The 42,766-nt window shown below is 36.8% G+C and carries 42 protein-coding genes and 1 other RNA gene; 27 read left to right on the plus strand and 16 right to left on the minus strand.

Annotated elements, in window-relative coordinates; all coding sequences use genetic code 11:
• The coding region (locus tag Q0X89_RS11120; RefSeq protein ID WP_297694119.1) for a S16 family serine protease at nt 1-1,107 on the plus strand (1,107 nt) is incomplete at its 5' end.
• A gap of 99 nt (nt 1,108-1,206) precedes the next feature.
• Nucleotides 1,207-1,911, plus strand: coding sequence for a (d)CMP kinase (cmk, locus tag Q0X89_RS11125; protein WP_297694121.1), 705 nt, complete (start codon nt 1,207-1,209; stop codon nt 1,909-1,911).
• Nucleotides 1,912-1,942: 31 nt separating this feature from the next.
• Here the strand turns inward: cmk and Q0X89_RS11130 are convergent, their stop codons facing one another.
• Entirely contained in the window at nt 1,943-2,323 is a 381-nt protein-coding gene (locus tag Q0X89_RS11130; protein ID WP_297694123.1) for a LysM peptidoglycan-binding domain-containing protein, read from the minus strand.
• 261 nt (nt 2,324-2,584) lie between these two features.
• Here Q0X89_RS11130 and rpsA point away from each other — a divergent pair, with 261 nt between their 5' ends.
• From rpsA to ppk1, 9 genes are all read left to right on the plus strand, one after another.
• Nucleotides 2,585-4,420, plus strand: a complete 1,836-nt coding sequence (gene rpsA / locus Q0X89_RS11135) for a 30S ribosomal protein S1 (protein ID WP_297694125.1) — start codon at nt 2,585-2,587, stop codon at nt 4,418-4,420.
• A gap of 174 nt (nt 4,421-4,594) precedes the next feature.
• On the plus strand, nt 4,595-5,134 hold the full coding sequence (pyrR, locus tag Q0X89_RS11140; RefSeq protein WP_297694127.1) for a bifunctional pyr operon transcriptional regulator/uracil phosphoribosyltransferase PyrR: 540 nt from the start codon (nt 4,595-4,597) through the stop codon (nt 5,132-5,134).
• A 7-nt stretch (nt 5,135-5,141) separates the two neighbouring features.
• The gene (locus Q0X89_RS11145) at nt 5,142-6,068 is read left to right on the plus strand and encodes an aspartate carbamoyltransferase catalytic subunit (RefSeq protein WP_297694129.1); all 927 of its coding nucleotides are present in this window, start codon (nt 5,142-5,144) and stop codon (nt 6,066-6,068) included.
• Nucleotides 6,069-6,074: 6 nt separating this feature from the next.
• Complete coding sequence (locus tag Q0X89_RS11150) at nt 6,075-6,407, plus strand: ribonuclease Z (RefSeq protein ID WP_297694131.1); 333 nt, start codon at nt 6,075-6,077, stop codon at nt 6,405-6,407.
• A 3-nt stretch (nt 6,408-6,410) separates the two neighbouring features.
• Nucleotides 6,411-6,893 (plus strand): DUF3291 domain-containing protein, encoded by a 483-nt coding sequence (locus tag Q0X89_RS11155; RefSeq protein WP_297694133.1) that lies wholly within the window; start codon nt 6,411-6,413, stop codon nt 6,891-6,893.
• On the plus strand, nt 6,890-7,795 hold the full coding sequence (locus Q0X89_RS11160; RefSeq protein WP_297694135.1) for a ribonuclease Z: 906 nt from the start codon (nt 6,890-6,892) through the stop codon (nt 7,793-7,795). The genes Q0X89_RS11155 and Q0X89_RS11160 overlap by 4 nt, the downstream gene beginning before the upstream one ends.
• A gap of 154 nt (nt 7,796-7,949) precedes the next feature.
• Nucleotides 7,950-8,597: a pyridoxamine 5'-phosphate oxidase gene (gene pdxH / locus Q0X89_RS11165; protein WP_297694137.1), complete on the plus strand. Its 648-nt coding sequence runs from the start codon at nt 7,950-7,952 to the stop codon at nt 8,595-8,597.
• Nucleotides 8,598-8,610: 13 nt separating this feature from the next.
• Nucleotides 8,611-9,096 carry a histidine phosphatase family protein gene (locus tag Q0X89_RS11170; RefSeq protein ID WP_297694139.1) on the plus strand — a complete coding sequence of 162 codons (486 nt, stop codon included), beginning with the start codon at nt 8,611-8,613 and terminating at the stop codon, nt 9,094-9,096.
• Nucleotides 9,096-11,240 carry a polyphosphate kinase 1 gene (gene ppk1 / locus Q0X89_RS11175; protein ID WP_297694140.1) on the plus strand — a complete coding sequence of 715 codons (2,145 nt, stop codon included), beginning with the start codon at nt 9,096-9,098 and terminating at the stop codon, nt 11,238-11,240. The genes Q0X89_RS11170 and ppk1 overlap by 1 nt, the downstream gene beginning before the upstream one ends.
• Nucleotides 11,241-11,418: 178 nt before the next feature.
• Here ppk1 and Q0X89_RS11180 read toward each other — a convergent pair whose 3' ends face one another.
• The gene (locus Q0X89_RS11180) at nt 11,419-12,000 is read right to left on the minus strand and encodes a tRNA-(ms[2]io[6]A)-hydroxylase (protein WP_297694142.1); all 582 of its coding nucleotides are present in this window, start codon (nt 11,998-12,000) and stop codon (nt 11,419-11,421) included.
• A gap of 163 nt (nt 12,001-12,163) precedes the next feature.
• Between Q0X89_RS11180 and Q0X89_RS11185 the strand changes: the two genes are divergently transcribed.
• Genes Q0X89_RS11185 through Q0X89_RS11215 form a run of 7 tightly spaced genes read left to right on the plus strand, consistent with a single transcriptional unit; the run spans nt 12,164 to nt 18,960 of the window.
• Nucleotides 12,164-13,021, plus strand: a complete 858-nt coding sequence (locus tag Q0X89_RS11185; protein ID WP_297694144.1) for an EboA domain-containing protein — start codon at nt 12,164-12,166, stop codon at nt 13,019-13,021.
• 3 nt (nt 13,022-13,024) lie between these two features.
• The gene (locus Q0X89_RS11190; RefSeq protein ID WP_297694146.1) at nt 13,025-13,933 is read left to right on the plus strand and encodes a TatD family hydrolase; all 909 of its coding nucleotides are present in this window, start codon (nt 13,025-13,027) and stop codon (nt 13,931-13,933) included.
• 1 nt (nt 13,934) lies between these two features.
• Nucleotides 13,935-14,837 (plus strand): UbiA-like protein EboC, encoded by a 903-nt coding sequence (gene eboC / locus Q0X89_RS11195; protein WP_297694148.1) that lies wholly within the window; start codon nt 13,935-13,937, stop codon nt 14,835-14,837.
• A gap of 9 nt (nt 14,838-14,846) precedes the next feature.
• The gene (locus tag Q0X89_RS11200; RefSeq protein ID WP_297694150.1) at nt 14,847-16,013 is read left to right on the plus strand and encodes a 3-dehydroquinate synthase; all 1,167 of its coding nucleotides are present in this window, start codon (nt 14,847-14,849) and stop codon (nt 16,011-16,013) included.
• Nucleotides 16,014-16,016: 3 nt separating this feature from the next.
• Nucleotides 16,017-17,210 carry a metabolite traffic protein EboE gene (gene eboE / locus Q0X89_RS11205; RefSeq protein WP_297694152.1) on the plus strand — a complete coding sequence of 398 codons (1,194 nt, stop codon included), beginning with the start codon at nt 16,017-16,019 and terminating at the stop codon, nt 17,208-17,210.
• Between the two features lie 5 nt (nt 17,211-17,215).
• Nucleotides 17,216-18,589, plus strand: a complete 1,374-nt coding sequence (locus Q0X89_RS11210; RefSeq protein ID WP_297694154.1) for an alkaline phosphatase family protein — start codon at nt 17,216-17,218, stop codon at nt 18,587-18,589.
• Between the two features lie 11 nt (nt 18,590-18,600).
• A complete protein-coding gene (locus Q0X89_RS11215; protein WP_297694156.1) occupies nt 18,601-18,960 on the plus strand; it encodes a transmembrane 220 family protein in 360 nt (119 codons plus the stop codon).
• On the opposite strand, the gene Q0X89_RS11220 is transcribed toward Q0X89_RS11215, so the two are convergent.
• Nucleotides 18,949-20,763 carry a DNA polymerase III subunit gamma/tau gene (locus Q0X89_RS11220; RefSeq protein WP_297694158.1) on the minus strand — a complete coding sequence of 605 codons (1,815 nt, stop codon included), beginning with the start codon at nt 20,761-20,763 and terminating at the stop codon, nt 18,949-18,951. The genes Q0X89_RS11215 and Q0X89_RS11220 overlap by 12 nt on opposite strands.
• A gap of 266 nt (nt 20,764-21,029) precedes the next feature.
• Here Q0X89_RS11220 and rnpB point away from each other — a divergent pair.
• An RNA gene (rnpB, locus tag Q0X89_RS11225) (RNase P RNA component class A) lies at nt 21,030-21,350 on the plus strand.
• A gap of 66 nt (nt 21,351-21,416) precedes the next feature.
• On the opposite strand, the gene rsmD is transcribed toward rnpB, so the two are convergent.
• Genes rsmD through Q0X89_RS11240 form a run of 3 tightly spaced genes read right to left on the minus strand, consistent with a single transcriptional unit; the run spans nt 21,417 to nt 23,405 of the window.
• A complete protein-coding gene (rsmD, locus tag Q0X89_RS11230) occupies nt 21,417-21,956 on the minus strand; it encodes a 16S rRNA (guanine(966)-N(2))-methyltransferase RsmD (protein ID WP_297694160.1) in 540 nt (179 codons plus the stop codon).
• Entirely contained in the window at nt 21,956-22,777 is an 822-nt protein-coding gene (locus Q0X89_RS11235) for a DUF3822 family protein (protein ID WP_297694163.1), read from the minus strand. Before Q0X89_RS11235 ends, rsmD begins: the two co-directional genes overlap by 1 nt.
• Complete coding sequence (locus Q0X89_RS11240; RefSeq protein ID WP_297694164.1) at nt 22,755-23,405, minus strand: hypothetical protein; 651 nt, start codon at nt 23,403-23,405, stop codon at nt 22,755-22,757. The genes Q0X89_RS11235 and Q0X89_RS11240 overlap by 23 nt, the downstream gene beginning before the upstream one ends.
• Before the next feature lie 103 nt (nt 23,406-23,508).
• On the opposite strand from Q0X89_RS11240, the gene Q0X89_RS11245 reads away from it, so the two are divergent.
• The 6 genes from Q0X89_RS11245 (at nt 23,509) to Q0X89_RS11270 (ending at nt 28,760) form a co-directional block, all read left to right on the plus strand.
• Complete coding sequence (locus Q0X89_RS11245; protein ID WP_297694166.1) at nt 23,509-24,942, plus strand: ATP-binding domain-containing protein; 1,434 nt, start codon at nt 23,509-23,511, stop codon at nt 24,940-24,942.
• A gap of 33 nt (nt 24,943-24,975) precedes the next feature.
• On the plus strand, nt 24,976-25,548 hold the full coding sequence (locus Q0X89_RS11250) for a DUF4126 domain-containing protein (protein WP_297694168.1): 573 nt from the start codon (nt 24,976-24,978) through the stop codon (nt 25,546-25,548).
• Between the two features lie 29 nt (nt 25,549-25,577).
• On the plus strand, nt 25,578-26,291 hold the full coding sequence (gene kdsB / locus Q0X89_RS11255; RefSeq protein WP_297694202.1) for a 3-deoxy-manno-octulosonate cytidylyltransferase: 714 nt from the start codon (nt 25,578-25,580) through the stop codon (nt 26,289-26,291).
• Entirely contained in the window at nt 26,282-26,983 is a 702-nt protein-coding gene (locus tag Q0X89_RS11260; protein ID WP_297694170.1) for an HAD family hydrolase, read from the plus strand. The genes kdsB and Q0X89_RS11260 overlap by 10 nt, the downstream gene beginning before the upstream one ends.
• 4 nt (nt 26,984-26,987) lie before the next feature.
• Nucleotides 26,988-28,115, plus strand: a complete 1,128-nt coding sequence (locus tag Q0X89_RS11265; RefSeq protein ID WP_297694204.1) for an iron-containing alcohol dehydrogenase family protein — start codon at nt 26,988-26,990, stop codon at nt 28,113-28,115.
• A gap of 108 nt (nt 28,116-28,223) precedes the next feature.
• Entirely contained in the window at nt 28,224-28,760 is a 537-nt protein-coding gene (locus tag Q0X89_RS11270) for a 1-acyl-sn-glycerol-3-phosphate acyltransferase (protein WP_297694172.1), read from the plus strand.
• On the opposite strand, the gene Q0X89_RS11275 is transcribed toward Q0X89_RS11270, so the two are convergent.
• The 8 genes from Q0X89_RS11275 to thrA all read right to left on the minus strand — a co-directional run bounded on the left by Q0X89_RS11275 (nt 28,757) and on the right by thrA (nt 37,368).
• Entirely contained in the window at nt 28,757-29,245 is a 489-nt protein-coding gene (locus tag Q0X89_RS11275) for a hypothetical protein (RefSeq protein ID WP_297694174.1), read from the minus strand. The two genes, Q0X89_RS11270 and Q0X89_RS11275, sit on opposite strands and share 4 nt — an antisense overlap.
• 244 nt (nt 29,246-29,489) lie before the next feature.
• On the minus strand, nt 29,490-30,200 hold the full coding sequence (locus tag Q0X89_RS11280; protein WP_297694176.1) for a YebC/PmpR family DNA-binding transcriptional regulator: 711 nt from the start codon (nt 30,198-30,200) through the stop codon (nt 29,490-29,492).
• An 82-nt stretch (nt 30,201-30,282) separates the two neighbouring features.
• On the minus strand, nt 30,283-30,567 hold the full coding sequence (locus Q0X89_RS11285) for a 4a-hydroxytetrahydrobiopterin dehydratase (RefSeq protein WP_297694178.1): 285 nt from the start codon (nt 30,565-30,567) through the stop codon (nt 30,283-30,285).
• A 67-nt stretch (nt 30,568-30,634) separates the two neighbouring features.
• The gene (locus Q0X89_RS11290) at nt 30,635-31,462 is read right to left on the minus strand and encodes a sugar nucleotide-binding protein (protein WP_297694180.1); all 828 of its coding nucleotides are present in this window, start codon (nt 31,460-31,462) and stop codon (nt 30,635-30,637) included.
• A 30-nt stretch (nt 31,463-31,492) separates the two neighbouring features.
• A complete protein-coding gene (gene gcvT, locus Q0X89_RS11295) occupies nt 31,493-32,578 on the minus strand; it encodes a glycine cleavage system aminomethyltransferase GcvT (RefSeq protein ID WP_297694182.1) in 1,086 nt (361 codons plus the stop codon).
• Between the two features lie 94 nt (nt 32,579-32,672).
• On the minus strand, nt 32,673-33,968 hold the full coding sequence (gene thrC / locus Q0X89_RS11300) for a threonine synthase (protein WP_297694185.1): 1,296 nt from the start codon (nt 33,966-33,968) through the stop codon (nt 32,673-32,675).
• A 30-nt stretch (nt 33,969-33,998) separates the two neighbouring features.
• Nucleotides 33,999-34,919 (minus strand): homoserine kinase, encoded by a 921-nt coding sequence (locus tag Q0X89_RS11305; RefSeq protein ID WP_297694188.1) that lies wholly within the window; start codon nt 34,917-34,919, stop codon nt 33,999-34,001.
• A gap of 4 nt (nt 34,920-34,923) precedes the next feature.
• Nucleotides 34,924-37,368, minus strand: a complete 2,445-nt coding sequence (gene thrA, locus Q0X89_RS11310) for a bifunctional aspartate kinase/homoserine dehydrogenase I (protein WP_297694190.1) — start codon at nt 37,366-37,368, stop codon at nt 34,924-34,926.
• Between the two features lie 52 nt (nt 37,369-37,420).
• Between thrA and Q0X89_RS11315 the strand changes: the two genes are divergently transcribed.
• Nucleotides 37,421-37,579, plus strand: a complete 159-nt coding sequence (locus tag Q0X89_RS11315; RefSeq protein ID WP_297694192.1) for a hypothetical protein — start codon at nt 37,421-37,423, stop codon at nt 37,577-37,579.
• A gap of 195 nt (nt 37,580-37,774) precedes the next feature.
• Complete coding sequence (locus tag Q0X89_RS11320) at nt 37,775-39,256, plus strand: NAD(P)H-hydrate dehydratase (protein ID WP_297694194.1); 1,482 nt, start codon at nt 37,775-37,777, stop codon at nt 39,254-39,256.
• 4 nt (nt 39,257-39,260) lie between these two features.
• Here Q0X89_RS11320 and Q0X89_RS11325 read toward each other — a convergent pair whose 3' ends face one another.
• Nucleotides 39,261-39,662 carry an STAS/SEC14 domain-containing protein gene (locus Q0X89_RS11325; protein ID WP_297694196.1) on the minus strand — a complete coding sequence of 134 codons (402 nt, stop codon included), beginning with the start codon at nt 39,660-39,662 and terminating at the stop codon, nt 39,261-39,263.
• A 201-nt stretch (nt 39,663-39,863) separates the two neighbouring features.
• Nucleotides 39,864-42,413, minus strand: coding sequence for an ATP-dependent Clp protease ATP-binding subunit (locus Q0X89_RS11330; RefSeq protein ID WP_297694198.1), 2,550 nt, complete (start codon nt 42,411-42,413; stop codon nt 39,864-39,866).
• Between the last annotated feature and the right edge of the window lie 353 nt (nt 42,414-42,766).

Consider the following 42,766-nt stretch of genomic DNA (forward strand, 5'->3'; position numbering starts at 1 on the left):
TCTTTAGGTGGTTTACGAGATGAAGCTGAAATAAGAGGGCACCGTAAAACTTATATAGGCGCCATGCCAGGCAGGATTTTACAAAGTATTAAAAAAGCAGGGACTTCGAACCCCGTTTTCATTTTAGACGAAATAGACAAATTGGGTGCTAGTCACCAGGGCGATCCTTCTTCCGCCATGTTAGAGGTATTGGATCCTGAACAAAACAATGAATTCCACGATAATTTCCTTGAGCTGGGTTATGATCTTTCTAAAGTCATGTTTATAGCAACAGCCAATAATCTTTCTACGATTCAACCTGCCTTGCGCGATAGAATGGAGATAATAAATGTTACCGGATATACCATTGAAGAAAAAGTAGAAATTGGGAAACGACATTTGCTGCCCAAACAACTCAAAGAGCATGGGCTCTCGTCGAAAGATTTAAAAATTGGGAAACGCCAGCTGGAAAAAATTGTTGAAGGGTATACACGAGAATCCGGTGTAAGAGGGCTGGAAAAACAAATAGCGAAAATGGTCCGATATGCTGCTAAATCAATTGCTATTGAGGAGTCATATAATGTAAAGATTAGTAATGATGATATAGAAAAAGTATTGGGTCCGGCCAGGTTGGAACGCGATAAATATGAAAATAATGATATAGCCGGAGTTGTTACAGGATTGGCCTGGACCAGTGTAGGTGGAGATATTCTTTTTATAGAATCTATCCTTTTTGGTATAAATCCTTCAGTTTTTGATAAGTATAATGTTCATATTCACGTACCTGAAGGAGCAACACCCAAGGATGGTCCTAGTGCAGGTATTACAATGCTGACATCGCTGGTTTCTCTTTTTGCTCAGAAAAAGGTTAAAAAAAGCCTCGCTATGACTGGTGAGATTACTTTAAGGGGCAAAGTTTTACCTGTAGGCGGTATTAAAGAAAAAATACTTGCGGCTAAAAGGGCAAGGATAAAGGAGATAATACTATCTGAGGAAAACAGAAAAGATATCCTGGATATTAAAGAGGAATACTTAAAAGGGCTCACATTTCATTATGTTACCGATATGAGTGAGGTAATAGATAAAGCCATCACTGACCAAAAAGTAAAAAACGCCAAGAAATTATAATATGATAATACGAAACTAAATTTGCGCTTGCTTTCTTAGGATTAAGTAAAAAGGGATTTTTTAGTTTCGCTTTAAATCATTTCTCTCTACTTTTAACATATGGGAAAGATTACTATTGCAATTGATGGTTATTCTTCGACAGGAAAAAGTACCATTGCCAAAGAATTGGCCAAATCATTGAATTACGTATATGTTGATACCGGTGCAATGTACCGTGCAATTACCTTATTTGCTATAGAGAACAATTGCATTGTTGACCATGAAATTGATTTTAAGAAGTTAATTGGTCTACTTCCCAAAGCAAAACTCAAATTTCAGTTTAATGATGAATTGGGATTCTCGGAAATGTTTCTCAATGGGAAAAATGTGGAGAAGGAAATTAGAAGTATGCGAGTTTCCAAAGAGGTAAGTAAAATTTCTGTAATACCCGAAGTCCGTGAGAAATTAGTCAACATGCAACGAGAAATGGGAAATTCCAAAGGGATAGTGATGGATGGCCGAGATATTGGAACTATTGTTTTTCCTAATGCAGAGCTCAAAATATTTATGACTGCTTCTCCTGATATTAGGGCATCAAGACGCTATAAGGAATTGATTTCACGAGGAGAAAATGTTGAATTTGAAGAGGTGCTAAAAAATGTTCGTGAACGTGATTATATTGATTCAAACAGAGCATCTTCACCTCTTGTTAAAGCTCAGGATGCAATATTGTTTGATAATAGCGACATGGGCTTAAAGGAACAGTTTGAAAGAATTCATTATTACGCGCTGCAGGTCATTGATAAAAACAAAAAGAACGCTTAAAAAGCGTTCTTTTCTAAGATAAATATGTTAACTAAGCATTGGGAATAATCAAAACCTGGTCCGGATGGATTACATCCGGGTTACTTAGAATATTTGTATTTGCATTAAAGATCTGTTTGTATTTCATTGGATCGCCATAGTAGTGCTTAGCTATTTTACTAAGAGACTCTCCGCTTTTAACAACGTGGCGATGATAAACAGAAGTATCCGCAACTGTAATATTTGCCTTAATATCGGTTGGGTGTTCACCTCCAATTTCTTTTATTTTATCCCAAATCAGATCTTTTTCATATTGGGTATTAGCTTCGCCTTTGACCTTTAAAACCCCTTCTGATTCGCCTACATCCCCATCTTTTATTCCAAGTTGCTCACCCAAATTAAGGACTGACTGATATTTCTCTTTGACACTCATGTTGTATATTTTAATTGTTAGTATTTTGTGATCACGAAGTTACAAAATACCTTCTGATTTTGCTAAGAAACATGTAAATCCAGACCCTTATTTTAAACCTTCCCTTTCACAACTTTGTAAAACAACAATTTAATTGTATTTTTGCACTCCTTTTTGCAAATAATCAGGAGAAAAAAGGAAGAACAAAAAAAATTAAATAACAACTTCTGCAGGAATTGCTTAGGTCCTGAAAGTACTGCGGAATACAAATTTAATCAGCACATGGCTGAAGAAAAAGCAATAACAGAAGCAGTAGAAACTGCTGAAGTAAAAGAAGAACAAAAAGTAGAAACTCCAAAACAGGATCCTAAAGAGTTTTTGGAGAATTTCAATTGGGAGAAATACGAAGAAGGAATAGAGCGTGTTGAAGATTCCAAACTTGAAGAATTTGAAAAATTAGTTGCAGAAAATTTTGTTGATACAGCAGATGAGGAGGTTGTAGAAGGTGTGGTAACACATTTGACAGACCGTGAGGCAATTATTGATATTAACGCCAAGTCTGAAGGAGTTATCTCGCTCAATGAGTTCCGATACAACCCTGATCTGAAGATTGGTGATAAAGTTGAGGTTCTAATTGATATCCGTGAAGATAAAAGCGGACAATTGGTATTATCTCATAGAAAGGCCAGAACTATTATGGCCTGGGATAGAGTTAATGCGGCTCATGATAAGGAAGAAGTAGTTACAGGTTTTGTAAAATGCAGAACTAAGGGAGGAATGATTGTGGATGTTTTTGGAATTGAAGCATTCTTGCCTGGTTCACAGATTGATGTAAAACCTATTCGTGATTACGATCAGTATGTGGGCAAGACTATGGAGTTCAAGGTTGTTAAAATTAACCACGAATTCAAGAATGTGGTGGTTTCACACAAAGCTCTGATCGAAGCAGATATTGAAGAACAGAAGAAAGAGATTATCAGTCAGCTCGAAAAAGGTCAGGTACTAGAAGGTATAGTTAAGAACATTACTTCCTACGGTGTCTTTATTGACCTTGGTGGAGTTGATGGTCTGGTTCATATTACGGATCTTTCCTGGAGCAGGATAAATCATCCTAACGAAGTTGTGGAATTAGATCAAAAACTCAATGTAGTTATTCTCGATTTTGATGATAATAAATCCAGAATTCAACTAGGTCTTAAACAATTGGAAAAACATCCCTGGGATGCTCTGGGAGATGAAATAAAAATTGGAGACAAAGTAAAAGGAAAAGTAGTTGTAATTGCAGATTATGGTGCCTTTTTAGAAGTAGCTGAAGGAGTAGAAGGATTGATTCATGTATCCGAAATGTCCTGGTCAACGCATTTGAGATCTGCACAGGATTTTGTGAAAGTTGGTGATGAACTCGAAGCCGTTGTTTTAACTCTCGACAGAGAAGATCGTAAAATGTCACTGGGGATCAAGCAATTAACACCAGATCCTTGGACAGATATCACTTCTAAGTATCCTGTTGGTTCACGACATAAAGGTATTGTCCGAAACTTTACCAATTTTGGTGTTTTTGTTGAACTTGAAGAAGGAATAGATGGATTAATTTATATCTCAGATCTTTCCTGGACCAAGAAAATTAAACACCCTTCAGAATTTGTAACAGTTGGTGATACTCTTGAAGTTGAAGTCCTTGAGCTCGATGTAGAAGGTCGTAAATTAAGTTTAGGCCACAAACAAACTACTGAAAATCCATGGGACAAATATGAAAAGGAATTTGCCCTTGGAACGGTTCACAAAGCTGCCATTTCTGAAATAGTAGATAAAGGTGCTGTTATAGACTTTAATGAAGACATAACCGCGTTCGTACCTCAGCGTCATATGGAAAAAGAGGATGGTAAAAAGTTGAATAAAGGCGAAGAGGCTGAATTCAAGATTATTGAATTCAATAAAGAATTCAAACGAGTAGTAGCAAGTCACACTGCTATTTTCAGAGAAGAAGAACAACGTAATGTAAAGGCGGCTAAAAAGAAAGCAGCTGCTTCAGCAGAAGAGGCTAAACCAACTTTGGGGGATGCCAATGAGCAGTTACAAGCGTTGAAAGACAAGATGGAAGCCAATAAGAAAAAATAGGTTTTTAAGAAGTCTTCTTCACTAGAATTAAATATAAAAGTCCTGATATACACATCAGGACTTTTTTTATTTCTTTTAAAATGAGAGACTAAGATCCTTACAATTTTGGATCCTTCATTTAAATTAAGTAGAAATCCCTACTTTTGTAGTTGAAAAGAGTAGGTTATCTAGCCCATGAGTCAAAAAGTATTGCTTTCTTCTAAAGAGATTAACATTATACTACACCGCCTGGCTTGTCAACTATTAGAACATCATTTAGATTTTTCGGAGACTGCATTAATAGGAATACAACCCCGCGGAATTTTTCTGGCTCAACGACTTTCAAAAATTCTTAAAGAAGATTATGGGGTAAGCCAAATTAATCTGGGACTTCTCGATATAACTTTTTACAGGGATGATTTTAGACGAGGAGAAAAAACCCTCGAGGCCAGCAGTACTAAAATGGATTTTCTTGTGGAAGGTAAAAAAGTTGTCCTTATAGATGATGTTCTCTATACAGGCAGGAGCATTCGTGCAGCCTTAACGGCGATCCAGTCTTTTGGAAGACCCAGGGAGATAGAATTATTAACCCTTATTGATCGTCGCTTTAGCAGGCATTTGCCAATTCAGCCTAACTATCGTGGAAGACAGGTAGATGCTATAAATGAGGAGAAAGTAAAGGTTATGTGGAAGGAAAATGACGGAAAAGATATTATTTATTTGGTAAGTAAATAGGGAACAGATGAGCGAATTGAGTGTAAAACACTTGTTGGGCATAAAATATCTTAAAGAAAAAGATATCCAACTAATTTTTGAGACCGCTGATCACTTCAAAGAGGTTATTAACCGATCAATTAAAAAAGTCCCTTCTCTCCGTGATATAACCATTGCAAATATTTTCTTCGAAAGCAGTACCAGAACTAAGCTGTCTTTTGAACTTGCCGAAAAACGGTTATCTGCTGATGTGATTAATTTTTCTGCAGCTCAGTCATCGGTTAAAAAAGGAGAAACACTAATTGATACGGTCAATAATATCCTTTCTATGAAAGTAGATATGGTGGTAATGAGACATCCCAGTCCCGGAGCAGGCATATTTCTTTCACAACATGTAGATGCAGCAATTGTAAATGCAGGTGATGGCGCCCATGAACATCCAACTCAGGCTCTTTTGGATTCTTATTCTATTCGTGAAAAATTGGGTGATGTCTCCGGAAAAAATGTAGTTATTGTCGGAGATATTCTTCATTCCAGAGTGGCCTTGTCAAATATTTTTGCCTTAAAATTACAAGGCGCAAATGTAAAAGTGTGCGGTCCTCGTACCTTGCTGCCAAAGTATATAGAATCTTTAGGGATAGAGATAGAGACCGATCTTGTAAAGGCATTAAATTGGTGTGATGTGGCCAATATGTTGAGGATTCAGAATGAACGCTTAGATATAAGTTATTTTCCAACAACCAGGGAATATACGCAACAATACGGAGTTAATAAGGCAATTCTGGATGGTCTGGATAAGGAAATTGTAATTATGCACCCCGGCCCAATTAATCGAGGCGTTGAGATAACCAGCGATGTAGCCGATTCTAAACAATCCATAATTCTTAATCAGGTTGAAAACGGAGTGGCTATTCGTATGGCCGTAATATATTTATTAGCTTCGAAAATAAAATAGTGAATTATGATTTTTGATAAAAAGGGTAATACTACTATAGTTTACCAGGAAAACATTTCCTTGAGAAAATTCATAGAGAATCTGAACAGATCATACAAGAATATTAAAAACGATCATTTAATTATTAACCTATTTTCGTTCTCTGAGATTACTTCAAATGATATCCTGGAGTTTCTTCAGCTATCTAACACACACCGGGCGGACAATAAATCATTTGTGTTGGTAACCAATAAAGTGGAATATGATCAGGTACCTGATGAGATATGTCTGGTACCAACGATCCAGGAGGCCAATGACATTATTGAAATGGAAGAAATTGAACGTGATCTTGACTTGTGATTAATGAATTATAACCTTGCCCAAATTAATATTGCCCGTATGCTGGCCCCTTTGGATAGCCCGATTATGAAAGATTTTGTAGATAATCTGGATCGAATTAACCAAATAGCGGAATCAAGTGATGGTTTTGTTTGGCGATTAATTGAGGACGATACCAGTGATTCGGCCGTTGAGGTGTTCCATGATGATTTTATTGTTGTAAATATGTCTTTATGGAAATCAATTAAAGCACTTTTCGACTTCACTTATAAATCTGATCACAAGGATATATTTAAAAGGAGAAAAGAATGGTTCTCAAATATGAAAGAAATGCATATGGTCTGCTGGTATATACCTGAAGGTGATTATCCTACGCCTCAGGATGGAAAGGACAGGCTTGAATATCTCAATAAGTACGGGGAAAGCCCTTATGCCTTTACTTTAAAGAGCAATTTTACACCAATACAGGCCAGCCTCTATAAATTGGAAACCAGGAAACAACGATGAAGCTGCACATCCTCGGTTGCTATGCTGCTACCCCTAGAACATTGACTAACCCTACATCTCAGGTATTAGAAATAGAAAACCACTTATTTCTAATAGACTGCGGTGAAGGAACACAGGTGCAGTTAAGAAAGAATAAAATAAAATTCTCGAGGATTGAACGTATTTTTATTTCGCATTTACATGGGGATCACTTTTTCGGGTTACCGGGACTAATTTCAACTTTTAGATTGCTGGGTAGAGAAAAAGATTTGCATATATATGGCCCCAAAGGCATTCAAGAGGCTATTACCTTACTACTTAAACTTGGCAATTCCTGGACGAATTATAAACTTATTTTTCATGAATTATCTTCCAGTAAATCTGAAGTTATTTTTGAAGATACAAAAGTGAAGGTTAAGACAATTCCTATGGATCATAGGATTTATACTAATGGCTTCTTATTTAGTGAATTACCCGGTGAGCGCAAATTAAATGTACTTGCAACATCAAAGCATAAAATTGACAAAGCGTATTTCAGGAGTATAAAACAGGGTAAGGATATAAAACTGGATGATGGTTCAGTCATTGCAAATTCACAACTAAGTCTGGATCCACCTCCGCCAAAACACTATGCTTATTGCAGTGATACCGGGTTTAATAGGGATGTGATACCGCTTATAAAGGAAGTTGATCTATTGTATCACGAATCCACTTTTTTAGAATCCGAAGCACATTTAGCAAAAAAAACAAAGCATTCTACTGCAACAGATGCCGCAACAATAGCAAAAGAAGCCAAAGTATTTAGACTAATCCTGGGACATTTTTCTACCAGGTATAAGTCCATACAGCCATTCAAAGAAGAAGCTATCAAGGTTTTTAATAATGTTGATCTGGCGGATGACGGTAAGATATTCGAAATTTGATCAAAGTAGTTTTCAAAAAATGGGTCTCAACCTTCCAATTCTGGCAAAAGAAGATTGTTCAAAGCTTTCCGACCATTTTATAAAAATTCAATAACACTTCACTTTTATACATCTTTTCCCCAACTTTGTAGAGTTAATGTTTGTCTTTTAAGAAATGCATAGAGATTTAGGGAATAATCGGAAATCATATAATAAAAGTGCCCTTACGGAAGAGGCCATATCAGACAATCCTCTGGAATTATTTCAGAAATGGTTTTATGAAGTTGAGGCTACAGAAGGAATAGATGAACCTAATGCCATGACGATTTCGACTCTGGGTTTGGATGGGTTTCCAAAAAGCAGGGTAGTCCTTCTCAAAAAGTATACGTTTGAGGGGTTTATTTTTTATTCTAATTACGAGAGTGAAAAAGGCAAGGCAATTCAGGCAGATCCAAGAGTTTGTTTGTCATTTTTTTGGCCCATTATGGAACGCCAGATTATTATTAAAGGCAAAGCTGAGAAAATTGCCAAAAATCTTTCCGATGGTTATTTTGAGTCCAGACCTGAAGGAAGTAAATTAGGAGCCATTGTATCCGATCAAAGTAGTGTAATTGAGTCCAGAGAAGTCTTGGAAATTGAATTGAAGAAATTAGAAGAAAAATATAAAGGAAAGGAAATTGAACGCCCGGATTATTGGGGTGGTTATCTTGTCAGGCCGGTATCTATGGAATTTTGGCAGGGCAGGGATAATAGGTTACACGACAGAATCCGATACTCCCTACAAAAAGATTTTGATTGGAAAATTGAGCGACTGGCTCCATAAAACTATTTTAATTATGAAAACAGTTATTCTGGTTAGGCATGGGAAATCATCCTGGGAATACCGAGTAAGCGACCAGGACAGGCCCTTACAGAAGAGGGGAATTAATGATGCTCATCTTGTAAGCGCTGAATATAAGAGGCTATCCCAGAATATAGATTCAGCATATTCTAGTCCGGCAAACAGGGCTCTTCATACCTGCATGATATTCCTAAGGACTTTTAATTATCCTTTGGAAAAATTAAGGATCAGGGATCAATTGTATGATTTTTCGGGAGAAGCCGTAATGTCCTTTATAAAAGAACTGGATGATAAACATAACAAAGTACTGATTTTTGGCCACAATTATGCACTAACCAACGTTGTAAATCATTTGGGTAACAAGGCTATTGATAATGTACCTACTTCGGCTTTGGTACAAATCAGCTTTGATGTCACCAGTTGGAAAGAGATTAAAAATGGTGTAACTGAACATGTCCTTATTCCAAAACAACTCAGATAATGATTAAGACTAAAAATCAATACATCAACCGGGAAATTAGCTGGTTGATGTTTAATGATCGTGTATTACAGGAGAGTGCGGATAAAAACGTTCCATTGATAGAACGACTTCGGTTTTTAGGAATTTTCTCCAATAATTTGGATGAGTTTTTTAAAGTAAGGTACGCTACTATTAAAAGAATTGTCCTGGCAGGTAAAAAAGGGAAGAGTGCCCTGGGAGGGGAGAAGGCAAAGGACTTGCTAGCAGAAATTACCAAAATTGTAATTGATCAACAAAGTAAAAGCCTTGAAATTCATGGCGATATTGAGCAAGAGTTAGAAAGTCAGGGTATTTTTCTTATCAATGAAACTGAAGTATCTGAAAGCCAGGCTGAATTCCTTAAAAATTATTTCATAGAAAAGGTTAGCCCCCTGTTAATGACTATCGTTCTAAATGATCTTAACCAATTCCCTCTCTTAAAGGATACTGAAGCTTACCTGGCTGTAAAAATGGTTCTTAAGGATTCCGAAGAAGATCAAAAGGACCAAAGTATTGAGAAGAATCGGTATGCGCTGATAGAGATACCCACAGGCACGGACCGCTTTGTGGTTTTGCCACCTGAAGGAAATAAAAATTTTATCATTATACTAGATGACCTGATCAGGTTTTGTTTGGATCGCATATTTCCCATGTTTGACTATAAGTCAATTTCTGCTCATATGATTAAAATAACAAGAGATGCGGAATTAGACATTGACAATGATTTGAGCAAAACATTTATAGAAAAAATATCTTCAAGCGTTCAAGGAAGAAAAATTAGTGACCCGGTTCGGTTTGTATATGATAAAAGTATAGGTGAGGATACCCTGGAATTTCTAAAAGGTAAAATGGGTATCAAGGATACAGATAGTGTAATTCCGGGAGGTCGTTATCACAACAGACGGGATTATATGAGCTTCCCAAGTTTAGGAAGACAAGATCTTATGTATGACAAAATCACACCTCTTCCCGTAAAAGGTCTGAGTCTGGAAGCAAGCTTATTGGAGCACATAGCTGAAAAGGATTTCCTTATGTACGCGCCATACCATACTTTTTCTTATATCATCAAATTCCTAAGGGAAGCTGCATTGGATCCGAAGGTAAAAAGCATAAAAATCACTGTATATCGTCTTGCAAAAGATTCACAAGTGGCAGCATCTTTAATAAATGCAGTAAAAAATGGTAAAAAAGTTACCATGCAGATAGAATTACGGGCTCGTTTTGACGAACAGGCGAATATTAAATATGCGGAAGAATTACAAGCCGAAGGTGTAAAGCTGATCTTTGGAGTCCCCGGTTTAAAAGTTCACAGCAAAATTTGCGTAATTGAACGGGAGGAGGGAGATTTAATTAAGCGGTATGGATTTATTAGTACCGGAAACTTCAATGAATCAACAGCTAAAATATATACAGATTATACGCTTTTTACGGCTAACGAAGCTATTTTAAAAGAACTCAAGATTGTCTTTGATTTTTTTGAAACCACTTACAAAATATACAAATACAAACATTTGATTGTTTCTCCCCACTATACAAAAAGTTTGTTTAAGAAGTTTATTGACAAAGAAATAGAATCTGCAAAACAAGGGAGAGATGCTTACATAAAAATAAAGATGAACAGCTTTACCTCCTATGAAATGGTGGATAAATTATATGAGGCTAGCAGGGAAGGGGTCAAAATCCAGGTAGATAAATTATATGAGGCGAGTAGGGCAGGGGTCAAAATCCAGCTTATTATCAGAGGTGTGTGTTGTCTTATCCCCGGGGTTGAAGGTATGAGTGAAAATATTGAAGCTATAAGTATTGTTGATAAATTTTTGGAGCATCCGCGGGTCTTTATTTTTGGCAATGACGGTAACCCTAAAATCTATATTTCATCGGCAGACTGGATGACACGTAATTTGGATAATAGGGTGGAGGTTGGATGCCCAATTTATGATGAAGATATTAAACAGGAATTAATAGATACTTTTGAAATTTCCTGGAGGGATAACGTAAAAGCCCGAATTTTTAATGGAGAACAGAACAATATTTATAGGAAGAATGAATTACCTAAGTTGCGCTCTCAATTCGCAATTTATGATTATTACCGTAATAAATTGAATCAGAAAAATATAGAAATTTGAATATAGGGAGGTTGTTTTCCAATTTAAGCGCAGGCCATAACAATTTCAGGTCCTGAAATTCATCTGGCCGATAGAATTATAAAACCTGGTAGCGTGAAAAGGATCTATTCCTAAAATAATTTGATAAGAAAACAATTGGATTTTATATTAGTGGTCGCAAATATGTATTGGTTTTGGGCTAACCGTGAATAGTCTCTTTCTTCCCAAGATTTTTCATAATCTCTGCTTCATAAAGTAAAAGCTCCTGCCATTTTTTATCTACTTCTTCCTTTTGGCCATATTTTCTGGCAAATTTCAAAAACATGCTGTAATGTCCTGCTTCACTAACCATGAGTTTGTGATAAAAAGCTGCCAATTCCTTGTCCTGAAGTTGCTCTGAAAGCAACCTGAACCGCTCACAACTCCTGGCTTCAATTAATGCGGCATATAAAAGGCGATGCACAAGCTGTGTAATCCGATTTCCTCCTTTCGGAAAAAATTTCATAAGTTGAATGACGTATTCGTCCTTGCGATACCTCCCCAGGGTTTTACCTCGATTAAGGATCTTGTCATGTACCATTTTAAAATGACCCATTTCTTCCCGTGATAATGCTATCATTTCCTGTACCAACTCTGGATATTCCGGAAAATTAATTATCAATGAGATAGCCGTACTTGCAGCCTTTTGTTCACAATAGGCATGATCAGTCAGAATTTCATCAATATTTTTTTCCACAATGTTTACCCATCGGGGATCAGTTGGTAATTTGAGTCCTAACATAACTTGAATTTTTGCTAAATTAAAAAGAACCTGTGAAACACTTGTGCTAATTAAAAACTATATCCGAATTATAATAGAAGAGGTTTGTAGTTATCTTAATATATTTGTACAGTCAAAGAATTCCCTTTTGTTTAACTCCTTATTTACTTAGTAGATAGAATATATGCTGCATCTGGATACATGTAAAGAATTGTCTAAAATACTTGGCGACAGTTTAGATGAAGAAACACGTGCCTGGATAAAGAACAAATTAGACATTATTATTGAATCAAAATCTGCAAAGGAATTATATCTATCCTATAGTTTAATAGCCGGTAAAATTGATTCTGCAATAAAACCAAAAATCCAGGGAGTAAATCAGGAATTGACCCAATACTTAATCGCACATAATGCAGACCTTCTCCAAATTGCCCGGATTTATCTGCTCACCAGAGTGCTTGAATCAGATAAAGCATATTTTTCATCTAAGGTGGCAAATCTTATTCAGGTAGCTGATACTAGTGAGCTTGAAACTTTTTTGAAGTTTTTAATACTTTTACCAAATGCTGGGGACTTTAACCAGGTAGGAGTTGAGGCATTGCGAACTAATATTGGGACTATTTTTGACGCCATTGCATTAAACAACCCATATCCTTCGAAATACTTTAATGATCAGCAATGGAATCAGATGTATTTGAAAGCGGCATTTATGGAACGTAATTTGGGAGAGATTGTTGATATAGATAAAAGAGCTAATAGCGATTTAGCCAGAATTATATCAGATTATGCCCATGAGCGCTGGGCGGCTTCAAGGGATATTGATCCCTTGTTCTGGAGACCTGTATCAGGATTTTTGGAAGGTATATTGCTAAAAGATATGGATCATTTGTTTAAAAGTGAAAATAGGATTGAGAATTTGGCTGCTGCACTTTGTTGTTATTATTCTCCGCAACCAGAAGCCATTGAACTCTTGAACAAGTATCCTCATTTAAAGGAGAAGGTAGCGAATAATGAGGTTACCTGGGAAAATTTAAAAAAATAAACTATGCAGGAAAAAATGATGATAATTGACCCTCATATACATATGACTTCGAGGACAACCGATGACTACGAAGCTATGGCAGCATCCGGAATTGTTGCAATTATTGAGCCCTCTTTCTGGTTAGGTCAGCCGCGTACTCAAGTTGGATCATTTCAAGATTATTTCAGTAGCCTTGTAGGGTGGGAACCATTTAGGGCAAGTCAGTTTGGGATTAAACACTATTGTACCATAGGATTGAATTCTAAAGAGGCCAATAATGAAGCCCTGGCTGAACAGGTAATGGAACTTTTGCCTTTATACCTTCACAAAGAAAATGTTGTTGCCATTGGAGAAATAGGCTATGATGATCAGACGCCTGCCGAGGATAAGTATTTTAGAGAACAACTTGAACTTGCCAAGGAACTAAATATGACGGTTCAGGTTCATACGCCACATAGGGATAAGAAAGCCGGAACTCTCAGGAGCATGGAAGTATGTATTGAACATAAACTGGATCCCGGTAATGTAATAATTGATCATAATAATGAGGAAACCGTAAAAGACGTCTTAGATAAAGGTTTTATAGCCGCTTTTACCATTTATCCCAAAACCAAAATGGGTAATGAACGTATGGTAGAAGTAGTCCGTAAATATGGCAGTTCCAATATAATAGTAGATAGTTCTGCAGACTGGGGCGTCAGTGACCCGTTGGCTGTACCGAAAACAGCGGCCCTAATGTTAAAGCGAGGTATAGCCCGTGAAGATGTTGTGAAAACCTGTTATCAAAATGCATTGGATGCTTTTAGCAAAAATGGGAAAATGAAAGAATCAGACTGGTTGAATCCGCAGGGGATCAATCAATCTATTCTTTTTAATGATAATAGTGTTTTAAGGGGACAGGAACCTCGTATAGATGCAGATCAAATAAATTAGAATGAACATGGTGCTCCTCGGGTACGCAAAGCTTACCAGGCCAGCAAACTTGCCCACCGCCATGGCCGATATATTGGCTGGTGCCTGTATTTCCGGACTAACTTTCTTAATTACAGCAGACACTTCCTTAAACGGACCTGCATACCTAAATTTAATCTTACTTATATTTTCCTCGATTTTCCTTTATGCCGGGGGAGTTGTTCTAAATGACGTGTTTGATTTTAAAATTGACGAGATAGAACGACCAGAAAGGCCGATTCCAAAAGGAGACGTATCTCTAAAAGGAGCTTCATTATTTGGAACCGGATTATTGCTGTCAGGAGTCTTCTTATCATTCTTTGTGAATCAACTTAGTGGTATTATAGCTGTTATTCTGGCTTTGATGATCCTACTTTATGATTCTTTTACCAAAAAATATCAATTCCTGGGTCCTCTAAATATGGGGCTATGCAGAGCATTAAACCTTATTTTAGGAATGTCTTTATTCGGTGAAATATTTCATTGGATGTATGCCGTAATTCCTCTTTTGTATATTTTTGCCATTACGCTAATTAGCAGGGGAGAGGTTTATGGGGAAAATAAAAAGCATATAATTTGGGCAGGACTATTATATGCAATGGTTGTTTTTATCATTTTGATGATTACACCGGATATACGGACACAGTGGATTAGTTTATTTCCTTTCATGGGTTTGTTTATATTTCTGATTTATAGGCCATTAATTAGAGCATATAAAGTAAATTCACCTGAAAACATTAAAAAAGCTGTAGTCAGTGGTGTGCTTTCAATAATTGTTTTGGATGCATCACTCGCTGTAGCATTTGACGGATGGCAGTTTGGTTTAATTGTTTTACTATTGCTACCCTTGTCATACATACTCGCTAAGATATTTGCGGTAACATAAATTAGAAGCATGCAATTAAAACCCATAGAACGGTCTTTTGCTGTAAACTTTAAATATAGTTTACATTTTACAAGCGGCTTATTTGAGAGCAACAACGATTTGTTCAAGGAGGTCATACAGTCTTACAAACCAAATGAAAAGGTAAAACTACTATTCGTCATAGACGATGGGGTACTTAAAAATCATCCTAAGTTAAGTGAAAGCATAAAAGAATATTGTCTTCTGCATAATAATCAATTGCTGTTAACAGAGTGTTTGGTAACTCCCGGTGGAGAAAAATCCAAAAACGACCATAATAATGTCGATAAGATAATAGCCGCAATTAACAATAATGCAATTTGCAGGCACTCCTTTGTGATTGTCATTGGGGGTGGCGCAGTAATAGATATGGCCGGGTATGCCGCTTCAATTGCTCACAGGGGGGTTAAACTTATTCGTATTCCAACTACAGTACTTTCTCAAAATGATGCAGCGATTGGGGTCAAGAATGGAATAAATGCTTATAACAAAAAGAATTTTATAGGCACTTTTGCCCCACCTTACGCCATATTAAATGACAGCAAATTTTTGGCAAGCCTTGAACAGCGCGATTGGATTGCGGGTCTGGCCGAGGCCATTAAGGTTGCTCTTATCAAAGATGAAGTTTTCTTTAAAACAATTAAGGAAAATGCAATTAAATTGAAAGAACGCGATATGGATGCCATGCTTAACACTATTTACCGGTGTGCCGAAATGCATATGGAACATATTGCCAAAGGTGGCGATCCATTTGAAAGTGGATCTTCCAGACCGTTGGATTTTGGTCATTGGTCCGCTCATAAATTGGAACAGATGAGTGACTATTCTTTGAGGCATGGTGAAGCCGTGGCAAAGGGCATTGCACTCGATTTGACATATTCTCAGCTCATGGGTTTTATTTCAGTTGATATTTTGGAAGAAATATTGGCTGTAATGACAGAAATTGGCTTTGATTTATCTATTCCTATTTCAGGATACAATGAAATACAAGAGTTATTAAAGGGGATCCAGGAGTTTCGGGAGCATCTTGGAGGGGAATTGACAATAACATTAATAAATGGCATTGGCAAGAAAATAGATGTTCACCAAATAGATATGGAATTAATGAAGAAGGCAGTAAATTCCCTGAATAGTAAATATAAAATTAATGTAGCATAAACTATGCTGATCAATGATAAATACCATCTGACTTATTGCACCAATATTCATCCGGGACAGGATTGGGCCAGCACTTTTCAGAGTATAGTCGACTACCTGCCTGTTATAAAGAAGAATATTTCAAAGGAACAACCATTTGGTATAGGATTGCGACTATCCAATAGAGCAAGTGAAGAACTTGCAATGAATGATAATCTTCCACAATTTAAAAGTTGGTTAATTAAAAACGGTCTTTATGTATTTACTATGAACGGTTTTCCTTACGGAAATTTTCATGATGAAGTTGTAAAAGATAAAGTACACGAGCCCGATTGGACAACAAGAGAAAGGGTCAATTATACCGTAAGACTGTTTGAACAGTTAGCTTTTCTTTTACCTGAAGGTATTTCCGGAGGTATTTCTACATCGCCAATTAGCTACAAGCATTGGCATGCAAGTGCAAAAGAGAAAAAAGCTGTCATGGAGAAGGGAGCGATACATTTGTCTGAGCTCATACTTAAACTCCATGAACTTGAAGAAAGTACATCCAAGTATCTTCATATAGATATTGAACCGGAACCGGATGGGATGCTTGAAAATACTGAAGATGTGTTAACTTTCTATGCCAAAATTCTTTTACCAATTGCAAAGAAAGAGCTGATAAAAAAGCTTAATGTAGGTGAAGAAAAGGCTGAAAATTTGGTTTTGCGCTATTGTACGCTTTGTTATGATATCTGTCATTTTTCACTGGCCTTTGAAGAACCCACGTATACGTTTGAAAAATTAAAGAATGCCGGAATCAAAATTGGAAAAATACAGGTCAGTGCTGCGTTAAAAGCTAAATTTAATACCTTACATAAGGATAAAATATGGGAAACGCTGGGGAAATTTGATGAGCCTACCTATCTGCATCAGGTGACTGTAAATTCAAATGAGGGGGTTAAAACTTATAATGACCTGCCCATTGTTCTCAAGAACAAACCAGATGTGGAAGAATTAAGAGCTCATTTTCATGTGCCTATTTTTCTTGAATCTTTTGAAGAACTATACTCTACTCAGGATCATATCCTCAAGGTGATAGCTATTCTCAAGCAACATCTTATTTCAGAACACCTGGAAGTTGAGACATACACCTGGGATGTTCTTCCTGGTTATCTTAAAAAAGACCTTTCAGAATCCATAATCCGGGAAATGAAGTGGCTAATAGACAAACTATAAAAGGTATGAATAAAACCGTTGTTCTGAATGTTGTTGGTTTGACCAAAAGATTAATTGGTGAGCATACGCCTTTTATTAAATCGTTTCTTGCAAATGGTAATTCGGCCTCAATTACACCGGTTCTTCCAGCGGTCACTTGTACTTCTCAAACAACGTATCTTACAGGTAAATGGCCAACAGAACACGGTATTGTCGGCAATGGATGGTATTTTAAGGATGAATGTGAGGTAAAATTCTGGAGACAATCTAACAAACTAATTAAAAGTGACAAGTTATGGGATGAGATGAAGCAACTGGATAGTAATTTTAGTTGCGCTAATCTTTTCTGGTGGTATAATATGTATTCCACAGTCGATTTCAGTGTTACACCACGTCCTAATTATCTTGCAGATGGCAGGAAGATTCCCGACATCTATTCACATCCTCCTGAATTAAGGGACCAGTTGCAAAATAAGCTTGGTACATTTCCATTATTTAATTTTTGGGGTCCTAAAACTTCAGTAAAATCTAGTCAGTGGATAGCAGATGCCGCCATTAATACTGACAAATTATATGATCCTACGCTCACATTGGTTTACCTGCCGCATTTGGATTATAATTTACAGAGACATGGTATTGACTTCCCAAAAATTAGCAAGGATCTTAGGGAAATTGATGAGGTTGTGAAAAAGCTGGTAAATTACTATGATAAAAGAAATACGAATATAGTGCTACTCTCCGAATATGGTATTACCAATGTAAACAATCCAATTCACATTAATCGTATTCTACGCTCTGAGGGTTTAATAAGCGTAAGGGAGGAAAGAGGCCTTGAGCTATTAGATGCAGGTGCCAGTAAAGCATTTGCCGTAGCCGATCATCAAATAGCGCATGTTTATTTGAATGATCCTGCTACAAAAAAGAGAGTCAAAAAATTATTGGAAGGTATTGATGGTATTGAAAGAGTTTTGTCGACAAGTGAACTGGAGGCAACAAATCTAAATCATGACAGGTGTGGTGATTTAGTCTTGATTGCCGAAAAAAATTCATGGTTTACCTATTACTTCTGGATGGATGATGCAAAAGCTCCGGATTATGCAAGAATGGTAGATATACACAAAAAACCCGGGTATGATCCGGTAGAAATGTTTACAGATCCTGATGATAAATTTGTCATGCCAAAAGTTATATTGAAGCTTTTGAAGAAGAAACTTGGATTTAGGACAGTAATGAATATAATACCTCTAAAAGCAGATTTGGTTAAGGGTTCTCATGGCAGACTCCCGGAGGACATGACAGATTACCCAATATTTATTACAAACAATAGAAGTTCATTAAATCGAGAACTTTATAAATCTACGGAAGTTTATGGGCTTCTGGCTAAACTGTTAACCGGATAAAATCTTAAATTATGAAAAACCTCTTCAAAATTCTTTCTCTGATATTTACACTGCTGTTTATTTGGGCCGCATATGTTCAGTATAATGATCCTGACGCTTTGTTGTGGTATGCTATCTATGGAGTTGCCGCTGCGGCCTCCTTGTTATTTTATCTGGGCAAATTAAATGTTACAGGTGCAGTTATTCTAAGTGGTATTTATTTTGTTAGTACTTTCCTTATGTGGCCAGAACAATATGAAGGGGTAACTATTGGTAATGGTGATATTGACAATATTGAAAGGGGTAGAGAATCCTTAGGACTGCTCATTGTGGCAGTAATAATGCTCATTTATGCCTTTAGGCTCCGATTGACTAATAAGTCAAAGGTCTAGATCAAACTCTTTTCTTAGGAGATCAATGGCAGGGTTTATTTCCCTTAATTTTTGGTACTTCTCTTCGGGGGTATAGGCAAACTTTTTGGCAATTTCTTCGTTGACGCTTATTTTCAGCTCAATGCTATAATTATTGAGTTCTTTTCTTAGAAACTTCAAAAGTTGAAATTGTTCCCTTTCTATTTCTTTTTTCATTGTACCATTCGGGAGCTCAATAAATATCTGTGTTTGATCAACTATTTTGGGCTTGTCGGAACTTAGATTCGAAGCCATTATCTTTTTACCTGCCTTATCCAACTTTTGAATATATGACTCCCAATGTTTTAATAAATCCTCTTTTGTAAAACTTTCTTTAGGTAGATCATCTTCATCAATGACTACTTCAATCTTTTTGAGTTGATGCTCTTTTTTTGCCTTTAAACTGGATAATGATAACCCGGAAATTCTTTTAGATCGCTCTTTAATTTTAATTTTTCTATTAGGATCTGATATCAATACTTCCTCTGCCATTATTTCTGTTAGAGGCTGGGCATCAATTTTTTCTGTTATTGGGGATTCATTGGAGTAATTGATTTCTGCTTCCTTCTCTTCTGGGATGACTTTTTTTATTTTCTCCGAGATTTCAGCAGATTCTACAGATGCCTTCCCTTGGCTGATAGGCATGGTATCCATAAAAAAGGAAGTAGGAATTAATTGAATTTCACCGCTCCATTCTGAGCTGAGGTTTTCAAGATTTTTTTTTTCACCATTAAAATCTATGGAGGCTAGTTTCATCAGGGTCAATTCAACCAATAATCTATGGTTTTTACTGGCTTTGTAATTAAGATCACATTCATTAGCGATAGATATCCCTTTTAATAAAAAAGATTCAGAAGTCTTTTTAGATTGCTCCAGATACTTTGTTTTAGCCTTTTCACCAACTTCTAAAAGAGCAATGGTATCTTCATGCCTGCAAACCAAAAGATCTCTGAAATGTGAAGCCAGACCATTAATAAAATGGTGCCCCTCAAAACCCTTAGCCAGCGTATTATTGAACAAAACCAGTAACTGAGGGATATTATGTTCCAGAATTAAATCTGTAGTCGTAAAGTATGTATCATAGTCCAGGACATTTAAATTCTCTGTAACAGCGGCTCTTGTAAGCTCCTTTCCCGAGAAACTTACTACACGGTCAAAAATAGACAAGGCATCTCTCATAGCGCCATCTGCCTTCTGAGCAATGATGTGCAGCGCGTCATCTTCTGCCTCAACTCCTTGCTGTTCGGCAATATATTTGAGATACTTGGCGGCGTCTTTAACGGTTATCCGTTTAAAGTCAAATATCTGGCAACGAGACAAAATAGTTGGTATTATTTTGTGCTTTTCAGTAGTTGCTAAAATGAAAATAGCATGTTTGGGTGGTTCTTCAAGAGTTTTTAAAAATGCGTTGAAAGCAGATTGAGATAGCATATGTACCTCATCTATGATATACACTTTGTATTTTCCAACCTGAGGTGGAATACGCACCTGATCTATCAAACTCCTGATATCATCAACGGAATTGTTGGATGCCGCATCCAGTTCAAAAATATTGAATGCAAAATCTTCATCTTCTTTTTCAGTACCGTCCTGATTTATCTTTTTGGCCAAAATCCTTGCACATGTCGTCTTACCAACACCTCTGGGACCGCAAAATAAAAGCGCTTGTGCAAGATGGTTATTCTCAATAGCATTCTGCAGCGTGTTTGTAATGGCTTCCTGACCCACAACATCCTTAAAGGTCTTGGGTCTGAATTTACGTGCCGATACAATAAATGGTTCCAAATAAACAAGCTTTTGTAGACTAAATATAAGCGCCTAACGGGTTATATACAAATATAGAAATAGCCGTTCATTTTGGCGTTTATTTTAGACATAGATGCCCAATTTTTATCAACAATTAATTGGTTGAGGTACTATTGGCCAGGGGCAAGATTCCAAAATGCTTTTATTTTGTTGTGGGTATTTTTGAAACAATACAAGAATTATGCTATAAACCTTAATAATTGTTTAAATCTTTTTGGCTTAAAAGGGATGTTGTACCTTTGCATTAAACAGGTCACCTTATCGCGCTCGCATTTTATGTGGGTGAGGAAAGTCCGGACACCATAGTGCAGCATAGCGGGTAACCCCCGTCTATTCCCCCATGTGGGGAAGAAGGACAAGTGCAACAGAAAGGAAGTACAGGTAATGCTGTAGTGAAATCAGGTAAACTCTATGCGGTGAAACGCCATGTATATCAGCGTCTGAGAGCGGCACGTTCAAGCTGAAGGGTAGGCGGTTAGAACTTTTGGGTAACCACAGGTCCAGATAAATGATAAGGGGGGTCTCTTTGAGGCTTTACAGAATCCGGCTTACGACCTGCTTTTAGAAAAAATCCTTTATTTTTTACGATTTATTTTAAATCTTAGGAGTAAGGGATTTTTTTATTCTGAGCTTTAATCTAATTCAAAAAAACTAAAAATACTTCCTCCGTATTTCTTCATGTATTTAAAATGTTCAAGAGCAGATAAATCTGTGTGCTTGGAATGCTCTATTATCAAAATACCATTATCATTCAATAATTGCCTTTCAAAAATAATTGAAGCAATCCTTGAACAATCGTCAACAGTAAAGCTATACGGAGGGTCAACAAATATTATATCAAAATTCAGGGTTACTTTTTCAATAAATTTAAAAACGTCATTTTTTATAGCAGAAATGTTGAAGTCAAGTTCATTAGCCGTTTTAGCTATAAACTTTATACATCTGTAATCTTTATCAACTGCTACAATTTCTTTGCTGCCCCTGGAGGCAAACTCAAAACTTATATTTCCTGTTCCGGAAAATAAGTCAAGTACCTTTAAATCCTCAAAGTAGTAGTTGTTATTTAAGATGTTGAATAAAGCTTCTTTAGCCATGTCCGTAGTAGGACGTACCGGTAGTCCTCTAGGCGCATTAATGCGGCGACCCTTATGTGAACCGGATATAATTCGCATTAAAGTGCATTTAGAACAGTGAAATCTACTACATCTTTCTCAAGTTCTTCTGTAGAATAAATATCACTTGGTGGAATAAACAATGAAATATGATGTATATATTCATAAGCAATATTGTAGAGCTCATCTCTCATATCTACTTCTCCGAAAAGTCTTAATTTGATAGTTTCTGTATCCAGTTTCAGTTGTTCCAAAGTAAAAAGCAGGTAATAAATAAAATCTTCCTTGGTTTTAAATGGAAAACTATTGAAGAACAATAATTGTTTTTGATTAAGTACAGTAATATCCATTTGATTATCTGCCACGTGCACATAACAAATGGTCTCATTTCCGTTACTGTGTGAATTTAACAACGATTGGACCATGACTGTCCCATGGTGCATGAATTCAAATTCCCCAAAAAGGTCATAAATATAATTGTTGATATTTACAAAAGGCACATAAACATTTACCATATCATAACTGGCTATCTCATCATATTCAATAAGGTCATTGGCGAGTATTTTGACATTAAACTTTAGATAATTGGCAAGTTCTGCGGTATCAAATAATGCTTTAGGAACAAGACTAAATAAATTATTCCTGTGGATGACCACAACTTCAGAAAACGAATAATCTTCAACCTCTGAATCCCGGAAAAGCTGCTTTAATTCATTTAGCATCTCATAAGGACTTAGCTCTTTTCCGAAGCTAAGCCGCTTGAAATCTTTTATCGTGTTAGCTATAGTATCCACGATACAAAAAGAAAGTCCATTCAAGCTAACCTGAATGGACAATTTATGATAATCTTCAATATTGTTATAGGTCTCCTTTTTTGTCATAAATAGGTGGCCAGTTCCCATTAGTACTCACATCTGTAAGCGAACCTACTTTAATTTCTGATCCGTTTACTTCTTCAACACTTATTTGAGCATTTTCTTTCGTCAAAAGATCCTTTGGCTGGTCGTATAAAATTACATCCTTTTTAACTTTGGCTTCAAAAACCGGTGCTTTGTAACCTCCCTTATCAATAATATCTGCTTTCATGGTAAATGTTTCTCCACCTTGGGCATAAGGAACATTCATCATGCTTTTATAGCGATCATCACCTTTAAACAAAGAATCCTTTACGGAAACAAATCCAAGTGTGTCTATAATCGTTATTTCCCTTAATAAATCAATTCCATAAACCTTGTCAAATTCCATGTATGAAGAATCTCTTTGTTGGGTAATGGTATATTTTCCTGAGTCTACAAACGAAATAAGGCTTTTGAAGTCATTGGCAAATTTTCCATTCACAGTCCTGTAAGCTTCCTGTGAATTTCTAATATCTTTTAAAGTAGAAATAACTTTCGAAAAGCGATCTTCTTTTACCTTTTGAAACTCAATTGGCCCGGTTACAGATCTATATATCATGTATCCAAGTCCTACGCAAATTATCCAAAGTACTATCTGAAGTATGGTTTTCATTTTTAACTGGTATTAATTAACTTTAGTGGTCTTCACAAATCTACAATTTTTTTTTAATCGTAAAAGGTTTTGTAGCAAAAATCCTCGTTATATTTGAAGGCTGATGAAATTGCTTACCGCGCCTTCTTTTTATAAACTTCTTAAGGATAACTTTCCTCATTTGCCTACACCAAAACAAGAACTGGCATTACAACAACTGGCCCATTTTGTATTATCAGACAAGAAAGATGAAATTTATTTGTTGAAAGGCTTTGCGGGAACCGGTAAAACTACGATAGTAGGTGATATTGTTTCGAACCTATGGAAAACAACTATGAAGGCAGTGCTGCTGGCACCTACCGGAAGGGCGGCTAAAGTAATGAGTAATTATTCAAAAAGTCAGGCCTTTACAATTCACAGGAAAATCTACTTCCCAAAAAAGGAAAGAGGGGGAGGTATAAAATTTGTGCTCGCACCTAATAAACACAGGGATACAATTTTCATTGTAGATGAAGCTTCTATGATCCCCGATGCACCCTCAGATTCCAAGTTATTTGGAAATGGCTCATTACTAGACGATTTGTTAATGTATGTTTATTCCGGACATAATTGTAAACTAATTTTAATTGGCGATACTGCGCAATTGCCTCCGGTTCACTTACAAATCAGTCCTGCTCTAGACAGCGAAAAACTAATATATAATTATAATAAAGAAGTAATAACCCTCGAATTAGACGAAGTAGTCAGACAGGCAGAGAACTCGGGAATATTGTTGAATGCGACCAATTTGAGGGAGCAGTTGCAATCCGACTACCTGGATGAGTTTAAATTTGATGTTGAACCATTTAAAGACATAATAAGACTTATTGATGGCCATGATATTCAGGAGGCAATTGACAATTCTTACAGGGAAAATGGTAAGGAGGAGACCGTACTGATTGTGCGCTCAAACAAAAGAGCAAATTTGTACAATGAAAACATTAGGAATAGAATTTTATACCTGGAAAATGAATTGGCCCCTGGTGATTATATGATGGTTGTAAAGAACAATTACTTTTGGTTAAAACCCAATTCTGAAGCCGGTTTTATAGCAAATGGTGATATTATTGAAATACTGGAGATTTTTTCTATTAAGGAGCTTTATGGATTCAAATTTGCCGAGGTAAAGGTGAAAATGGTAGATTATCCAAACCAACGACCATTGGAGCCTGTATTATTATTAGACACTATAAGAGCAGATACCCCATCATTGTCCTATGAAGAAGGCAATCGGCTATATCAGGAAGTGCAAAACGATTATGCTCATGAAAAATCAAAATATAAGCGTTTTCTGGGAGTAAAGAATAATAAATACTTTAATGCCTTACAGGTAAAGTTTTCTTATGCCATAACTTGTCACAAATCGCAAGGAGGACAATGGAATACTGTATTTGTAGAGCAACCTTATCTTCCAAATGGAATAGATCGCGACTATTTGCGATGGCTTTATACAGCGGTAACCAGGGCAAAGGAAAAATTATACCTGATAGGGTTTAAGAGTGATTTTTTTGTTGATTAGGAATAACTTAATTTAGTACAACAGATTTTTGTAATGACATCTGAAACAATAATTAGCATATTTCTTGGAGTTGGACTTGCTGCCTCGGTCGGATTCAGGGTTTTCTTGCCTTTGTTTGCATTAAGCCTTGCGGCCTATTTCGGTGTCTGGGAATTGAATCAAAACTGGGTATGGATTGGCAGTCTTGCGGCATTAATTGTACTTGGAGTTGCTACATTAGTAGAATTAATGGCCTATTTTATTCCATGGGTAGATAATTTACTAGATAGTATGGCTATACCCCTTGCAGCAATTGCAGGCACTGCCGTAATGGTTTCTACTGTGGCAAATTTAGATCCTGTGGTAACCTGGTCTCTAGCTATTATAGCCGGAGGAGGAACTGCAACCGCCATAAAAGGTGCGTCGGCTGCAGGAAGAGTAGTATCTACCACAACCACAGGAGGACTCGCAAATCCTATGGTATCGACTTTAGAATCCGGAACCGCTATAGTAGTTACAACTGCATCGATATTTGCTCCAATACTTGCTATGGTGCTGGTTATAATAATCCTGGTTTTTATTTTTTCGATTTATCGTAAATTAAGACCAAGAATTAAACATAAATAAATAAGAAATCAATGACTAAAATAATTGCTATGATACCTGCCCGCTACGCGGCAACCAGATTTCCAGGAAAATTGATGCAAGATTTGGCAGGTAAACCGGTCATTGTACGAACGAATGAGGCCGCTCTGCAGACTAATTTGTTTGATCAGGTTTACGTCGTTACAGATAGTCCTATTATTTTTGATGCTATCACCAAAGAAGGTGGCAAAGCTATAATGAGTATAGAAGAACACGAATGCGGGAGTGATAGAATAGCGGAAGCTGTAAGCGACATGGAAGTAGATATTATAGTAAATATACAAGGAGATGAACCTTTTACAGATAAGGAGAGTTTAGTCAGTATGTTGAATGTTTTTGAAAATGATTTGAACGAAGAAATTGATTTGGCGTCATTAATGACAAAAATTACCGATTCTGACGAGATTAATAACCCAAATATTGTAAAAGTAATTGTCGATAACAGAAATTTTGCACTGTATTTTTCGAGGTCTACTATTCCTTATCTAAGGGCTACAGATATGGAAATTGACTATTTTAAACATAAAGGTGTTTATGCTTTTAGGAAAAGAGCACTTATGGATTTTAGAAGTTTACCTATGTTAACCCTTGAAGCTGCAGAGAAAATTGAGGCCATACGATATTTGGAATATGGTAAGAAAATTAAAATGGTGGAAACAGAGGTAATTGGAATTGAAATTGACACTCCTGAAGATCTTGAGAAGGCTAAGGCGCTATGGAACTAGATTTTAAGAATATCAAAGTTGTTGGTTTCGATGCCGATGATACGCTCTGGGTAAATGAAACCTACTTTAGGGAAGCGGAAGAAAAGTTTGCCGATCTTCTTGAAAATTATGAAACCAAAAATAAGGTAGATCAGGAACTTTTTAAAATGGAAATGAATAACCTCGAGCTCTATGGCTACGGGATAAAAGGTTTTATGCTTTCCATGATTGAATCTGCTATGGAATTGTCCAACAATAATGTTCCTCCCCAGACAATTACTGAAATATTAAATCTTGGAAAGGAAATGATTGCCAGGCCTGTAGAACTTTTAGAGGGTGTTGAGGAAGTATTGCAAAAACTCGCCAGGAAATACAGGTTAATAGTCCTTACAAAAGGAGATCTCTTAGATCAGGAGAGAAAATTGGAAAGATCCGGACTAACCAAATATTTCCATCATGTTGAAGTGTTAAGTGACAAAAAAGAAGAGAATTATAAAAATTTACTGGATCATCTGGAGATTAAGACTAACGAATTTTTAATGATTGGAAATTCACTCAAATCAGATGTATTACCTATTATGAATATTGGTGCCAAGGCGGTACATGTACCTTTTCATACGACATGGGCACATGAGCATATAGCTCCCGAAGAGCATAACAATGATCACCTCACTTTAAACACACTATCAGAAATTTTAAAATACCTTGAATAAACACATGGAAGAAATGAAAGACTTAGAACTAGAAAAAAGTGCCAAGAAGACCAAAGGTCCTTACCGAAATTTTCCAATGGTGCCCCGTGTGGTATTCGGACAGGGTAGCTTTGACCAGTTAGGAGAAATACTACTACCTCATAGAAACAGTAATGACGCTCCAGTAATTTATCTTGTAGATGATGTTTTTAAAAACTCTGACTTAATCGATAGAATTCCCGTTTTATTTCAAGATAGGATTGTTCTGATTTCTGCGGATAAAGAGCCAAAAACAGGGCAAGTAGATGATTTGGTAAGTACGATAAAAGAGGATTTTACAGAATTACCATCGGCTATTGTAGGCATTGGTGGAGGTACTTTGTTGGATCTTGCAAAAGCCGTTGCAATAATGTTAAATAATGAGGGCTCTTCGGCCAATTATCAGGGCTGGGATTTAGTACATAATCAGGCAGTTTATCATGTTGGGATACCCACTATAAGTGGTACGGGAGCCGAGGTGTCCAGAACAACGGTTTTACTTGGTCCTGAAAAGAAACTTGGTATTAATTCAGATTTTACTCCATTTGATCAGGTTATTCTGGATCCCGATCTTCTCCACGGTGTGCCTAAAGATCAATGGTTTTATACCGGTATGGATTGTTTTATTCATTGTGTAGAATCCCTTAACGGGACTTACCTGAATGCGTTTAGTCAGAGTTATGGTGAAAAAGCTTTGGAATTATGTGAAGAAGTTTTTTTAGGTGATATTTCAGATTCAGACTCCAGAGATAAGTTAATGATGGCTTCGTGGCATGGAGGCATGAGTATTGCCTATTCTCAGGTAGGTGTTGCCCATGCAATGAGTTATGGTCTTTCTTATCTTCTGGGGACAAGACATGGGATTGGAAATTGTCTTGTTTTTCAACATTTGGAAGAGTTTTATCCTGAAGGAGTGGCTAAATTTAATGAAATGATGGAAAAGCATGATATTCAGCTTCCTAAGGGAATATGTGCAAATTTAACTGATGAGCAATTCAATACTATGATAAAGGTATCATTGGGTATGGTTCCGCTTTGGGAAAATGCTCTGGGCAAAAACTGGGCAAAATATATCACTCCTGAGAAATTAAGATCTATATACGAGAAAATTTAACCTTCAGGGAGATTAACTTTGTAATTATTTGCTATTTCATTCTTTTCGGGATTAATAGATGTAATTGCATTTAAGCCTTTACATTGATAGAATTCCCACACTGTTTTTATGCACCAACTTTCTAAATTTATATTCTTTAAAATACTAAAGTGGAAACTAATAGGCAAATTTCCGGATGTTGATAAATGTGTTGTAATTGTAGCCCCTCATACCAGTTGGGTAGACTTTATTCTGGGTCTGTTGGTTAGGAGGGTATTTAATGAGGAAGTTAATTTTATCGGAAAGCATAGTCTCTTCAGTCCTCCATTTGGATGGTATTTTAGGTGGATGGGGGGTGCTCCAATAGATCGAAGTAAAAGCCAAAACAAGGTCGCTGCAATCGTAAAACTTTTTGATGAGCGCAAGCGATTTCGGTTGGCATTGGCTCCGGAGGGAACGCGCAAAAAAGTAACAAAATGGAAAACAGGATTTTATTATATAGCTAAAATGGCGAAAGTTCCCATAGTAATGGTAGCCTTCGATTTTGGTAAAAAGGAAGTTAAGATTTCAGAACCTAAATACCCTACAAATGATATGGAAGCTGATCTTCAATCATACAGGGAATTTTACAAGGGCGTGGTAGGGAAAATCCCGGAATTTACTTAAACCCTTACAAACGTAAAGCTAATGCTTGCCGATTCAAAATTACCATCATTGTCAAAATCATATTCTCCTGATCCAAAACCTCCATTTAGGGTGAATGTAGTGGCATTAAGCGTTGCACCATAAGTGTCCCAGTCTCCGGGGTAATTGGCCCATTCAATAGCGAAAAAATAATCTCCTTCGAATTCTTCCCAGAACATCTCACCGCTCGTTGTATATGATGGCCTGTCTGAAGGATCAATGGTTAAGGTAAATCTGCCACTACTTTGAACGGTTAAGGTTACGGTTCCTCCTTCGTCAATTAGATCAAGAAAATTCACATTTCCGTCGCTAAAACCGGCTGAGGTGGCCTCCCAACTACCTGCCAATTCACTAATTTCAAATGGTCCTCCTACTTTAACCAATTCTACAGGGTCATCTTCTGAACAGGAAAGTAATAAAAATGCGAATAGGGGTACGAATAAAAATATATTGCTTAGTGTTTTCATAATCCAAGGTTTTAAGGTTAAATAATAGATTTAATTCATCTTTAGAATGCTTTATACAGGCTAGTATTATAGTTAAAATTAGAGTGATCACTACCAATGTACAATGACCTTGGTCAGTCACTGGAATAATTAAGGTTACCATTGAATCCTTAAGCCTGATATTCTTAATCAGGCAAGTCAGATCCCAATTAATGATCGTGCATCATTAATAATTTAAGGTATAAATGACTGTGCTAAGTTGTAGTTATTCCTGCATAGTATGATATACATTTTGTACATCATCGTCTTGTTCAATTTTCTCCAGGAGCTTTTCAACATCTTCCGCTTGCTCAGGGGAAAGTTCTTTGGTGATTTGCGGAATTCTTTCAAATCCTGAAGAGAGAATTTCAATATTTCGAGATTCCAATTCCTTCTGTATGGCTCCAAAGCTCTCAAAAGGGGCATAGATTAATATGCCATCGTCATCAACAAAGACCTCTTCCGCACCAAAGTCAATCATGTCCAGCTCAATTTCTTCAGGATCTATTCCTTCTGCATTGATACGAAAATTGCAGGTATGATCAAACATAAACTCAACAGACCCGGAGGTGCCCAGGTTACCGTCGCATTTATTAAAATAACTGCGAATGTTGGCTACTGTCCTCGTATTATTATCTGTTGCTGTTTCTATTAAAATAGCTATTCCATGGGGGGCGTAACCTTCAAATAATACCTCTTTAAAATCGCCCTGAGACTTATCGGAGGCCCTTTTAATTGCTCTTTCAATATTGTCCTTGGGCATATTCACAGATTTGGCATTCTGAATAACGGCACGCAGACGTGAATTGGAATCGGGATCGGGTCCACCTTCCTTAACAGCCATAACAATGTCTTTGCCAATTCGCGTAAAAGCTTTGGACATGGCTGACCATCGCTTCATTTTACGCGCTTTCCTAAATTCAAATGCTCTTCCCATAAATTAATGCATGCTATTTCCTGGAAGCAAATTTAACAATTTTAAATGGTGGGACAAGAGAGGTTACAACAAGACAAAGCAATTAACTATTGACTATTTTTTCAATGCTTTCAGCAAGTTTAAAATCGTTTTCGGTTATACCACCAACGTCGTGCGTATTTAATCGAATGTTTAGAGAGCTATATACATTCGACCAATCCGGATGGTGATTTTGTTGCTCGCATTCAAACGCTATTCGTGTCATAATAGAAAAAGCATCTTTGAAGTTTTTAAACTTATAGCTACGTTCAATGGAGCCGTCTTTATATTCCCAACCTTTCAGATTTTTTAACCTGTTAGTTACTTCATCTTCGCTTAGTTTTTCCATAAGTTTTATTTTTCTTAAAGTTAGAAAAAATCGAATTGAAATTAAAAATAGGCAGATTTCTTATAAATCATCCAATAACATGATGATCAATAATTTCCTGGCAACTAATTCGAAGGTTTTTGGGAAGTTTATTGTCTTTAGGTAAAACGGCCAGATAGCGCTCCTCATTTGTGGTGAACACCCGCTTAAAAATTGGATTAAAACTCCCAATCCTTTCAAGAATATCTTTTACAAAGTCTTCATGATGTACCAAATCATAACTACCCAAATGATAAATTCCAATTTTATTGCGATTAATGAGATAATGGATTTGCTGGGTAAGTTTATTGATGCTTATTACGTTAATTATAAGGTTTGGGAAAACTTCGATAGGCTCATTATTCCAAATAAATTTCTTCATTTCCTTTACCCGGGGGGAGGAATTCCCAAATACCATAGGTACTCTTAAAATGGCCATTTTGGACCTGGGCAACCGCAAAAGCATATTCTCTATTCTTATTTTTAGTCTACCGTAGACACTCTCAGATAAGGTTTTATCATATTCGTATGATGGATATTTACTATATGCATCAAAGACGTTAGCAGAAGACAAGAAATATAGTTTGCAATCGTTTTTAACTAGATATTCCGCTATATGCTGATGAGCCTGAATTTGAGCTCCGAAATTGCCTCTTAAAGCAGAAATAATTACTTGTGGACGTATTTGCTCCAGAAGTTGATAGATATCATCTTCCAGCATGTCATATCTTATAAATTGTTTATTGTCTTCAAAGGCCCTGCCAGAGGAACAATACGTAGCATAGGTATCAAAATAATTGCAGAGTTCCTTGTAAATAGCATTCCCAATAAAACCGCTACCACCTAATATCAGTATTTTCTTTCCTCCGTCTTTCACCCTATTGCCCTCCTCGTTTCCAAAAGATATTTAAGATTTATAAAATGGTAGTTTTACAACTTTTGCCTTTACTGTATTTTTACGTATTTGAATAAGAATCTCACTGCCCGGATCGGAGAATGTAGATTCTACATATCCCAAGCCAATACCTTTGTTCAAAGAAGGTGACATTGTTCCGGAGGTGACATAGCCAATTTTATTTCCTGTTCCATCTACTATTTCATAATCCTGTCTGGGAATACCACGTTCCTGCAATTCAAAGGCAATTAATTTTTTCTTTAATGGTTGCTCCTTTTCTTTTGCCAGAGCATCACTGTTCACAAAGTCTTTGCTAAACTTTGTAATCCAACCCAGCCCTGCTTCTAAAGGAGAAGTTTCATCATTAATATCATTACCATAAAGGCAATAGCCCATCTCTAGTCTTAGCGTATCCCTAGCAGCCAAACCAATTGGCTTAATTCCATAAGCCGCGCCTGCTTCCAGAACACTATCCCAAATTTGTTTTGCTTCTTCATTTTTACAGTAAATTTCAAAACCTCCTGAACCTGTATAGCCTGTCGCCGAAATGATAACATGTTCTATCCCGGCGAAATCGCCAACTACAAAATTATAGAACTTAATAGCGGAAAGATCTACGGAGGTTAAAGACTGCATGGACTTTACCGCCTTAGGACCCTGAATAGCCAATAAAGAGTAGTTTTCTGATATATTCCTGAGTTGAGCACCTATAGACTCATTATACCTGGAAATATGATCCCAATCTTTTTGAATATTTGAGGCGTTCACCACAAGGAGGTAAACTTCTTCTTTTACCCTGTAAACAATAAGATCATCCACAATACCACCAGATTCATTTGGAAAGTAGCTGTATTGCGCCTTTCCAACCGCTAGTTTTGAAGCATCATTTGATGTGACTTTTTGGATAAGCGCTAAAGCGTTGGGTCCTTCCACTAAGAATTCTCCCATATGAGAAACATCAAAGACGCCCACCCCTTTTCTTACAGTTTCATGTTCAACATTAACACCTTCATAAGATACTGGCATTAAATATCCTGCAAAAGGAACCATTTTTGCTCCAAGAGCTTCGTGAGTTTTAGTTAAGGCCGTATTCTTCATATTTCATGCTTTTGAGCTGGGCAAATTTATAGAAAATTAATAGATAGCTAAATCAGACTTCACAATGTTTTATGACTTAAAATATTGAAATGGCCTATTTTTTTAGCAAATAACTTTTAAGTTCATCGTACGTGTCAATCTTGAAAGAAACTTTATCTTTTTCCAATACACTTTGAATCTGGGAAGGAATAGGCAATTTCAATTTTAGAGTTTCTTCAACAACGTCTAAAAATTTAACAGGGTGCGCAGTTTCTAAAAACACGCCTAAGGTATTAGATTTATCTTTTTGGTATTCTTTCAGACCTAAATATCCAACCGCTCCATGAGGATCAGCTATGTAGTTAGATGAATTATAAATTTTAAGGATTGCGCGTTTTGTTTCCTTATCTGTAAAGGAATAGGAGGACAAGTTATTCTTTAATTCTTCGAAATTATTTTTATAAAGATTCCTTATTCTAATAAAATTACTGGGGTCTCCTACATCCATAGCATTAGAAATAGTAGATTTTGAAGTTTTGGGAGTATATTCTTGTGTATGCATAAAACGAGGTACAGTATCATTTACATTTGTTGCTGCAATAAAATGTGCAACCGGCATGCCTAGTTTTTGTGCAACCATCCCTGCGCAGATATTTCCAAAATTACCGCTAGGAACAGAGAACACAATAGGCTGTTTCCTGCTTTTAAGTTTTTTATAAGTAAATAGAAAATAAAACATTTGTGGCAACCACCTGGCCACGTTTATTGAATTTGCGGATGTTAATTTTATTTCTGATTTCAGGTCCGAATCCAAAAATGCAGTTTTAACCATATTCTGGCAATCGTCAAAATTCCCGTTAACCTCAAGGGCCGTTATGTTTTGTCCTAATGTTGTTAACTGACGTTCCTGTATATCACTGACTTTTCCGCTTGGATATAATATAACCACATTAACACCCTTTACCCCTAGAAAACCATTAGCCACTGCACCACCGGTGTCTCCAGAAGTAGCTACCAGCACTGTCACCTCACTATTTTGACCTTCTGAGAAATAACCAAGGCAATGCGCCATAAATCTGGCTCCTACATCTTTAAATGCAAGGGTAGGTCCATGAAAAAGTTCTAAAGTTGCTACGTTTTTTTCCAATTCTACAACGGGAAAGGGAAAATCTAACACACTATGTATAATCTCTTTTAATATATTTTCCGGAATGCTATCACTTACAAATTGTTTTATTGCCTCAAAGGCAATTTCATGATCCGTAAGATCTTCAATATTTTCAAAAAAAGATGCAGGCAGCGGGTTTATTTCCCGTGGAAAGTATAAACCTCTGTCGGGGGCTATGCCGTTAATCACAGCATCTTTAAACGATACTTCCGCAGCTTTTTTATTTAGACTATAAAATTTCATTTGCAGGTATTAAGGAAGAAAAGGTCCAAATCATATTTTATGCATTCCTTTCGTATTTATTTTTGAAACATATACATCATAATCCACACCAATATTGACGTATACACTGCTCATAGCTTCTGCTACTTTTTCGGCAGTTGCCTTTCCTTTACTCAAGGCAAAAATAGAAGGCCCCGATCCGGAAATTCCGGTTCCCAAAGCCCCTGCTTTCATGGTTTCTGATTTTACATCACTAAATCCGGGTATAAGCATGGATCGGATAGGTTCTATGATATGGTCTACTAAAGACCTGCCAATCAGGTCGTAGTCTTCGAGGAAAAGCCCTGATATAAGTCCTCCAACATTTCCCCATTGTTTTATTCCATCTTTTAAGGAAATTGATGTTTTAAGAATTTTTCTCGAATCTGATGTCTTTACTTCAATCTGAGGGTGGATCACCGTAGCAAACAATTCAGGGGGTGTATTTATTTTGATAATATCTAAGGGTTCATAACTACGCACCAGCGTAAATCCACCGTATAGAGCGGGTGCTACATTATCTGCGTGGGCTACGCCGCTGGCTAATGCCTCTCCGAGCATGGCAAACTTTACCAGTTCAATTGGTGTAAATGGCCTATCCAGAAGTTCATTCATAGCCCATACAGCACCGGCAGCACTTGCAGCGCTGCTGCCAATTCCACTTCCGGCTTTTATCTTTTTATGAATTTCAATCTCAAAGCCACCGGTATAATTGCTTTCTTTTAAAAAGGCCAATCCTGCTACGCCAGCTACATTATCTAATGTTGCCAGGGGTAGTGATTGTCCTGTTATTTTAGAGATCCTGATACCAGGTTCTTTTGCCTTTTGCACGATCATTTCATCGCCTATTGCCTCCAGGGCTAAACCAAGGACATCAAATCCACAGGAGATATTTGCTATTGTAGCCGGGCAAAAGACCTTAATTCTATTCATTTAATTAAAAATTTCCTATTCTGATTATATCTGCAAAAATTCCGGATGCTGTAACATCTGCCCCGGCCCCGGCGCCCTTGATAATCAATGGTTGGCTAGGATATCTTTCAGTAAAGAAAAGTACAATATTATCACTTCCTTCTAAATTATAAAAATCATGACCCTTAGGGATGTGCTCTAGTCCAACACTCGCTTTTCCATTTGCATATTCTGCAACATATTTTAGCTTGCTTTCAACCGCCGCCGCCTTTGCATAAAGTTCCTGAAAGGATTTTTCATGGGTGATAAGAGAAGCATAAAAGTCTTCATTATTGTTGGTCGCCAAACTTTCTTCCGGCAAAAATGATTTGTTCTCTATTTCCTTTATATCCAGTTTATAGCCACTTTCTCTTGCCAAAATTAAAATCTTTCTCATTACATCAACCCCACTGAGATCTATTTTTGGATCCGGTTCGGTATATCCCTCTTCCTGCGCCCTTTTAACAACATCATGAAAAGTGGTGGTATCGTCAAAATTATTAAAAACAAAATTCAGACTTCCCGATAGTACAGCTTGTATTTTGTTGATTTTATCTCCGGAGGCTATCAAATGCTTTAGAGTGTCTATTATGGGCAATCCCGCACCCACATTTGTCTCAAATAGGAATGGTGAATTGTATTCTCTTGAAAGCTCTTTAAGATCCCTGTATTTTTCATAGTCCGAAGAACAGGCAATTTTATTGCAGGTAACTACTGAAATACTTCGTTTTAAATAATCAGAATAAGTATCGGCTACAATTTCGCTGGCGGTATTATCTACAAAAATGCTATTGCGATAGTTGTATTTTAAGACGTTTTCATAAAACCTGGTCTTATCCGCTTTTTCTCCTTTTTCCAACAACTCTTCCCAACGTTCCAATGGTATCCCATCCTCATCAAAAACCATTGTTCTCGAATTAGATAATCCAATGACCCGCGGATTTAGTTTAAGGTTCTTTTTAAGATATTTTTTCTGATTTTGGATTTGCTTAATAAACCTGGAACCCACATTACCCACGCCCATTACGTAGAGGTTTAATTGCTTAATGTTTTCCTCAAAGAACTCTTCATGTAAGGTATTAAGGGCTTTTTTTATATCATCTTTTCTAATAACGGCCGAAATATTCCTTTCAGAAGCCCCTTGGGCAATGGCTCTGATATTTACGTTATTCTTGCCTAATCCACTGAACATCTTTCCGCTTAGGCCTTGGTGACTTTTCATATTGTCTCCCACCAGAGCAATAATGGCGAGTTCAGTTTCTACTATTACCGGCTTAATTTTTTGTGTAGCTATTTCATATTCAAAAGCTGTATTCACCAATGATTCTGCAATTACTGCATCATTATCAGAAATTCCAACGCAAATTGAATGTTCTGAGGATGCCTGTGTTATAAGTACAACACTAATACCGGCCTGAGAAAGCACCTCAAAAAATCGTTTTGAGATACCCGGTATTCCAATCATACCCGGGCCTTCCAGCGAAAGGAGGGTAATATTCTCTACATTACTGATACCCCGAACAGACTTACCCAGGGCATTTTGGTTTTTGGCTATTAAAGTACCCTGCTCGTCCGGTGCAAAAGTATTTTTAATGAGGATAGGTATATTTTTTGACAGCACAGGTTGAATGGTGGGGGGATACAAAACTTTGGCTCCAAAATGAGATAATTCCATTGCCTCTTCATAAGAGATCTGCGGAATTGCTTTAGCCTGTTTAACTATTCTGGGATTAGCAGTATACATTCCACTAACATCTGTCCATATTTGTAGTTCCTCCGCCTCTAATGCACCAGCTACTATTGCCGCTGTATAATCAGAACCACCTCTTCCTAAGGTTGTGGAATTACCTTTAGCTGATGAAGATATAAATCCTGGAATGACAGTTATGTTGCTTTTAGAATTTGAAAAGTAAGTTTTACATAAACCATTTGTGCTATCAAAATCTACTCCGGCCATGCCATACGCATCATCAGTTTTAATTAACTCTCGACTATCTTTAAACGCAGAGTTCATACCTTCTGATATGAAGAATTCACTAATAATAAAAGACGACAAAAGTTCACCAAAACTTACTATCTTATCTGTTAACTGCGGGGTCTTTTCAGCAATTAGAAATGCACCCTCGGCAAGGGTATCCAAAGTGTTTAATTCACTTTTTACTTTACTTAAAATGGCACTTTGTAATTGAATTGGAATAAGTTCTTTAATGGTCTTAATATGCCGGGCCTCTATTTCGCGGAGACAATCTTTATAGCTCTCATCCTGCTTCGATGCCAAATCAACCGTTTTTAAGAGTAAATCAGTAATTCCCCCAAGAGCTGATACGACAACAACCATCTTATTTCCATCTAAATTTTTGACGATATTCTGAACCTGCTTAATGTGTGCTGCATTGGCTACTGAAGTACCTCCAAACTTTAAAATCTTCATTATTCTATCTTGTTAATTATGTAATTGATACAGGTGTTGTTACTGAATATATATGAATACGGACGTATATGTAGAATCTTACCCCTTAGGGGTAGTAGTGGTAGATGTAACAGCAAAATGGCGCTGGTTAGGTTGGGAAGGAGCCCATTTGTTTATGTCCGATATGCTTTTCATAATGCCTATGATAACAATTCAAAAGTATGACTTTTGAACCCCTTATCAAATAATTCATGCTATTTTTACGAAGTCATCAAACTTTTTCAAATATTTTTACAAAAAATAGTTCTTTTAGGTAGATTGATTAGTATACCGTAGAATTCATAATTACCAACATAATTAAAATGGCTATTATAAATAGGGTTATGACTAAATAGGGATAATCAAAACTCTAAGCTTAAATGGGGAAATGAAGATATTCACAGCCAAACAGATTTACGCAGCTGACCAATTTACATTGGCAGAGCAGAAAATTACTAGTGATGAACTTATGGAGAGGGCGTCTGTTCAACTTTTCAACTGGCTTCATCACAGGCTGCAAGGGGCACAGGTAAAAATTAAGTTGTTTTGTGGGATTGGAAATAATGGTGGGGATGGATTGGCTCTGGCCAGACACTTAATGGAGCATGGCTATAATATAGAAGTAATTGTTGTAAACTATAGCGAAAAGAGGTCTGCTGATTTCCTGGTTAATTTGAAACGATTAAAAGATCGTAAGATTTGGCCATATTTTATGAACCCGGATACTGAACTTCCTTCGTTAAGTTCAGAAGATATAATTATTGATGCCCTTTTTGGGATTGGTTTAAACAGATCGCCAGACCAATGGGTTGCACAGATTATACATCATCTCAATAAATCTGGTGCTTTTGTAGTTTCGGTTGATGTGCCATCGGGTTTGTTTTTAGATCAGGCTGTTAATAATTTAGAATCGGTCGTAAAAGCTAATTATGTTCTTAGTTTCCAGTTTCCAAAACTTATTTTTTTCTTGCCGGAAACAGGGGTATTCTCTAATCAATGGCAAATTTTGAATATTGGTTTGTCCCAAAAATATACTGAACAAACTCATGCCAGCTTCGAACTTATTGGCAAAAATGAAGTTTTGAAATATTACATTCCGAGAGAAAAATTTTCGCACAAAGGCACTTACGGCCATGCGTTGATTCTTGGTGGCAGCTATGGAAAAATTGGAGCTGTTTCTCTTGCTTCACGGGCCTGTATTACCACCGGTAGTGGATTGGTTTCGGCTTATGTGCCTCAATGTGGGTATATACCATTGCAGAGTTCATTGCCTGAAATTATGGTTATTACGGATAAGGGCGAAAAAGAAATTATGAATATTTCTTTGAACATGGAGCCCAATGTAATAGGGTTGGGAATTGGAATGGGAACCGGTAAAAACGGAATTAATATTCTTGCCCAAAAAAAATCCCTTTTAAAAAGACTTCAGCCAAAAACGGTACTTACACCACATCCGGGGGAATTGAAGCGTTTGTTGGGTGCCTGGGAGAATGATTTTGACAAGCTAAAAAAAGCAAAGGAATTTTCTAAGAAATATGATTGCATCCTTGTACTTAAAGAAGCCCACACAATTGTGGTCTATGATGAACAGGGATATGTTAATACAACGGGAAACCCCGGTATGGCTACTGCTGGAAGCGGGGATGTGCTGACCGGTATGATAACTTCATTAATTGCGCAGAAATATGAACCTTTAAAAGCGGCTATTTTTGGAGTATACCTTCATGGCAGGGCTGCAGATTTAGCAATTGAAAACCTGGGATACCAAGCGCTTACAGCTACCGCTATAATTAATGGAATTGGCCCGGCTTACATTGATTTGTTTAATGTTCCTCCTGTGGACACGGAAAATCAAACTAAAGAAGACTAAATCCTTACTTCTTTCTGACCCTTCTTTGCACCCAGGCAAGTGCATTATTATAATCAATGTAAAATTTCATTGGTTTTTTGTAGAAAAGTTTTTCAATTTTAAAATTATGCATATCTACTTCCTTGACGGAAACAATAGCAAATGCTTTAAGATTATTTAACTCCCTTAAATAGCCGTAAATAGTGGGATCTATAGCATAGGAATTTTTTCTGAGACTGATAATGCCAAAGTTGGTATCTCTAAAATGGATCTCTGAAATTCCAATAATTTGATAGGCCCTTTCCAGGGTAAGCGTTGCCCCTTCGTCAAACGTTACAACCATATGATTTTTAAATACCTGAACAGTACCAATATCTAAGTTGTATTCTTTGACTATAATTTTTTTCTTAGCCGGTCCGACTTTCATTTCATATAGTTTAGTGTGTCTAAAACGAAAGTATAGGCTTGTTCAAGTTTTGCGAAAAATATTAGACCAATGGCGTATATATCGTTTATACGGTTTCCGGTAAGTTTAAACTGTATTCTTATTCTTACTTGCTGTAATCTATGGAAATAAAAAAAGGAACCAATTAACTTGGTTCCTTTATAACTAAATTCTTACAATCTGCTATGCTTTAGAGCCTTTCTTAGACTTTTTTATCTGAATAGACAATTCTTCTTTCTTTTCATCTAAGTCCATATAGATACTATCCCCTTCTTCGAGTTTGGAATTCACTATTTCTTCTGCGAGGGCATCTTCAATATATTTTTGAATTGCTCTTTTCAGGGGTCGTGCACCGTATTGTTTATCAAAACCTTTATCGGCAATGTAATCTTTGGCTTTGTCTGTTAAATTCAGATCGTATCCAATATCATTTATTCTTTCGTAAAGTTTATTTAATTCAATGTCGATTATCTTATGAATATGTTTGCGCTCCAACGGATTAAATACAACCACATCATCTATTCTGTTAAGGAACTCCGGTGCAAAAGCCTTTTTAAGGGCATTTTCAATCACACTCTTATGGTGATCATGTTCCTGAGATTTTTTTGCAGCAGTACCGAAACCTACGCCTTGTCCAAAATCCTTGAGCTGGCGGGCACCAATATTCGATGTCATTATAATGATCGTATTTCTGAAATCTATTTTACGACCTAAGCTGTCTGTTAAAAATCCATCATCCAATACCTGAAGTAACATGTTAAAAACATCAGGATGCGCTTTTTCAACTTCATCCAAAAGAATTACAGAATAAGGTTTGCGTCTAACTTTTTCAGTCAGTTGTCCCCCTTCCTCGTAACCCACATAACCGGGAGGAGCTCCTACTAGTCTGGATATGGCAAATTTTTCCATATACTCACTCATATCAATCCTGATCAGGGCATCTTCAGAATCAAAAAGTTCTTGTGCCAATACCTTGGCCAGCTGGGTTTTTCCTACACCAGTTTGTCCCAGGAAAATGAAAGAACCAATAGGTTTATTCGGATCTTTCAGACCTGCTCTGTTACGTTGTATTGCTTTTGCTACTTTAGCAACGGCTTCATCTTGTCCAATTACATTCCCTTTAATAAGAGCTGGTAACTCAGCGAGTTTGTTGCTTTCAGTCTGTGCTATTTTATTTACCGGAATTCCACTCATCATAGATACCACATCGGCAACATTATCTTCACTTACCGTTTCTCTGTGGAGTTTACTGTCTTCTTCCCATTTTTCCTGGGCAACAGCAAGTTCCTTTTCTAATCTTTTTTCATCATCCCTAAGCTTGGCAGCTTCCTCATAACGCTGTTTCTTAACTACGCTATTCTTCAATTCACGCACATCTTCTAACTGATTTTCCAATTCAAGAATTTGTTTTGGAACATCCATGTTTATTATATGCACCCGTGAACCAGATTCATCCATAGCATCTATTGCTTTATCCGGTAAAAATCTGTCGGTCATATATCGGTTTGTAAGCTTAACACAGGCTACGATAGCTTCATCAGTATAATTTACATTGTGGTGATCTTCGTATTTCCCTTTAATATTCATTAAAATTTCAATGGTTTCCTCCACTGTTGTGGGCTCTACCATTACTTTTTGAAAGCGTCTCTCCAGGGCCCCGTCTTTTTCAATATACTGCCTGTATTCATCCAGCGTAGTTGCTCCTATACATTGAATTTCTCCGCGTGCCAAAGCCGGTTTAAACATATTTGAAGCATCCAGACTGCCTGTGGCACCACCGGCACCAACAATGGTATGGATCTCATCTATAAACAGAATAACGTCATCATTCTTTTCCAATTCGTTCATTACGGCTTTCATCCGCTCTTCAAACTGTCCCCGATATTTGGTGCCGGCAACCAGTGAAGCCAGATCTAAAGTCACTACCCTTTTGTTATAAAGGATGCGAGATACCTTCTTGTTAATAATTCGCAGTGCCAAACCTTCTGCAATTGCACTTTTACCAACACCGGGTTCTCCAATTAACAGGGGGTTATTTTTCTTTCTTCTGCTTAATATCTGAGATACACGTTCAATTTCTTTCTCCCTGCCAACAACAGGGTCCAATTTGTTTTCTTCAGCAAGTTGCGTTAAATCTCTTCCAAAATTATCCAAAACAGGTGTTTTGGATTTTTTGCTTCCTTTTTGACCCGAAGCCGACCCGAAAGATCCTTCTTTACCTTCTACAGGCTCATCAGAATCACTGGGAAACGACTCAGAGGTAGGCGAGTCAATATAGTCATCCTCGCTTGTGATCATAGATTTAAACTGATCTTTCACGCCGTCATAATCCACTTTAAGCTTATGAAGTAATTTCGTCGTAGGATCGTTTTCGTTTCTTAAGATGCATAAAAGTAAATGTGCTGTATTTATTGAAGAGCTTTGAAACAATTTAGCTTCAAGAAAGGTTGTTTTTAATGCACGTTCTGCCTGTCTGGTAAGATGAAGATTTTTTTTATCTTTTTGAATCCCTCCTGAATTTGGATTCGCCGGACTCAAAATTTCGACTTTTCGTCTTAAGTGATCCAGGTCTACATCCAGGGCATCCAAAATGCTGATTGCTTTGCCATTTCCATCACGCAGTAAGCCCAGCATTAAATGCTCGGTACCAATAAAATCATGTCCCAGCCTCAATGCCTCTTCCTTGCTGTAAGCAATTACATCCTTTACTCTAGGTGAAAAATTATCATCCATAAAATTTTCTTATTCGGTAATAAAATTAGTAAATCTAATCTTAAGAACGTCAAATACCGTACCTATATTCGACAAACTTGGACTAAATGACGAAAAAAACACCGATTTACAAAATAATTAACATCCTAATTATTAACGAAATCACTATCCGGATGTGTTAATAAATTCTTTAATAAACTGCTTTGAAAGAGCTTCACCTGCTATGATTTTACGTATATTGGCCTGATATTTTAATCACATCAAAAGCAATACGTTTTTTATATGGCTGAAGGAGAAAAATTGATCCCTATCAACATTGAAGATGAAATGAAATCAGCCTACATTGACTACTCAATGTCGGTCATTGTGTCACG

Origin of the sequence: uncultured Eudoraea sp., assembly GCF_947258525.1 — a bacterium.
Taxonomy (GTDB): domain Bacteria; phylum Bacteroidota; class Bacteroidia; order Flavobacteriales; family Flavobacteriaceae; genus Eudoraea.

Bases quoted from the DNA above. Each gene is read 5' to 3' on its own strand.
- cmk (WP_297694121.1), top strand. From the start codon at position 1,207: ATGGGAAAGATTACTATTGCAATTGATGGTTATTCTTCGACAGGAAAA.
- Q0X89_RS11130 (WP_297694123.1), bottom strand. From the start codon at position 2,323: ATGAGTGTCAAAGAGAAATATCAGTCAGTCCTTAATTTGGGTGAGCAA.
- rpsA (WP_297694125.1), top strand. From the start codon at position 2,585: ATGGCTGAAGAAAAAGCAATAACAGAAGCAGTAGAAACTGCTGAAGTA.
- pyrR (WP_297694127.1), top strand. From the start codon at position 4,595: ATGAGTCAAAAAGTATTGCTTTCTTCTAAAGAGATTAACATTATACTA.
- Q0X89_RS11145 (WP_297694129.1), top strand. From the start codon at position 5,142: ATGAGCGAATTGAGTGTAAAACACTTGTTGGGCATAAAATATCTTAAA.
- Q0X89_RS11150 (WP_297694131.1), top strand. From the start codon at position 6,075: ATGATTTTTGATAAAAAGGGTAATACTACTATAGTTTACCAGGAAAAC.
- Q0X89_RS11155 (WP_297694133.1), top strand. From the start codon at position 6,411: ATGAATTATAACCTTGCCCAAATTAATATTGCCCGTATGCTGGCCCCT.
- Q0X89_RS11160 (WP_297694135.1), top strand. From the start codon at position 6,890: ATGAAGCTGCACATCCTCGGTTGCTATGCTGCTACCCCTAGAACATTG.
- pdxH (WP_297694137.1), top strand. From the start codon at position 7,950: ATGCATAGAGATTTAGGGAATAATCGGAAATCATATAATAAAAGTGCC.
- Q0X89_RS11170 (WP_297694139.1), top strand. From the start codon at position 8,611: ATGAAAACAGTTATTCTGGTTAGGCATGGGAAATCATCCTGGGAATAC.
- ppk1 (WP_297694140.1), top strand. From the start codon at position 9,096: ATGATTAAGACTAAAAATCAATACATCAACCGGGAAATTAGCTGGTTG.
- Q0X89_RS11180 (WP_297694142.1), bottom strand. From the start codon at position 12,000: ATGTTAGGACTCAAATTACCAACTGATCCCCGATGGGTAAACATTGTG.
- Q0X89_RS11185 (WP_297694144.1), top strand. From the start codon at position 12,164: ATGCTGCATCTGGATACATGTAAAGAATTGTCTAAAATACTTGGCGAC.
- Q0X89_RS11190 (WP_297694146.1), top strand. From the start codon at position 13,025: ATGCAGGAAAAAATGATGATAATTGACCCTCATATACATATGACTTCG.
- eboC (WP_297694148.1), top strand. From the start codon at position 13,935: ATGAACATGGTGCTCCTCGGGTACGCAAAGCTTACCAGGCCAGCAAAC.
- Q0X89_RS11200 (WP_297694150.1), top strand. From the start codon at position 14,847: ATGCAATTAAAACCCATAGAACGGTCTTTTGCTGTAAACTTTAAATAT.
- eboE (WP_297694152.1), top strand. From the start codon at position 16,017: ATGCTGATCAATGATAAATACCATCTGACTTATTGCACCAATATTCAT.
- Q0X89_RS11210 (WP_297694154.1), top strand. From the start codon at position 17,216: ATGAATAAAACCGTTGTTCTGAATGTTGTTGGTTTGACCAAAAGATTA.
- Q0X89_RS11215 (WP_297694156.1), top strand. From the start codon at position 18,601: ATGAAAAACCTCTTCAAAATTCTTTCTCTGATATTTACACTGCTGTTT.
- rsmD (WP_297694160.1), bottom strand. From the start codon at position 21,956: ATGCGAATTATATCCGGTTCACATAAGGGTCGCCGCATTAATGCGCCT.
- Q0X89_RS11235 (WP_297694163.1), bottom strand. From the start codon at position 22,777: ATGACAAAAAAGGAGACCTATAACAATATTGAAGATTATCATAAATTG.
- Q0X89_RS11240 (WP_297694164.1), bottom strand. From the start codon at position 23,405: ATGAAAACCATACTTCAGATAGTACTTTGGATAATTTGCGTAGGACTT.
- Q0X89_RS11245 (WP_297694166.1), top strand. From the start codon at position 23,509: ATGAAATTGCTTACCGCGCCTTCTTTTTATAAACTTCTTAAGGATAAC.
- Q0X89_RS11250 (WP_297694168.1), top strand. From the start codon at position 24,976: ATGACATCTGAAACAATAATTAGCATATTTCTTGGAGTTGGACTTGCT.
- kdsB (WP_297694202.1), top strand. From the start codon at position 25,578: ATGATACCTGCCCGCTACGCGGCAACCAGATTTCCAGGAAAATTGATG.
- Q0X89_RS11260 (WP_297694170.1), top strand. From the start codon at position 26,282: ATGGAACTAGATTTTAAGAATATCAAAGTTGTTGGTTTCGATGCCGAT.
- Q0X89_RS11265 (WP_297694204.1), top strand. From the start codon at position 26,988: ATGGAAGAAATGAAAGACTTAGAACTAGAAAAAAGTGCCAAGAAGACC.
- Q0X89_RS11270 (WP_297694172.1), top strand. From the start codon at position 28,224: ATGCACCAACTTTCTAAATTTATATTCTTTAAAATACTAAAGTGGAAA.
- Q0X89_RS11275 (WP_297694174.1), bottom strand. From the start codon at position 29,245: ATGAAAACACTAAGCAATATATTTTTATTCGTACCCCTATTCGCATTT.
- Q0X89_RS11280 (WP_297694176.1), bottom strand. From the start codon at position 30,200: ATGGGAAGAGCATTTGAATTTAGGAAAGCGCGTAAAATGAAGCGATGG.
- Q0X89_RS11285 (WP_297694178.1), bottom strand. From the start codon at position 30,567: ATGGAAAAACTAAGCGAAGATGAAGTAACTAACAGGTTAAAAAATCTG.
- gcvT (WP_297694182.1), bottom strand. From the start codon at position 32,578: ATGAAGAATACGGCCTTAACTAAAACTCACGAAGCTCTTGGAGCAAAA.
- thrC (WP_297694185.1), bottom strand. From the start codon at position 33,968: ATGAAATTTTATAGTCTAAATAAAAAAGCTGCGGAAGTATCGTTTAAA.
- Q0X89_RS11305 (WP_297694188.1), bottom strand. From the start codon at position 34,919: ATGAATAGAATTAAGGTCTTTTGCCCGGCTACAATAGCAAATATCTCC.
- thrA (WP_297694190.1), bottom strand. From the start codon at position 37,368: ATGAAGATTTTAAAGTTTGGAGGTACTTCAGTAGCCAATGCAGCACAC.
- Q0X89_RS11315 (WP_297694192.1), top strand. From the start codon at position 37,421: ATGAATACGGACGTATATGTAGAATCTTACCCCTTAGGGGTAGTAGTG.
- Q0X89_RS11320 (WP_297694194.1), top strand. From the start codon at position 37,775: ATGAAGATATTCACAGCCAAACAGATTTACGCAGCTGACCAATTTACA.
- Q0X89_RS11325 (WP_297694196.1), bottom strand. From the start codon at position 39,662: ATGAAAGTCGGACCGGCTAAGAAAAAAATTATAGTCAAAGAATACAAC.
- Q0X89_RS11330 (WP_297694198.1), bottom strand. From the start codon at position 42,413: ATGGATGATAATTTTTCACCTAGAGTAAAGGATGTAATTGCTTACAGC.